40 protein-coding genes (1 of these 40 running past the window's edge) are annotated in these 57,671 nt (G+C 68.5%); 21 read left to right on the top strand and 19 right to left on the bottom strand.

Going from position 1 to position 57,671, the window contains the following annotated elements:
* Positions 1–723, top strand: partial view of a hypothetical protein gene (locus tag HUA76_RS18275; RefSeq protein WP_141644916.1) — the 3' portion only. 198 nt of this gene lie to the left of the window's left edge; 723 of the gene's 921 nt are visible here — the last part of the coding sequence; the start codon falls outside the window, past its left edge; its stop codon occupies positions 721–723.
* 9 nt (positions 724–732) lie between these two features.
* Here HUA76_RS18275 and HUA76_RS18280 read toward each other — a convergent pair whose 3' ends face one another.
* On the bottom strand, positions 733–1,458 hold the full coding sequence (locus tag HUA76_RS18280) for a glycerophosphodiester phosphodiesterase family protein (protein ID WP_141644915.1): 726 nt from the start codon (positions 1,456–1,458) through the stop codon (positions 733–735).
* A 113-nt stretch (positions 1,459–1,571) separates the two neighbouring features.
* On the opposite strand from HUA76_RS18280, the gene HUA76_RS18285 reads away from it, so the two are divergent.
* Positions 1,572–1,799: a twin-arginine translocase TatA/TatE family subunit gene (locus HUA76_RS18285; protein WP_141644922.1), complete on the top strand. Its 228-nt coding sequence runs from the start codon at positions 1,572–1,574 to the stop codon at positions 1,797–1,799.
* Between the two features lie 27 nt (positions 1,800–1,826).
* On the opposite strand, the gene HUA76_RS18290 is transcribed toward HUA76_RS18285, so the two are convergent.
* Together HUA76_RS18290 and HUA76_RS18295 are read right to left on the bottom strand one after the other, a co-directional pair.
* Positions 1,827–2,636, bottom strand: coding sequence for a hypothetical protein (locus HUA76_RS18290; RefSeq protein ID WP_174452999.1), 810 nt, complete (start codon positions 2,634–2,636; stop codon positions 1,827–1,829).
* A 5-nt stretch (positions 2,637–2,641) separates the two neighbouring features.
* Positions 2,642–5,335, bottom strand: coding sequence for a zinc-ribbon domain-containing protein (locus HUA76_RS18295; protein ID WP_174461577.1), 2,694 nt, complete (start codon positions 5,333–5,335; stop codon positions 2,642–2,644).
* 162 nt (positions 5,336–5,497) lie between these two features.
* Here HUA76_RS18295 and HUA76_RS18300 point away from each other — a divergent pair, with 162 nt between their 5' ends.
* Positions 5,498–6,163, top strand: a complete 666-nt coding sequence (locus HUA76_RS18300) for a polyhydroxyalkanoate synthesis regulator DNA-binding domain-containing protein (RefSeq protein WP_174452997.1) — start codon at positions 5,498–5,500, stop codon at positions 6,161–6,163.
* On the opposite strand, the gene HUA76_RS18305 is transcribed toward HUA76_RS18300, so the two are convergent.
* A complete protein-coding gene (locus HUA76_RS18305; RefSeq protein ID WP_174461578.1) occupies positions 6,160–6,963 on the bottom strand; it encodes a ParA family protein in 804 nt (267 codons plus the stop codon). The two genes, HUA76_RS18300 and HUA76_RS18305, sit on opposite strands and share 4 nt — an antisense overlap.
* Positions 6,964–6,996: 33 nt before the next feature.
* Complete coding sequence (locus tag HUA76_RS18310; protein WP_141644921.1) at positions 6,997–7,308, bottom strand: hypothetical protein; 312 nt, start codon at positions 7,306–7,308, stop codon at positions 6,997–6,999.
* Positions 7,309–7,473: 165 nt separating this feature from the next.
* Between HUA76_RS18310 and HUA76_RS18315 the strand changes: the two genes are divergently transcribed.
* The 4 genes from HUA76_RS18315 (at position 7,474) to HUA76_RS18330 (ending at position 12,071) form a co-directional block, all read left to right on the top strand.
* Positions 7,474–8,388, top strand: coding sequence for an ArsA family ATPase (locus tag HUA76_RS18315; RefSeq protein ID WP_141644910.1), 915 nt, complete (start codon positions 7,474–7,476; stop codon positions 8,386–8,388).
* The gene (locus HUA76_RS18320) at positions 8,385–9,497 is read left to right on the top strand and encodes an ArsA-related P-loop ATPase (RefSeq protein ID WP_174461579.1); all 1,113 of its coding nucleotides are present in this window, start codon (positions 8,385–8,387) and stop codon (positions 9,495–9,497) included. Before HUA76_RS18315 ends, HUA76_RS18320 begins: the two co-directional genes overlap by 4 nt.
* Positions 9,498–9,679: 182 nt before the next feature.
* Positions 9,680–10,816, top strand: coding sequence for a tetratricopeptide repeat protein (locus HUA76_RS18325; RefSeq protein WP_141644920.1), 1,137 nt, complete (start codon positions 9,680–9,682; stop codon positions 10,814–10,816).
* A 61-nt stretch (positions 10,817–10,877) separates the two neighbouring features.
* Positions 10,878–12,071, top strand: coding sequence for a M48 family metalloprotease (locus HUA76_RS18330; protein WP_174461580.1), 1,194 nt, complete (start codon positions 10,878–10,880; stop codon positions 12,069–12,071).
* A 134-nt stretch (positions 12,072–12,205) separates the two neighbouring features.
* Here HUA76_RS18330 and HUA76_RS18335 read toward each other — a convergent pair whose 3' ends face one another.
* Both HUA76_RS18335 and HUA76_RS18340 read right to left on the bottom strand, forming a co-directional pair.
* Entirely contained in the window at positions 12,206–12,730 is a 525-nt protein-coding gene (locus HUA76_RS18335) for a tetratricopeptide repeat protein (RefSeq protein ID WP_141644907.1), read from the bottom strand.
* Positions 12,731–12,736: 6 nt separating this feature from the next.
* Positions 12,737–14,221, bottom strand: coding sequence for a hypothetical protein (locus HUA76_RS18340; protein WP_174461581.1), 1,485 nt, complete (start codon positions 14,219–14,221; stop codon positions 12,737–12,739).
* 192 nt (positions 14,222–14,413) lie between these two features.
* Between HUA76_RS18340 and ruvX the strand changes: the two genes are divergently transcribed.
* Positions 14,414–14,884, top strand: coding sequence for a Holliday junction resolvase RuvX (gene ruvX / locus HUA76_RS18345; RefSeq protein WP_141644905.1), 471 nt, complete (start codon positions 14,414–14,416; stop codon positions 14,882–14,884).
* Positions 14,881–15,942: an endolytic transglycosylase MltG gene (mltG, locus tag HUA76_RS18350; RefSeq protein WP_174461582.1), complete on the top strand. Its 1,062-nt coding sequence runs from the start codon at positions 14,881–14,883 to the stop codon at positions 15,940–15,942. Before ruvX ends, mltG begins: the two co-directional genes overlap by 4 nt.
* A gap of 7 nt (positions 15,943–15,949) precedes the next feature.
* On the opposite strand, the gene HUA76_RS18355 is transcribed toward mltG, so the two are convergent.
* Positions 15,950–17,533: a glycosyltransferase family 39 protein gene (locus HUA76_RS18355; protein ID WP_174452990.1), complete on the bottom strand. Its 1,584-nt coding sequence runs from the start codon at positions 17,531–17,533 to the stop codon at positions 15,950–15,952.
* A 619-nt stretch (positions 17,534–18,152) separates the two neighbouring features.
* Here HUA76_RS18355 and HUA76_RS18360 point away from each other — a divergent pair.
* From HUA76_RS18360 to HUA76_RS18370, 3 genes are read left to right on the top strand one after another with little or no spacing between them, the layout of a single operon-like run.
* Complete coding sequence (locus tag HUA76_RS18360) at positions 18,153–20,216, top strand: PrkA family serine protein kinase (protein WP_141644902.1); 2,064 nt, start codon at positions 18,153–18,155, stop codon at positions 20,214–20,216.
* A gap of 26 nt (positions 20,217–20,242) precedes the next feature.
* A complete protein-coding gene (locus tag HUA76_RS18365; protein WP_141644901.1) occupies positions 20,243–21,352 on the top strand; it encodes a DUF444 family protein in 1,110 nt (369 codons plus the stop codon).
* 40 nt (positions 21,353–21,392) lie between these two features.
* Complete coding sequence (locus HUA76_RS18370; protein ID WP_141644900.1) at positions 21,393–22,886, top strand: SpoVR family protein; 1,494 nt, start codon at positions 21,393–21,395, stop codon at positions 22,884–22,886.
* 63 nt (positions 22,887–22,949) lie between these two features.
* On the opposite strand, the gene HUA76_RS18375 is transcribed toward HUA76_RS18370, so the two are convergent.
* Positions 22,950–24,011: a serine/threonine-protein kinase gene (locus HUA76_RS18375; protein WP_254614329.1), complete on the bottom strand. Its 1,062-nt coding sequence runs from the start codon at positions 24,009–24,011 to the stop codon at positions 22,950–22,952.
* A gap of 214 nt (positions 24,012–24,225) precedes the next feature.
* Between HUA76_RS18375 and HUA76_RS18380 the strand changes: the two genes are divergently transcribed.
* The 6 genes from HUA76_RS18380 to HUA76_RS18405 all read left to right on the top strand — a co-directional run bounded on the left by HUA76_RS18380 (position 24,226) and on the right by HUA76_RS18405 (position 37,877).
* A complete protein-coding gene (locus HUA76_RS18380) occupies positions 24,226–25,125 on the top strand; it encodes a sigma-70 family RNA polymerase sigma factor (protein WP_174452989.1) in 900 nt (299 codons plus the stop codon).
* A 233-nt stretch (positions 25,126–25,358) separates the two neighbouring features.
* On the top strand, positions 25,359–26,741 hold the full coding sequence (locus HUA76_RS18385; RefSeq protein ID WP_174461583.1) for a S8 family serine peptidase: 1,383 nt from the start codon (positions 25,359–25,361) through the stop codon (positions 26,739–26,741).
* Positions 26,742–26,801: 60 nt separating this feature from the next.
* On the top strand, positions 26,802–28,661 hold the full coding sequence (locus HUA76_RS18390) for a Hint domain-containing protein (protein WP_246137378.1): 1,860 nt from the start codon (positions 26,802–26,804) through the stop codon (positions 28,659–28,661).
* A gap of 147 nt (positions 28,662–28,808) precedes the next feature.
* The gene (locus tag HUA76_RS18395) at positions 28,809–32,459 is read left to right on the top strand and encodes a choice-of-anchor A family protein (RefSeq protein ID WP_174461584.1); all 3,651 of its coding nucleotides are present in this window, start codon (positions 28,809–28,811) and stop codon (positions 32,457–32,459) included.
* 48 nt (positions 32,460–32,507) lie between these two features.
* The gene (locus HUA76_RS18400) at positions 32,508–36,602 is read left to right on the top strand and encodes a M36 family metallopeptidase (protein ID WP_174461585.1); all 4,095 of its coding nucleotides are present in this window, start codon (positions 32,508–32,510) and stop codon (positions 36,600–36,602) included.
* Positions 36,603–36,695: 93 nt separating this feature from the next.
* On the top strand, positions 36,696–37,877 hold the full coding sequence (locus HUA76_RS18405; RefSeq protein ID WP_141645402.1) for a M23 family metallopeptidase: 1,182 nt from the start codon (positions 36,696–36,698) through the stop codon (positions 37,875–37,877).
* 24 nt (positions 37,878–37,901) lie between these two features.
* Here HUA76_RS18405 and HUA76_RS18410 read toward each other — a convergent pair whose 3' ends face one another.
* The gene (locus tag HUA76_RS18410; protein ID WP_174452983.1) at positions 37,902–38,492 is read right to left on the bottom strand and encodes a DUF2378 family protein; all 591 of its coding nucleotides are present in this window, start codon (positions 38,490–38,492) and stop codon (positions 37,902–37,904) included.
* Between the two features lie 218 nt (positions 38,493–38,710).
* Positions 38,711–38,833: a hypothetical protein gene (locus HUA76_RS46080; protein ID WP_256433081.1), complete on the bottom strand. Its 123-nt coding sequence runs from the start codon at positions 38,831–38,833 to the stop codon at positions 38,711–38,713.
* On the opposite strand from HUA76_RS46080, the gene HUA76_RS18415 reads away from it, so the two are divergent.
* The 3 genes from HUA76_RS18415 (at position 38,832) to HUA76_RS18425 (ending at position 43,857) form a co-directional block, all read left to right on the top strand.
* Positions 38,832–41,246: a glycogen/starch/alpha-glucan phosphorylase gene (locus tag HUA76_RS18415; protein ID WP_254614276.1), complete on the top strand. Its 2,415-nt coding sequence runs from the start codon at positions 38,832–38,834 to the stop codon at positions 41,244–41,246. The genes HUA76_RS46080 and HUA76_RS18415 overlap by 2 nt on opposite strands.
* 349 nt (positions 41,247–41,595) lie before the next feature.
* The gene (locus HUA76_RS18420; RefSeq protein ID WP_174461587.1) at positions 41,596–42,702 is read left to right on the top strand and encodes a triacylglycerol lipase; all 1,107 of its coding nucleotides are present in this window, start codon (positions 41,596–41,598) and stop codon (positions 42,700–42,702) included.
* A gap of 81 nt (positions 42,703–42,783) precedes the next feature.
* Complete coding sequence (locus tag HUA76_RS18425; RefSeq protein WP_174461588.1) at positions 42,784–43,857, top strand: hypothetical protein; 1,074 nt, start codon at positions 42,784–42,786, stop codon at positions 43,855–43,857.
* Positions 43,858–43,864: 7 nt separating this feature from the next.
* Here HUA76_RS18425 and HUA76_RS18430 read toward each other — a convergent pair whose 3' ends face one another.
* The 8 genes from HUA76_RS18430 to HUA76_RS18465 form a co-directional block, all read right to left on the bottom strand.
* Positions 43,865–44,956 carry a hypothetical protein gene (locus HUA76_RS18430; protein ID WP_174461589.1) on the bottom strand — a complete coding sequence of 364 codons (1,092 nt, stop codon included), beginning with the start codon at positions 44,954–44,956 and terminating at the stop codon, positions 43,865–43,867.
* 120 nt (positions 44,957–45,076) lie between these two features.
* The gene (locus tag HUA76_RS18435) at positions 45,077–45,835 is read right to left on the bottom strand and encodes an ABC transporter ATP-binding protein (RefSeq protein WP_141645396.1); all 759 of its coding nucleotides are present in this window, start codon (positions 45,833–45,835) and stop codon (positions 45,077–45,079) included.
* Positions 45,832–46,806 carry an iron chelate uptake ABC transporter family permease subunit gene (locus HUA76_RS18440; RefSeq protein WP_371823492.1) on the bottom strand — a complete coding sequence of 325 codons (975 nt, stop codon included), beginning with the start codon at positions 46,804–46,806 and terminating at the stop codon, positions 45,832–45,834. Before HUA76_RS18440 ends, HUA76_RS18435 begins: the two co-directional genes overlap by 4 nt.
* On the bottom strand, positions 46,796–47,758 hold the full coding sequence (locus HUA76_RS18445) for an iron chelate uptake ABC transporter family permease subunit (RefSeq protein WP_174461590.1): 963 nt from the start codon (positions 47,756–47,758) through the stop codon (positions 46,796–46,798). The genes HUA76_RS18440 and HUA76_RS18445 overlap by 11 nt, the downstream gene beginning before the upstream one ends.
* Positions 47,759–47,770: 12 nt before the next feature.
* Positions 47,771–48,772: a siderophore ABC transporter substrate-binding protein gene (locus HUA76_RS18450; RefSeq protein ID WP_174461591.1), complete on the bottom strand. Its 1,002-nt coding sequence runs from the start codon at positions 48,770–48,772 to the stop codon at positions 47,771–47,773.
* A gap of 169 nt (positions 48,773–48,941) precedes the next feature.
* Entirely contained in the window at positions 48,942–50,894 is a 1,953-nt protein-coding gene (locus tag HUA76_RS18455; RefSeq protein ID WP_141645393.1) for a M3 family metallopeptidase, read from the bottom strand.
* 202 nt (positions 50,895–51,096) lie between these two features.
* Positions 51,097–56,625 carry a lamin tail domain-containing protein gene (locus tag HUA76_RS18460; protein WP_174461592.1) on the bottom strand — a complete coding sequence of 1,843 codons (5,529 nt, stop codon included), beginning with the start codon at positions 56,623–56,625 and terminating at the stop codon, positions 51,097–51,099.
* Between the two features lie 168 nt (positions 56,626–56,793).
* Positions 56,794–57,597 carry an SDR family oxidoreductase gene (locus HUA76_RS18465; RefSeq protein WP_174452978.1) on the bottom strand — a complete coding sequence of 268 codons (804 nt, stop codon included), beginning with the start codon at positions 57,595–57,597 and terminating at the stop codon, positions 56,794–56,796.
* Positions 57,598–57,671 lie beyond the last annotated feature (74 nt).

Below are 57,671 nucleotides of genomic sequence, written 5' to 3' on the forward strand. Positions count from 1 at the left end.
CTGATGCCGCCGGAGACGACGGGGCACTCGGCCTGGGCCGTCAACGCGGAGCTGTCCGTGGTGTCGCTGCCGGACAGCGTGCGCATCCCCACGGAGAACCCGGAGCAGCCCTCCACGGTGCTCATCCCCTCCTTCCACGTGCGCAAGGGCCTGCCCTTCTCGCTGGAGCTGGGCGGGCGCGTGGGCTGGGTGGAGAAGAGCAGTCAGGTGGTGGCCACCGGCGAGGTGAAGTGGGCCGTCAACGAGGGCTTCACGTGGCTGCCGGACGTGGGCCTGCGCGGACATGTGACGAAGCTGTTCGGCGCCCGGGACTTGAGCCTGACGGTGATGGGCCTGGACATCGGCGTGGGCAAGCAGTTCCCCCTGGGCGGCATGGTGACGCTGACGCCCTACGGAGGCCTGGACCTGGGCTTCGTCGGGGCCACCACGAGCCGCCTCGACTTCGACCCCTCGCGCAGCTACGAGGACTCCACCGTGGGCGACTCGCGCGGTGCGCTGACGGGCACGGACAACTACGCCAAGGTTTCCTTCGGCGACAACGTGAACCAGCGCATCTACGGCGGCGTGCGCTTCATCGGCGGCGTGCTGCAGCTGGGCGCGGAGCTGTCGCTCACGCGCACGGGCAGCGTCGAGACGCCTCGCGCGGACAATCCGAACGCGCTGGAGGACCGGGGTCTCCCGGCGGTGTTCGCCTTCAGCACCACGCTCGGCCTGGACTTCTAGGCACGGCGGTCAGGCCGCGGCGCGCAGGGCCTCCCGCAGCGCGCCGGGCCGGTTGGTGATGAGGTAGCTGACCCCCATCTGCTCCAGCGCGCGGGCCCTCGCGGCGTCGTCCACCGTCCAGGTGGCCACCCGCAGCCCCGCGGCGCGCCAGGTGGCGACCCGCTCCGGAGTGCAGTCCTCGTAGTAGGGGTGCACTGAGTGGGACGAGACGAGCGGGCTCACCGCGTACGCGTGCACGCCCCAGCGCCGGTCCGGGTCGATGAGGTAGCCCCGCCGCAGCTCGGGCGCGACGGCGAGGAGGCGGAAGAGGCACAGCGGGTTGAAGCTGGAGACGACCACGCGCTCAGCCAGTCCCCGGCGGCGCACCAGGTCCGCCACCTTCTGGGAGAGCCCGTCGTCGTCGAACCGGTCGCACTTCAGCTCGATGTTGACGATGAGCTGCGGCGGTAGCGCGTCCAGCACATCCTCCAGCAGGGGGATGCGCGCCGGAGCGAAGCCCAGTGACGTCCCCACGTCGGCGCGTTGCAGCTTCCACCAGGGCGTGTGGCGCACCTCCCAGGGAAGCCGCGCCAGCCGCTCCAGCCGCTCATCGTGGCAGACCACCACCTCGCCCGAGCCGCACACCATGGCGTCCAGCTCCACGCCGTCGGCACCCTGCCGGGCGGCCTCGGCGAAGGCTTCCAGGGTGTTCTCGGGGGCGTCAGCCGAGGCGCCTCGGTGGGCAAGCAGGAGCATGGGCCGCAGTGTGCGATGGAAGCCGGTCCGTGCGCAGCAGAAGAGCGGACGGGCGTCCACGGGTGGACGCGCGGCTTGCCTCCCCTGCTCCTTTGCTGCACTGTGCCCTCATCATGTTGGGCCTCGGCCTCGGAGAAATCATCGTCCTCGGCTTCATCCTGCTGGTGGTCTTCTCGGCCGCCCGGATGGGTCAGCTTGGCAACGCGGTGGGCAAGTTCGTCTACTCGTTCCGCAAGGCGTCCAAGGGCGAGGACCTGGTCGACGCGAAGTCGCTGCCGTCCTCGCGCCGGGGCTCCACCGACGCCGAGTACAGCGAGCACGACTCACCGCGCCGCCGCTAGTCCGCTCGTCCCCTCTTCCACTCCCGTTCAGTCGTGGGAGTGACGGGCTCCGCGTGGGGGCTCGGGCGACTCCTCGCTCGTGGGTCGCTGCGCCGCGGGCCCTTCCGTCAGCAGTCGCGCGGCCTGCTCCCTCAGGGACAGGTGCAGCGCGGTGCTCGACGTGATCTCGCGCAAGTCACTGGTGTTGAGCAGGGGGACGATTTTCGCGCCGATTTCAGGGGGCAGGTACGGGTTGAAGACGAGCGCGCGGCGCACCGCATGGCGCACGGACCAGCGGGCGGACCTCCAGATTTCCAGCAAGGGCTCGGGACGGGCCGGACGGCGGGCGGCGATGCGCACCACCAGGTCCTCGGTGAGTCGCGGATTGATGAGGACGTTGCGCAGCACGGACGGGTTGCTGACGGTGGCCAGGCGCGACAGCGTGTCCGGGTCCCTGGTGAGCCGGGCCTGCTGCTTGAGGTGACCCAGCGACTGGGAGAAGGCGTTGGCGTCCGCCCGCGCGGCGGCATCCGGGTTCATCTCGCGCTTCGCCGGGCCCTGGGCGAACAGGTCCGCCACCGAGTCGAGCGCCTGCACGTGGGCGAGCCTGCGCAGCTCGGTGACGTGGGGAATGTGTTCCGCCTCCTGCTCCAGCGCGGCCAGGAAGTCGGACAGCACGCAGGTGGCGGGCTCCCAGCCGTGACGCGAGAGGGAGATGAGGTGACCCACCAGCTCATTCGCGTCGAACGGGTCACCGCGCGACAACTCCCTCGCGGCGGCCTTGCGGCGCACTTCGGCCCCGCCACCCAGCGCGTGGAGGAACCTGGCGACGTTGCGTGCGTCGTCCACTGAGGGCATGGCGCTTACTCCGTGGGCGCGGCCTGGGCGGGTGCCTGAGGCGGCGCGGCCTCCGTCGGTGCGGGAGCGGCCTCGGCGGGTGGCGGGACGGCCTCCACGGTGACTTCGAGCCGGAAGCTCCCGAGGGCCGCCGGATACTCGTGGAACACGAGGAGGAAGGGCACGCGGGCCCCAGGCGCCACGGACACGGCGCCCGCGTCCAGGCGCTTGCGCAGCGCTTGAGCCGCCTCCGCGTTGCCCACGGCGTGGAGTTCCTCGGGAGTCGCCACCAGCCCCGCGAGCCCCTCGACGGAGCGCACGCGCTGGTCGCCATCGAAGAGGGCGCCTCGCACGCGGATGTGGGTCGCCGACGCGGTCCGGTTCTCCGCGTCACCCCGGATGAAGAAGAGCGGGCGCCCCGCCTGCGTCTCGAACAGGCCGTTGGAGACGTCGAGCGCCACCAGCGGCTTGGGGGCGGGGACGACGAGGGCGCGCAGGTTCTCGGGCGACAGCACCGACAGGTCCAGTCGACCTTCGCTCAGATAGACGCTGCCCACCGCGCCCAGTCCCACCACGAGCGCCGCGGCCACCATGAGGTTGACGAGCAGCGCCGTCACCTTGCGCGCGCGACTCGGCGGCCGGGCCTGGGGAATGCCGACGTCTTCCGGCCGGGCCGTGGGCTTGGCCACGGAGACCACGGGCGCGGCGGACATCTGCGGGTCCAGTTCGAGCACCTCGCGCTGCCCCACTCCCGCCCCGCCAATGCGGCCGAGCGTGACTCCTCCGAAGTCCAGGCCCTCTTCCGGGGGAGGAACGTCGTCAAGGAGCGAACCCGTCGAGTGCGCCTGGGAGTCATCGAGCCCGAGCGCGCCCTGGGACGAAGTGCCGAACAGCGCGGCGCGCCCGGTGTCGGAGGGCTGCAGGCCCGCGTGCTCACCGAAGTCGCCGTCCGAGGAGAGGTCGAACAGGTCCTGGGCACCCGCGGGCGGCGCCGAGGGTGACTCGAAGCCCGCCCCGGCGGCCGGGTGCGGAGGACGGCCGGGCATCGTCGCGTCGCCCAGGTCGAGCGCACCAAACGGGTCCGCGCCCCCCGGAGCCGACTGGAGCGGAGGGCGGCCGGGCATCGTCGCGTCGCCCAGGTCGAGCGCACCAAACGGGTCCGCGCCCCCCGGAGCCGACTGGAGCGGAGGACGGCCGGGCACCGTCGCGTCTTCAGGCCCGGAGAACAGCGCCGCACGGGCCGACGGAGCAGCCCCCTGATGCGGAGGCCGTCCCGCCTGCGTCGCGTCGTCGGGCCCGGTGAAGGAGGCTCCCGGCTGGGCAGCGCGCGCTGGAGGCGCGGTGAGGGGAGCTCCCGCCGAGACCGCACGCGGCGCGGACGCGCCAACAGATGCTCCCGTCGGGGCGGCAGGTGGTGCGGACGCGGCAACAGGTGCTCCCGCCGGTGCCGAGCGTGGCGCCGCGACAGGTGCTCCCACCGAGGCCGCACGTGGCGCCGCGACAGCAGCTCCCGCCGGAGCAGCATGTGGCGCGGAGCCACCCGCCGAGGGCGCACGTGCTCCCGACGGAGCCCCCGCGCCACCGCGCGCGGCCGGGGCACTCGGCGGCGCCCCGCGTGAAGCAGGTGCCACCGGCGAGAACGACGGCTGTCCCGCCATCGTCGAGTCGTCGATGTCGATGGACGCGAACGGGTCGTCCTCCACGCTGGGAGGAGCGGACGCGACGGGCGCGGCCTGGGCGGGCGGACTGCCCACCATCGTCGAGTCGTCGATGTCGATGGACGCGAACGGGTCGTCATCCACGGCGGGCGGCGCGGGAGGAGCCGCTCGCGAGCCGGGAGCCGACGGGCGTCGGTCGGCGATGCTGGGCCCCGTCACGGGCGCGGGCAGCGCGTCGAATGGATCCGCGCCCCCAGGCATCGGGGCGGAGAGGAAGTCAGCGAATGGGTCGTCCGCGTCGGGCGCCGGGGGCGAAGCACTGCCCGCGAGAGCCCCCGAGCCGGGCGGCGGCGGGGGAACGGCTCCCCCACCCTGGCGCAATGCGGCGGGCGGAGGGGGCGGCGGCATGGCGCGAGCCGCCATCCCACCCGGTGGCGCGCTCCGAGGGGAGGCAACTCCCGGCCCGGCCCGCAGGGAACTGGGGGCAAAGCCCGGCAAGGGCACGGCGCCAGCCGGCATCGGCGCGCCATCCTCGACAGGAGGGGGCACCGCGCCGCCGTACAGCCCCGTCGAAGTGTCGACAGGTGGACGAATGGCTTCGGGCGGTGCGGGCAGGGGCACGGCGCCCCCGTTGCGCGCCGCGGCGACACCCGGCGCGCCCGAAGCCTGGAGCGGAGGCCGCGGCATCGGACCGATGCGCGTGGGCTCGCGGAAGACTCCGTCCTCCGTATCGAGTTCCCCGTCCATGCTGTTCCAGGAGGGGTTCTCGGACGAGGACGGCGAGCCCGACAGAGCGCGCGTGGCCGCGACGCCCTGGGCGAAGAAGCCGGGGCGCGTGACTTCCACGCCCTTGGGGTCGGGAGCGACACCGAACTCGGCGAAGGGGTCGGCCTGCCCGGCCGAGGAGGGAGGCGAGGACGCACCGGCATCCTCCCCGCCAGGTTCGCGGGTGACGCGGAACGTGTTCTGACATTTGGTGCAGCGGACCTTGACCCCCTTATCGGTCACCTTCTCGTCGGGGATCTTGAACCGCGTCTGGCACCGCGCGCACTTGACGATCATTCAGGCCTGGGGCGGGGACGAGTATAGGGCCACCGGGCGAGTACGGCGAGTCGGGTTCTCGCTGCTTGCTCGCCTCCAACCCCTCTGGTACGAGGTTCGCCCCTGCGAGACTCAGACATGGAAGCTGGCTTTGAGTCGAGCCCAAAAGGGGCGGAGAGACCGATGAGCGAGGCCGAGCAAGCAGGCGCTCCGAGCAAGGAGCCGAAGATCATCAAGCGGTACACGAACCGAAAACTCTACGACACCGTGGAGAGCAGGTACGTGACGCTGGATGAGATCGCCGCGATGATCAAGGAGGGCACCGAGGTGCGGATTGTCGATAACCGCACGAAAGAAGACCTGACCTCGGTCACCCTCGCGCAGATCATCTTCGAGGAGGAGAAGAAGAAGAACCAGATGCCGCTGTCGGTGCTCCGGGAAATCATCCGTCACCCTGGCGAGTCCATCTCTGGTTTCATCCAGAAGGAGGTCACTCCCCGCGTCGCCTCCATCCGAGAGGAAGCGGAATCCCGTCTCGACAAGCTCCTGCGTCGCGAGGAAGCCGCCAAGGCGGGCATCCCCGAGGCCGCCGCCGCCACCGAGGAGCCCCTGCAGGCCGCTGACTCGGCTGCCGCCGGTGGCCTGTCCCCCGCCGACCTGCTCAAGGCCAGCCAGCGCGCCTTCGAGGACTGGCAGCGGAAGATCGACGAGCGCGTCAAGCACGTCGTCGAGAACCTGACCGGCAACCTCCCCGCCCTGGGCCGCGACATGCAGTCGCTCACCCAGCGTCTGGAGGAGCTGGAGAAGAAGCTCGAGCAGTTCGAGCAGCAGAAGAAGCAGGAACCCTAGTCGGCTCGCGCCGCCCGCTTCCGTTTCCGGGGAGCGGGCCCACCGTGGATTTCCGCGGCGATGGCCGACAGCATCCGCGCCCCTCGGCTCCGGGGCGCGTACTCGAAGATGGTCTTCCCGTGGCTCTGCGCCTCGTCCACCTTGACGTCGTAGCCCAGGGGCGTGGTGGCCAGTGAGTCCGGGAAGTACGCCCGGAGCCGCTCCAGAATCGCCGTGGCCAGGGCCGTCTTCCGGTACAGCGTGGGCACCACCTTGGTGACGCTCAGCTCCGGACGTCCCTCGGCTTCGCCCACCTGCCGCACCGTGTCCGCCACCTCCGCACAGCCGTCCAGCGCCAGGTACGTCAGCGCCACGGGCACCACCACCTCCGTGGCGGCGACGAGGATGTTGCGCGTCGTGAGCCCCATGGACGGCGGCGAGTCGAAGACGACGGCGTCGTAGCCCGCCTCCCGAGCCGCCTCCAACCGGTCCGCCAGCCGGTGGGCCCGGCGAGCGTCCGCCGCCACCACCACGGGGAAGTCCGCCATCTCCTTGTACGCGGGCAGCACATCCAGCCTGGGCACGGCCGAGGGGCGCACCACGTCCTCGAGGCGGACCGAGTCGTCGGTCAACAGGTGGAAGACGTTGCGAGAAAGCGTGCGCACGTCCAGGCCGAGCGCCTTGCCGGCGTGCCCCTGGGTATCCAGGTCCACCAGCAGCACCCGCAAGTCCCGCTCCTTCGCGAGCCACGCGGCGGTGTTCACCGCCAGCGTCGTCTTGCAGGTGCCGCCCTTCTCGTTGATGAAGGCGATGCGCCGCATGGGCCTTGGACTCCCCGGCTCGGGTCCGGGTGCTTACTTCTTCGACGACGGCGCCTTCTGCGCCACCAGGGTGTCCACCTTGCTCTCCACCGACGCGAGCAGCCGCTCCAGGTCATCCACCTTCGCGCGCAGCTGCTCCAGGTCCGCGGTGGACGGCAGGTTCATCGCCGACAGGGCCGAGCGCAGGGCGCTGTCCAACGTGCCCTTCGCCGCCAGCGAGCGCGACACCAGCGTCTGCACCGTCGCCACGAACTTCTCGTTCGACAGGAGCTGCTGCGCCAGCTTGCCGACGCGCTCCTCGCCCGTCTCGACGAGCTTCTTCATCATCGGGTTGTTCTTGAGCATGGGAATCAGGAGCTTCACCCGCGCGGGAGACACCCGCCAACAGGACGTCGGGAAAAAGACGCCGCACTCTGCGAGGGGGCAACGCGACGTGTCAAGCAGGGCAACACCCCTTGGCCAAACGCGTTGACTCCTGGAGACACGATTCCTACGGTTCGCCGCTCTCTTATGGCAGGGCTCCTGGACAAGCGGTTGTGGGTCGTCTCCGGCAAGGGCGGCGTGGGCAAGAGCACGGTTGCCGCGGCGCTCGCCCTTCGCTCGGCGCGCGCGGGGCGAAGGACGTTGGTGTGCGAGGTGAACACGCAGGAGCGCATCAGTCGCTTCCTGGAGCACCCCGCCGCCGGCCCCGAAGTCACCTTGTTGGAAGAGAACCTCTGGGCGGTGGACGTGCGTCCGCAGGAGGCCATGCGCGAGTACGGCCTCATGGTGCTGCGCTTCGAGGCCCTCTACAAAACGGTCTTCGAGAACCGGCTGGTGCGCTACTTCCTGCGCTTCATCCCGTCCCTGCAGGAGCTCGTCCTGCTGGGGAAGATCATGTACCACCTGCAGGAGAAGCTCCCCGACGGCAGGTGGCGCTTCGACACCATCGTCCTGGACGCGCCGGCCACCGGTCACGCCATCTCCTTCCTCAGCGTGCCGCACGTGCTCGTGCAGACGGTGCCTCAGGGGCCCATGTCCCGCGAGGCGCAGAAGATGCGAGACCTGCTGGTGGACCCGTCGGTGACGGCGGCGGTGCTGGTGGCGCTCCCGGAGGAGATGCCGGTGAACGAGGCGCTGGAGCTGCACGCGGCGCTCAAGGACAAGGTGCACATCCGCACGCACGCGGCGGTGCTCAACCAGTCCATCCCGGAGCGCTTCACGGAGGCGGACCTGGAAGCGCTGGTGGGCCACCCCGAGCTGCACCGGGTGGCGCAAGCGAACCATGACCGCGCGTCGCTGACGGTGCTCGCGGGCACCAAACTGGAGCGCAACCTTCACGCGCCGGTGTTCACCGTCCCCCGGCTGTACCTCCCCACCTTCGGTCGGGATGCGATTGAACAGGTCATGGGCCACCTCGAAGCACTGGTGATGGGGGAGAAGTGAGCACGACGGCCCTCGGTCCCGCGCTCGCCAAGAAGCGCGTCCTCATCTGCGTCGGCTCCGGCGGTGTCGGCAAGACGACAGTCGCGGCCACCCTGGCCCTGCGCGCGGCGGTGGACGGCCGCGGCAGCCTGGTGTGCACCATCGACCCGGCGAAGCGCCTGGCCAACTCGCTGGGCCTGTCCGCCCTGGGCAACGCGGAGACGCAGGTGCCGTCCTCCGCGCTGGAGCCGCTGGGCGTGACGGCCCGCGCGTCCCTCCACGCGATGATGCTGGACATGAAGCAGACGTGGGATGACCTCATCACCCGCGTCGCGCCGCCCGACCAGCGCGAGCGCATCCTCGCCAACCGCTTCTACCAGTCGCTCTCCACGGCCCTGGCGGGCAGCCAGGAATACATCGCCATGGAGAAGGTGTGGGAGCTGCGCCGCAAGGGCGAGTACGAGCTCGTCGTGCTCGACACACCGCCCACGGCCCACGCCCTGGACTTCCTCGACGCGCCCAACCGCGTCCTCGACTTCCTGGACAACGAGGCGGCGAAGTGGCTGCTGGCCCCCGCGCTGAAGGCAGGCAAGTTCGGCCTGTCGCTGTTCAACCGCAGCGGCTACGTGCTGCGCGCGCTGTCCAAGTTCACCGGCACGGAGATGCTCCAGGAGCTGTCCAGCTTCATGCTGTCGCTGTCCGGCATGAACGAGGGCTTCCGCGAGCGCGCGCGCGGCGTGCGAGCCCTTCTGGAGGACGCCACCACGGGCTTCGTGCTGGTGACGAGCCCGCATCCGGAGCGCATGGATGAGGCCATCCACTTCAACACCCTGTTGAAGCAGCACCGGATGGAGGTGGTGGCGCTGGTGGTGAATCGCGTCCACCCGCTGCCCACCGAGGCCATGTGGGCGGACGCCGCCACGCTGACGCCCACCCGGCGCGCCAAGGTGGAGGAGACGCTGCGCGAGCTCCAGGTCCTGGCCGAGCAGGATGGACGCGGCATCGCCCAGCTCCAGGCCGCCTGCCCGGGCATCCCCCTGATTCAGGTGCCTCGCTTCGGACTGGACGTACACGACATCACCAGCCTGTGGCAGACGGGCCGCTTCCTGCTCGGCGACGACACCTTCTGAGGTCTGGACCGAGCACCCGGCCAGGCCCGCCCGGGAGGCGGCCAGCCGGGGCGGCACGAAACAGGGGGACGCATTAAACTGGGCGCGCCCACCTGAGCGGTGGGAACTCCAAGGGACGGTGCGTTGTCCTGAGGCGGCAAGGCCAGGAGGCGCATTCCGTGACGGGAAGCGAGCGGACGTACATGTCGGTCAGCCGTTGGTGGTGGGTAGTGGCCCTGGGGCTGGGCGTCACCGGATGTCGGACGACGGGCAGCGCCGCGCGTCCGGAGGCCTCCGAGTCAGGCCCGAAGCAGGAGCTCCAGTTCGACGCCGTGACGGTGACGGCGGACCTGGAGCTGGACAAGCTCAACGACGAGGAGCTCTTCGCCGGGGGGACGTCGGCCTTCGCGGCCAACGACTTCAAGCAGGCGGCGCGCTACTTCGGCCGGTTGGCGGACTTCCACCCCAACAGCCAGCACCGTCGCTCATCTCTCTACAACGCGGGCCTCGCCCACCAGCGCCTCAAGGAGTGGGAGGAGGCGTGGCACCGCTTCTCCGAGCTGGCGGACCCGGCCAAAGGCCAGGGTGACGCGCTGGACGCGTCCTTCCGCGTGGCGGAGACGCAGTACCACCTGGAGCGCTACGACGAGGCCATCGCGGTGTTGACCACCATCGCCGCGCGCGAGGACCTCCCGGCCAACCGCCGAATCGAGGCCCGGGTGCAGCAGGGCGTCTGCGAGCTGGAGGCGGGCCGCACCGACGCCGCGGAGGCCACGCTGCGCAAGGCCATCTCGTCCTACGAGGCCCTGGCCGACAAGGACGAGGTGGATGACTACTTCCCCGCGCAGGCGCACTTCTTCATGGGGGAGCTGTACCGGCTGCACTACGAGAACGTGAAGCTGGACCCGGCCAAGGGCGCCGACAAGCTCGCCGAGGACCTCAACTACAAGGCGGAGCTGCTCCTGTCCGCGCAGGGGCACTACCTGCGCTCCATCCGCGTGGGCAACGGCTACTGGGCCACCGCCGCGGGCTCGCAGATTGGCGCGCTGTACGAGGACCTCTACGCGCAGATGGTGAGCTCACCGGCGCCCTCGGAGCTCAACGCCGAGGAGTCCGTCGTCTACCGACAGGAGCTGCGGAAGAAGATTCGCGTGCTGCTCACCAAGTCCATCAACATCTACGAGCGCACCCTGGAGACGGCCGAACGCATCGGCTCGCAGAGCGCCTTCGTGGACCGCACGCGGGAGAGCCTCGCCAAGGTGAAGGCCCTGCTCCTGGCGGACGCGGAAGGGGAGCCCGTCCCCGCCCCACCCGCCTCCGAGCTGGAGCCCCATACGTAGACCGGTGGACCACCCCTGGCTGGGCAGCCAGGGGCCGCGCGGCGTAGCCTGGGGACTTCGCATGGAGCCCCTCTTCACGCCCGAGCAACTGGCGGAGATTCACGCCTACCACCTGCCCTACTACGTCCGGGCCGCGGTGGACCCCTTCGCGCGGCTTGCCCTGCTGGCGCTGCTCCTGGGCGTGCTCGTCCGCCCCTTCTTCCGCATGGCCACGGCGGCCGCGGCCGGCATGGAGCGCAGGCTCGGCTTCTTGCGCACCGCCCCCGTCAGCCGCGCCTTCTTTCGCGCCATGGACCGGCTGTGGGGTGAGTCGGGCTGGGGCGCGGCCGTCCTCTTCGCCTTGATGACGGACCTGTTCGTGAAGCTCGTCTACGCGCCGGTGGACATCTGGTTCGCGTACTCGCTGGAGCACCAGCACTGCATGTCCAACTACACCCCGGCCGCCTTCGCCCGGGACATGCTCAAGGGCCACCTGCTGGGAGCGCTCGCCATCGCGGCGCTCGTCATCGGCCTGTACGGCCTGGCCCGTCGCACGCGCCACTGGTGGTGGATTCTGGGCGTGCCCGTCGCCCTGCTCCTGCTCGTCTCCTCCGCGCTGGACCCGTACCGGGGGCGCCTCTACTTCGACCAGCACCCCCTTCCCGCGGGCCCCTTGCGCACGCGGATGACGGAGCTGATGACCCAGGCGGACATCGCCTTCTCCGACGTGCTGGTGGAGAAGACCTCCATCGCCTCGCGACGGCTCCAGGCGTACTTCGCGGGCCAGGGCCCCACGCGCACCATCGTCCTCAACGACATCATCCTGCAGGAGCTCACCGAGGACGAGGTGCTCGCCGCCGTGGCCCACGAGGCGGGCCATGTGCATGAGCCGAAGTGGCCCGGCCGCATCGCCTCCTCGCTGGCCCTGGTGGCGCTCCTCTTCGCCATCGACCGACTCCTGCGCGCCGCCTCCACGCGGGGCTGGTTCGGCACCACGCGCTTCGCGGACATCCGCACCCTCCCCCTGCTCTCCCTGCTCCTGTCCGGCGTCCTCCTCGTCGGCGGCCCCATCGCCGGGGCCTTCTCTCGCGAGCGCGAGCGCGAGGCGGACCGCTACGCGCTGCGCCTCACCCACGATGTCGACGCGTTCCGCCGCATGCTGGTGAAGGCCGCCCGCGTGAACAAGATGGACCCCGCGCCCCCCCGCTGGGTCGTCCTCAAGGGACAGAGCCATCCCCCCATTGGCGAGCGGCTCGCCGACCTGCCTCAACCCTGACGCGACACGAAAAAGCGGCCGGCAGGTGGGCTCCCCCATTTCCCGTTCCCTCTCCACCCGAGCCCACCCGCCGACAGCCGCCGCCGGGCCACTCCCCCGAGCGCCGGCGGCACCACACCCACCCCCGCGCCCAGCTACGGCTGCTGGGCGTCCTGCTTCAGCTTCTCCACCGCCACCAGGGTGATGGCCTTCACCAGCGCCCTCGCCCGGCGGCCCGCCGCCGTCTCACCGTGCGGATCCACCTCCACGGCGTTGGAGAGGTCCGTGAACCCCTGCCGCTCCCCCTTGCGCAGGTACAACTCCCCCCGATTCGCCAGCGCCACCGGATGCGCGGCATCCCTCGCCAGCGCCGCGCTGTACTCCGCGATGGCTTCCTCCAGCCTCCCGAGCTTCTGGTACACGGTGCCCAGCGCCGCGCGAGCCCCCGCGTCCCTCGGGTTCCCCGCCACCAGGCCCTCGAAGAGGATGCGCGCCTCCTCCAGCCGCCCCGCCGCGGCCAGGTCACATCCCACCTGCGCAATCGCCTTCGCCTCCTCGAAGGTCATCCCCTCCACCTCCGCCCACGTCGCCTCGCCCCGCGCGAAGGACTTCATCCGCTGCACCGCGCCGCTCTCCATCCGCATCGCCTCGGCCCCTTCGTGTTTGATGACGCGTCCCATGGCTCCTCAGGCCCCGCGCAGATTGGAGATGGCCGTCTTCGCCATCTCGTTGAACTTCGCGGACATGTTGCTCATCAGGTCGAACATGGACTTGCGCTTCTCCAGCAGTCGCTGAAGCCGCAGCTCCAGTTCGCGCATGTTCCCGTCGAGCGTCGCCGCCTTCTTCTTGTCCGCGTCCGACGTGCCCAGCGCCGCGCGGTCCTCCCCCGCGCTCGCCATGCTTTCCATGACCTGGAGAATCTCCGCGTCCGTCTCCGTGGAGATGGAGCCGAGGATGGCCTGCACCTTGTCCTCGATGCTCATGTTCGGGTTGTCGACGATGGAGCGCGCGCTCGAGCCCTTCGACGGGGACGTCGTCGTCTTCGAGCCGCCCGACAGTGCCAGCTCCGCCTTCACATCCAGCAATCCGATGATGCCGTCGCGGCCGTCGATGCCCGCCGCCATCTCCAGCCGGTCGAAGTACAGCGGGTTGTCCTTGAAGAACTGCGCGGCCTTCTTCAGCGTCGAGGACGCCGCGGGGCTCAAGAGCAGCGCCGCCATGTCCTCGCGCGTGACGCGGTCATCCTTCGTCCCCGACGCCGTGTCGAACGTGCCCCAGTTGTCGCGCAGCACCGCCACCGCCTCGAGGTACTCGCGAAAATCCGGGTCCTTCGACGTGGGCGGCTTGCCACCGCCACCCACCGGGCCCGTTCCTCCCCCCGTGCCCGGTGACGAAGTGCCCGGCGAAGGGCCACCCGTGGACGGAGGACGCGTGCCCGGTGAAGGAGTGCCCGGCGATGGGCCTCCCGTGGTGGGAGGGCGCGTGCCCGGCGTCCCCGTCGAGGGCGGACACGTCTCCGGCTCGGGCTTCGGCGTCCGAGGGCGCTCCGGTCGTCCGTAGCGAGCGAACTCCTCGCCCACGCGCTTCAGCTCCGAGCGCACGCCCGACAGCTTGATGCGGTCGTCGTTGTACAGCCGCCCCACCACCGGCATGAACCGCGCGAGCAGCCCGCTCGAATCCACCCGCTCGAACAACGCCGCGTTCTCCGTCAGGAAGCGGGCCGCGCTTCGCAATTGCGGGGACAGGCTCGCGTCGTTGGCCGCGCGCCGCAGTTCGTCCTTCGACAGCGAGCCGGACTTCTTTCCATCCGCGAGGTCCAGCTGGTCGAAGTTCGCCTCAAGCACCTTCAGCGCGTCCTCGTAATCCAGCATCTTCGGGTCCAGCGCGCTGGTGCCCGTGGGCAGGATTGCCGCATAGCCCTCCGCCTTCGCCGCCGCTCCCCCCGAAGCCGATGCGTACTCCGTCTTCGCGGGCGGGTTCTTCTTCAAGTCCTCCGCCACCCCCACCACGCCGCTCGCCGCCAACAACACGTTGCCCGTCGCGACGCCCGCCGCCGTCTTGATGGAGTTGGAAACCAGGGGCGGCAGTCCCCCCGCGTCACCCGCCCCATTCATCGCCGTGCCCTCCGGGCTGGCCAGCAGGTTCGTCGCGCCCTTCAGAAAGTCCACCATGAGCCCTCCCGCGCGGCGTGTTGGAAGCAGTGCCGTGCGATGGGCCGTCGGGTTTGCAGAGAGGATGCCGCCTGACGGCTCGCACGTCGTCGCAGCGAATTCCGTCGGTTAGCCTGACTGACAGGCAAGGCGCGTCCCCGACGTCGGACGGAGCGGTCCGCGACGGAGGATTGCGGTTATGGTCCCCGGCACATGCGCACCTTCGGTTTGGACTTCGGAACCAAGACCATCGGCGTGGCCGTCTCGGATGGCCTGGGTCTCACCGCCCAGGGCGTCACCACCATCCGACGAACCTCGCTCAAGGCGGACCTCGCCGCCCTCGGCGCCCTGGCGCGCGAGCACGAGGTGGACCGCATGGTCATCGGACTGCCCCTCAACATGGACGGCTCCGAGGGCCCGCGCGCGGAGGCCTCGCGCAAGTTCGGGGACGCCGTGGCCCAGTCCCTCGGTGTCCAGGTGGAGCTGTGTGACGAGCGCCTGTCCACCGTGGCCGCCACCCGCACGCTCCTGGAAGCCGACGTCAGCCGAGCCCGCCGCAAGGAGGTCATCGACCAGGTGGCCGCGCAGTTCATCCTCCAGGGCTGGCTGGACGCCCGCCGCCCCCCGGAGACGGCACTGCACGCGGATGACTACGACGACTACGATTCGGAACCCTCGGAGTGAAGAAGGCCCTGGTCGCCGTGCTCGCGCTCGCCGTCCTCGCGGCGGCGGGCGTGGGAGGCTGGTACTTCCAGCAAGCGCGCCACCTCGACGACTTCGCCGACACGCCCTCCGCGCTGCCCGCGCCCGTGACGGTGGACGTTGCTCCTGGCACGGGGCCTCGCGCGCTCGCCCGGCTCCTGGCGGCCCAAGGCGTGGTGCCGGACGAGGAGCGGGCCTATCGCTACCTGCGCCAGGAGGGATTCGGGCCCCGACTGAAGGCCGGTGAGTACGAATTCCAGGGCCCCATCACTCCGGCCCAGGTCCTGGAGAGAATCGTCACCGGACAGGTGAAGTTGCACCGCTTCACCGTGCCGGAGGGACTGCGCGCGGAGGAAATCCTCCCCCTGCTCGCGGCGTCCGGAATCGGCCTCGACCTCCAGAAGCTCGAAGCGCTCACCACCGATGCGGCCTTCCTGAGAGAAGCAGGCGTGCCGGCGAAGTCCATCGAGGGCTTCCTCTTCCCGGACACGTACACCTTTTCCAAGGGCGTAGGCGAAGAGGCCGTGCTCGGGAAGATGGTGGCGCGAGCGCTGGAGGAATACGGGAAGGCGGACGCGGCGAGGCAGCCGGGCGTGAAGCTGAGCCTGCTGCAGACCTTCACGCTCGCTTCCATCGTGGAGAAGGAGACGGGAGCGCCCGAGGAGCGTCCGCGCATCGCCTGCGTCTTCCACAACCGACTCCGCAAGGGCATGCGCCTGGAGACGGACCCCACGGTGCTCTACGCCATGCGCCTCTTGCGCGGCGTCTTCACGAAGAACCTCACCCGCGCGGACCTCCAGACGCCGCACCCGTACAACACGTACAGGGTGTCGGGCCTGCCTCCGGGCCCCATCGCCAGCCCGGGCGCCGCGGCGCTCCAGGCCGCGCTCGCGCCCATGGCCTGCGAGGACCTCTTCTTCGTGTCACGCAACGACGGCACGCACCTCTTCTGCCCCACCTACGCCTGCCACCAGGCGCTCGTGAAGCAGTGGCAGGTGGAGTTCTTCCGCAAGCAGCAAGCAGCGCCCCGCAAGCCCTGAGGCCCCCCTACTCGCGGCGCCGGTACACGTGCAGCGGCGCGATGAACCCCTCGACCTCCTCGTAGCCGACGCCATCCAGCGTCAGCGTGCGGCCCTCCAGCTTCACGCCGGGGTCCTTCACCAGCGAGCCCTGGTCGAAGCGCACCAACACCTCCGGCCGAGCCTCCGCCAGCCGCTTGCGGAAGGTGTCCCAGCGCACGCGGGCGATGCGCTCCTCGGGCAGCCCGGAGAAGAAGGCCACCTGCAGGTCCATGTAGCTGGGGTCGTCGTCGAGGGCCACCGCGCCCCCCTTCGCCGCCACCTGCTCCTTCACGAAGTCCGCCACCCGCATCACCGGCACCGGGTTGGTCGACGTGGGACTCACCGGCCGCAAGGAGTCCTGCAGCCGCCCCTCCGCGTGGAAGGTGAACAGGCCCATGGCCACCGGCAGCGCCACCGCGAGCACCGCCGTCACGCCCACCACCGCCTTGCGCAGCCCCTCGCCCTTGCTGCCCACCAGCGCCGCGAAGCCGAAGGCCACGAACACCGGCAGCACCACCAACTGCGTCACCGTGAAGCGCCCCAGCGGCACGAAGTTCAACAGCACCACCGCGCGGAACGTGAAGTACGCGGTGGGCACCACCGCCGCCGCCACCAGCCAGCGCGTGTCCGGCCGCGCCTTCCACGCCTTCACCATGCCCACCATGCCCAGCAACGCCACGCCCGGCGACAGGGTGAGCAGCGCCACCCCGGGCCAGAAGAACAGCTGTTGCACCCGCCACCCGATGGCGGCCCCCGAACCCGCCGAGGACAGAACCCAGTTGCGATGGAAGTCCTCCACCGCCTTCACGGGGAAGAACGGATCGCCGTGCATCAGCTCGTTGCCCTGCATCCAAAGCAAGGGGAACGGCAGGCACGCCAGCCCGAAGCCCACCGCGCGCGTCAACGCCGCCACCTTGTCCTGGCTGCTGAAGACCAACGCCACGCAGAGCAGCGGGATGTACATCCACGCGTCGTAGCGCAGCGCGCACGCGAGGTTGAGCATCAGCGCGGCCTGGAACAGCGGCGCGAAGCGGTTCTCGTCCACCGCTTCCGCGTACAGCGCGAAGGCGGCCAGCATGAAGAACAGCGACACCGCCTCGCTGCCCGCCGTGGTGGAGAACTGCAGATGCATGCCCCAGGCGGCGAAGGCCAGCCCGGCCACCACACCCTCGCGCCAGCCGAACAGCCGCCGCGTCAGCGCGAACAGCGGCACCACCGACAGCACGCCGAACAGCAGGCTCACCACGCGCCCCGCCACCTCCCTGTCGAAGACCGACAGGGCCACGCCCACCAGGTACAGGTGCAGCGGACCGAACTGGTACGCGCCATCCCCGTACGCGGTGATGAGGTGCGGCTCGCGCAGCCAGCGCTCCGCCAGTTCCGTGCGCACCACCGCGTCGCCGTAGAGATTCTCGTTGAGGAAGAACACCACCAGCCGCGGCAACAGGGCCACCACCAGCAGAATCCCCACGAGCCAGCGCGTGCTCGGCTCGTGCGCGGGGGTGGGGACCGCCGCGAGGCTCGGCACGGGGGACGAAGGGTGGGAGACAGGAGTAGGTGCGGTCGCCATGACGCGCGGCAGGATACGCAGGCACGGCACAAAGCCAAGCTGGCGACCCCCGCTTCCGCCGCCCTCGCCCTCCCAGCGACTTCACCCTCAGCGAAGCCCGCCCCGAAACGCCCGGAGCCTCACCGCGCGTGCGTCTTCTTCCAGCCCGCCCACCGTACGCAAATGGGCGAAGGTATCACCCTCCAGGCCCGGGTCGCCCGCCTGGCTGCCGCTCTTTCCTCGCACGAACGCAAACCCTGACGCCGACATGTGGAGCGAACGGAGACGCCGCCCCACAACCAGCGGACAGTTGGCCCTTCCGCGGGCGCCCGAAAACCCTTCAGGCGTTCAATACCCCTCGCGTTCGGGGGGGGCACCTACCCCCTCGCCAGCGCCGCCCTATAATCACCTCTGCCTCTTCACCCCGTGGAGGGGGCGCGCCTGGTCGGCGTCCTGCCCCTGACACGAGCGTAACGCGCGGTCCCATTCCGCGGCGGGGTCCCGAATTGGCTGCAGGGCTGTCGTGCCTGGGACCTCGGCGGGATGGTTGTGGAATGGCAATCCAGCCCTCCAGGTTCACCATTCTGGCCCCCTCGGGTGTGAACATTTCGCACCCCTGGACGGCCCCCGAGGGAGAGACATGAGGGACGCTGAAAAGGGTTCGTGGGTCTCCAGAATCGCCGCGCTCCAGGACGCGAAGACCTACGCGGAGCTCACCTGGGAGGGCTCATTCGAGGACTACCTCGAAATCGTCCGCAAGAACCCCAAGGTGACACGCACCGCCTTCCAGAGGATCTACGACATGATCCTCAGCCACGGGAAGACGGAGTACATCGACAACAAGAAGAAGCTCATCCGCTACCACTTCTTCAGCGACGAGAAGTTCGGCGGCCGCGACGCCATCTTCGGCCTGGACGTGCCGCTGATGAAGCTGGTGAACGTCTTCAAGTCCGCGGCCCAGGGCTACGGCACCGAGAAGCGCGTCATCCTGCTGCACGGCCCCGTCGGCTCCTCCAAGTCCACCATCGCCCGCCTGCTCAAGAAGGGCACGGAGGACTACTCCAAGACGCCCGAAGGCGCCGCATACACCTTCTCCTGGACCACCGACAAGAAGCTGCCGGATGGCACCACCGTGAAGGAGAAGATGAAGTGCCCCATGAACGAGGAGCCCCTCAACCTCGTTCCCCGGGAGTGGCGCCCCAAGGTCTACGCGGAAATCTCCCCGCCGGAGTCCGGCCACACGATTCCCGACGGCTCCGAGCTGTGCCCCGCGTGCCGCTTCGTCTTCAAGGACCTGATGACGCAGTACCACGGTGACTTCGCCCGGGTGATGGACCACATCCACGTCCACCGGCTCATCTTCAGCGAGAAGGACCGCGTGGGCATCGGCACCTTCCAGCCCAAGGATGAGAAGAACCAGGACTCGACCGAGCTCACCGGCGACATCAACTACCGGAAGATCGCCGAGTACGGCTCCGACTCCGACCCGCGCGCCTTCAACTTCGACGGCGAATTCAACATCGCCAACCGCGGCATCATCGAGTTCGTCGAGGTGCTCAAGCTGGACGTCGCGTTCCTCTACGACCTGCTCGGCGCGTCGCAGGAGCACAAAATCAAGCCGAAGAAGTTCCCGCAGACGGACATCGACGAGGTCATCCTCGGCCACACCAACGAGCCTGAGTACAAGAAGCTCGAGAACAACGAGTTCATGGAGGCCTTGCGTGACCGCACGGTGAAGATTGACGTGCCGTACATCACCAAGCTCGCGGAGGAGGTGAAGATCTACGAGAAGGACTTCAACTCCCGCGCCATCAAGGGCAAGCACATTGCCCCGCACACGCTGGAGATGGCCGCCATGTGGGCCGTCCTCACCCGCCTGGAGGAGCCCAAGAAGCACAACCTCTCCCTCCTCCAGAAGCTCAAGCTCTACAACGGCAAGACGCTCCCCAACTTCACCGAAGACAACATCAAGGAGCTGCGCAAGGAGAGCAACCGGGAGGGCCTGGAGGGCATCTCTCCGCGCTACATCCAGGACAAGATCTCCAACGCACTGGTGAGCGACAAGGGCGAGGGCTGCATCAACCCCTTCATGGTCCTCAACGAGCTGGAGGCGGGTCTCAAGACGCACTCGCTCATCAGCAACGAGGACGCGCGCAAGCGGATGAAGGAGCTGCTCACGTCCGTGAAGCAGGAGTACGAGGACATCGTCAAGAACGAGGTCCAGCGCGCCATCTCCGCCGACGAGGACGCCATCGGCAAGCTGTGCGGCAACTACATCGACAACATCAAGGCCTACACCCAGAAGGAGAAGGTCAAGAACAAGTACACCGGCCTCTACGAAGAGCCCGATGAGCGCCTGATGCGTGCGATTGAGGAGAAGATAGACATCCCCGACAGCCGCAAGGATGACTTCCGCCGCGAAATCATGAACTACATCGGCGCGCTGGCGGTGGAGGGGAAGACCTTCAACTACCGGACGAACGAGCGGCTGCACAAGGCGCTGGAGCTGAAGCTGTTCGAGGACCAGAAGGACAGCATCAAGCTGAAGAACCTCGTCTCCTCCGTCGTGGACAAGGAGACCCAGGAGAAGATCGACCTGGTGAAGGACCGGATGATGAAGAACTACGGCTACTGCGAGATCTGCTCCACGGACGTGCTGAACTTCGTGGCGAGCATCTTCGCCCGCGGCGACGCGAAGGAGTAACCACCTCAGGAGAAGGGCGAGCCGTCGTGACCTTGAAGATCCACCAGGACCATTCCCGCTTCAAGCAGATCGTCCGCGGGAAGATCAAAGCCAACCTGCGCAAGTACGTGCAGAAGGGCGAGATGATTGGGAAGAAAGGCAAGGATGCCATCAGCATCCCCATTCCCTTCATCGACATCCCTCGCTTCAAGTACGGCCACAAGGAACAGGGCGGCGTCGGACAGGGAGAGGGCGAGGTGGGTCAGCAGCTCGGCCCCGGGGCGGTGGAGCCCGGGGAGGGCCACCAGGCCGGCCAGGGCGAGGGAGACCACGCCCTGGAGGTGGACGTCACGCTCGAGGAGCTGGCGCAAATCCTGGGCGAGGAGCTGTCGCTGCCCAACATCGAGCGGCGCCACAACGAGAAGATCGTCACCCAGAAGATTCGCTACACCGGCATCAACACCACTGGTCCCGAATCGCTCAGGCACTTCAAGCGCACCTTCAAGCAGGCCCTGCGGCGGCAGATCGCCGCGGGCACGTACGACCCCGCGCGCCCGGTCATCATCCCCACGCGAGAAGACCGCCGCTACCGCAGCTACAAGCTCCAGGATTTGCCGGAGACCAACGCGGTCATCATCTACATGATGGACGTGTCCGGCTCCATGGGTGACGAGCAGAAGGAGATCGTCCGCATCGAGAGCTTCTGGCTCGATACGTGGCTGCGTCATCAATACAAGGGCCTGGAGGCGCGCTACATCATCCACGATGCGGTGGCGCGCGAAGTGGACCGCGACACCTTCTTCCACACCCGCGAGTCCGGCGGGACGATGATCTCCAGCGCCTACAAGCTCTGCCGGGACATCATCCTGGCGGACTACCCCAAGAGCGCGTGGAACATCTACCCGTTCCACTTCAGCGACGGTGACAACTGGAGCGCGGACGACACGCGCCAGTGCATCGAGATGCTGCGCAACGACGTGCTGCCCAACGTCAACCAGTTCGCCTACGGACAGGTGGAGTCCCCCTACGGCAGCGGCCAGTTCATCAAGGACTTGCGCGAGGCGGTGGGAGACACCCCCAACGTCGCGCTCAGCGAAATCGCGGACAAGGACGCCATCTACGCGTCCATCAAGGACTTCCTCGGCAAGGGCCGCTGACGTCTGGCCTCCCCCACGTGCCCCTCGGAGAGACTTCCCGATGCCCAAGAGCCTCACACCCCGTCTCGCCGCGCTGAGGGACGAAATCCACGGCTACGCGAAGGAGTTCGGCCTCGACTTCTTCGACACCGTCTTCGAGATGGTGTCCTACGACGAGATGAACATGGTGGCCGCCTACGGCGGCTTCCCCACGCGCTACCCCCACTGGCGCTGGGGCATGGAATACGAGCAGCTCGCGAAGGGCTACGAGTATGGGCTCAGCAAAATCTATGAGCTCGTCATCAACAATGACCCTTGCTACGCCTACTTGATGGAGAGCAATCCGGAGGTGGACCAGAAGCTGGTCATGGCCCACGTCTACGGACACTGCGACTTCTTCAAGAACAACTTCTCCTTCCGCCACACCAACCGGCGGATGATTGACGAGATGGCCAACCACGCCACGCGGGTGCGCCGCTGGGTGGACAAGATTGGCGTGGAGAAGGTCGAGGACTTCATCGACCGCACGCTCAGCCTGGAGAACCTCATCGACCAGCACTCGCCCCACATCCGGCGCAACCCGGACCCCCGGCGGGCGGAAGACGAGCTGAAGGCCAACGAGCGCGTGGAGGGCTTCAAGGTCGGCCGCGAGTACATGCGCGGCTACATCAACCCGTCGGAGTTCCTCGACTCCCAGCGCAAGAAGGTGGAGGACGAGAAGCAGCGCGCCAAGAAGTTCCCCGAACGCCCCCAGCGCGACGTGCTGCTCTTCCTGCTGGAAGAGGCGCCGCTGGAGCCGTGGGAGTCGGACATCCTCGCGATTCTGCGCGAGGAGGCGCATTACTTCGCGCCGCAAGGCCAGACGAAAATCATGAACGAGGGCTGGGCCAGCTACTGGCACTCCACCATCATGACCCGCCGCGCCCTGCGCGATGACGAAATCATCGACTACGCGGACCACCACTCCGGCACCATGGGCACCCGCCCCGGCGCCATCAATCCCTACAAGCTGGGCATCGAGCTGTGGCGGGATATCGAGGAGCGGTGGAACAAGGGCCGCTTCGGCAAGGAGTGGGACGAGTGTGACGATTTGCGCGCTCGCCGCTCCTGGGACAAGAAATCGGGCGCTGGCCGCGAGAAGATTTTCGAGGTCCGCAAGCACTACAACGACATCACCTTCATCGACACGTTCCTGACGCCCGAATTCGCGATGGAGCAGAAGCTCTTCGTGTATGGCTTCAATGACAAACGCAACTCGTGGGAGATTCTCGACCGCGAGTTCCGCAAGGTGAAGAGCAAGCTGCTCCAGGGGCTCACCAACTTTGGCCAGCCCATCATCGAAGTCGTGGACGGCAACCACGAGAACCGGGGAGAGCTGCTGCTCGCGCACAAACACGACGGGCAGGACCTCAAGGGCGACTACGCCCGAGAGACGCTCAAGAACCTCCAGTCCCTCTGGCGCCGGCCCGTCAACATCATCACCCGCTATGACAACAAGGGCGTGATGCTCCGGTTCGACGGGACGACGCAGACGGAGAAGAAGGTCGAGCTGTAGCGTCCCGCGCCGCGGCCCGCGCCGGGACGCTGACGCAGGCTCACCAGGCGGCGACGTGAAGCGTCAGAGCGTGGTGAGCCCTTCCCAGGGTTGGTGGACGGCACCCGGAGAAGCCCTCTCCGGGGAAAAGGCCGCTTCGCCTCCAAGCGGTGTCATCAGGCGCTCCAGCGCCAGGCACAACGCATCCGCGAGGCCGAAGCGCCCGGCGGGGTCGTCCGCGAGGCAGCGCTCGATGGCCCCCGCGAAGTCCCGGTCGATTCCCGGCACCAGCTCCGTCAACGGCACCAGGCTCCCGGCTCGCGGCCCTGCCAGCGGCGCGGTGGCGGTCGGCCTCACGCGGGGAACCTTGCCCGTGCACAGCTCGTACAGCAGGAGGCCCAGCGCGTAGAGGTCACTCTGCGGCGTGGCCGCCGCGCCCAGGCGAACCTCGGGCGCCATGTAGCGAGGCGTACCGACGACGCCCGGCACGGCCCAGGGCGTCGAGCGGTCCGTCCCCACGAAGGCGGCCAGCCCGAAGTCGAGCAGCTTGATGGTGCCGTCTGAGTCCAGGATGGCATTGCCCGGCTTGAGGTCACGGTGAAGCACACCGCGCTGGTGCGCGGCCCTCAGTCCCCGTGAGAACCCCAGGGCGATGTCCAACACGTAGCGCCAGGGCAAGGGCAAGGGCAGCTCCGCCAGGCTCTTCCCATCGACGTATTCGTACACCAGATAGGGCCGCCCCTCGATTTGACCGGCGCGGAAGACGGTGACGACATTCGGGTGCTTGATGCGCGCGATGGCCCGCGCCTCGATGGCGAAGCTCGCCAGCGTGCTCGTGTCCGGCTGCAGCGCGACGCTGAGCTTCAGCGCGACCAGCCGGTCCAAGGACGTGTCGTGCGCCAGATACACGGCCCCCATCCCCCCGCGCCCCAGAAGCCGCATCAATCGGAACTCGTCCAGCTCCGTCGGCGGCGTCCACGTCTCCCCCAGGGGGGGCATCCGATGCGGAGCGAACACCGACTCCGCCGGGTCCAGGTGAAACGCCTCGCTGCGCACGACGGCCACCAGCAACTCGCGGCAAGCCGGGCACGCCGCGGCATGGTGATGGACCCGGGCACGCGCCCCTGTCTCCAGCCCCCCTTCCATCAGGGCCACCACCTCTTCTTCGCACAGGCAGCTGGATGAAAGGATTTGCCACCCCCCTGAAGCACCCCGGGTGAAGCCTCGCACAAAACGGGCCTCATTCGGAAAACCTGGAAACTCGCCCTTTTCATGCCCAAAGACGACCTCCACCCAGATTACCCTGCCTAGCCAGCAAGGTCATACGCTGGGATATAATGGCGCCCAGAAGGGGGGGGGCTTGGCATTCGCACCGTTATTCCTCGCGCGCATCGGCACTCGCGGCGAAGGGGCCCAGCCCCCTGACGGCCTCGAGCAGCAACTGCTGCGTTGCTGGAGGGCGGGCAGCGAACAGTGGCCAGACATCCCCCTGGGCGCCGACGCCTTCGTCTGTCATCTGGCCACCCACGTCCCCCACCGGGCGTCAGGCGACGCGCTGGCGCACCTGCTCGCCCAGCTCGTGCCAGCGGACCTCTTCCTCGCGTGTGCGTGCGCGGAGGGCCTTCCCTCGGCGCTCGCCGCCTTCGAGCGACACCACATGGCGAGCCTGCCCTCCGTGCTCGCGCACATGCGGCTGTCCCCCGCGGTGGTCGACGAGGTCCGCCAACGCGTCCGGGAGCGGCTGCTGGTGCGCGGCCGAGGCGCACCGAAGATCGCCGAGTACTCCGGTCGGGGCACCCTGGCCAACTGGGTGCGGGTCATCTCCCTGCGCACGGCCCTGAGCCTGCTCCGGACGACCCACGACGAAGGCCCACTCAGTGACGCCCTCCTGGAGCTGCTCCCCGCCCCCCACTCGGACCCGGAGCTCGAGGTCATCCAGCGCCGCTACCACGACGAGTTCCGCCGGGCCCTGGAGGACGCCTTCGCCGCCCTCCCCAGCGAACATCGCTACCTGCTCCGCCTGCACTTCGTGGATCACCTCTCCACGACCAAGATTGGCGCCCTCTTCAGCGTCAACCAGTCCACCGTCTCCCGGTGGCTCCAGAGCGCCCAACAGGCCGTGCACGACGAGACGCGACGGCTGCTCATGGAACGCCTGGACCTCTCCTCCCAGGAGTTCACCAGCGTGCTCCGGACCGTGGAGAGTCAAATCAATCTCAGCCTCAGCAGCATCCTCAATGAAAGTATTCACTCTAAGTGAAATTTGAGAATCTCTGCATAGGTTGAAGCCAGCGGGCGTCATTAACTCGCGAACATTGCGTTGGCACCCCGTCCCCGGAGTCGCCGTCTAGCGGATTCCCGTGGGTGCCTGGCGCCACACGGCCTCGGCCTCGAGCGGTCTCCCCCGCCGCTCCCCCACTCCAGCACATCCACCTGGCAGCGGAGCCCCGTTGCCATCGCGCCACCAGTCCACCTGCCCCACGCGGAGACGACATGCGATCCCCACAGCCTCACTTCTTCCGCGGCCCTCGAAACAGGGCCCAGGTCCTGTCCGCGCTCGCAATCCTCGCCCTGGTGGGGAGCGGCGGCTGTGAGCGACAGACGCAAGAGCCCCAGGCCGACACGAGCCTCTCTCACGAGCGCGTGCGCCTGGCGAAGGCACCCGACGACCTGCGCATCCCCGATGAGTACATCGTCGTCTTCTCCGAAGGGGTCACCGGGATGGCCATCGACGCGGCGGCGAACCAGATCGCCCGCGCGGGTGGAGGCAACTCGCTGATGCACCCGTACTCGGTCATCCCCGGGTTCGCCGCGCGGCTGGACAAGGCGGAGCTCGACCGGCTGATGCGAAACCCGGGCGTGGCGTCCATCCACGAGAACCAGCAGGTCTCGCTCACGGGGCTGGTCCCCAGCCCCGCGGATGGCATCGACCGGGCGGACCAGCGCCAGGGCCACGACGGCACCTACAACGACCATGGCAGCACGGGCGCCGGGGTCCATGTGTATGTCCTGGACACGGGCCTCAACGCGGAGCACTCGGAGTTCTCCGGCCGGGTGGGCGAGGGGTTCACCTCCGTGGTCGACGGCCTGGGCACTGACGACTGCAACGGCCACGGCACCCACGTGAGCAGCACCATCGCGGGCACCCTCTACGGGATGGCCAAGGAGGCCACCGTCCATCCCGTGCGGGTGTTGCGCTGCACGGGCAAGGGAAGCTGGGCTGGCATCATCGCCGGCCTGAACTTCGTCGGGACGCACTGTCCCCTCCAGGATGGGCCCTGCGTCGTCAACATGAGCCTGGCCGGGGAAACGTTCGTCCCCGTCAACACCGCGGTGGCCAACCTGGTGAATCAGGGCATCACCGTCGTGGTCGCCGCTGGCAATGACAACGTGGATGCCTGCACCCGCTCCCCCTCGAGCGAACCCAAGGCCATCACCGTCGCGGCCGTCGACGACGCGGACACCCGGGCGGGGTTCTCCAACTGGGGGCAATGCGTGGACCTGTTCGCCCCGGGCGTGAGCATCCTCGGCGCGTCCATTGGTGACGCGGTGGCCACCCACGTCGACGACGGGACCTCCATGGCCAGCCCCCACGTCGCGGGGGCCGTGGCCCAATACCTGAGCACCCACCGCTCGGCCACCCCGACGCAGATCAACACCAACCTCAAGGCCTCGGCGACCCTTGACTGCGTACTGCATCCCCAGAACTCGCCCAACGTGCTGCTCTTCAGTGACTTGAACCAGGGCAACTTCGTCTGCGCGGCGCCCGGAAGCTGCGTGGGGCTCTGCGGCGAGGCCGCGGACGGCTGCTTCTGCGACCCGGGCTGCGCGGAGTTCGGCGACTGCTGCCCCGACTACGCCCAGGTGTGTGAGTGATTTGAACGTGTCTGGATGTCCTTGACGGCGGTCTGAAGCGGAGGAGGCACTATGATGGGAATGCGTCGTTTTCTGGTGATGGGTTGCACCACGGGACTGGCGTTGCTGTCGGGCTGCACGTCGGCGCCCCGGGATGAACAGGTGGCGAACTTCGGCCGCACCAGGCAAGGAGTGGGAGATGCCTCGCGGCTGACCAAGGCCGAGTGGGCCACGTACCAGGCAGACCAGAGCTACCTGCACGGCATCGCCAAGCCCGACGTCCGCATCCGCCTGAACCTGGCGGACCCGGCACAGTACCGCTTCGCGCTCGCGCGGCTCAAGATCGCCGGCAAGACGCCGGAGAACTCTCCCTACCTGTTCGAGGCGATGGAGACGCGGCACCGCGAGCACGTGGCCCTGGGCTACAAGCCGGGCCTGCTGCCCGTGAGCAAGGACCTCGCGGAGAACTCCGCCGCGCGGCAGGAGCAGCACGTCATCGCCGCCGCGAGCACGGGTGAGGACACCGACGTCCTCAACGATGGCACGGGCACGTCCACGTCCTCGTTCCCGGGCGGCTCCTTCTACACCTATACGGACACGACCTATACCGACACCACGGGGTACCCGCTGGGCGAGCTCATCTGGGGTGAGCAGTACGACCTCGGAACGAACGTGACGGTCAACGCCAAGGGCAACCTGGCCCTGACCCGGCTCACGCGCTACCGGATTGCGTCCTACAAGGCCGAGGACACCGTGGAGGGCTTCACGGACTCGTACGTCTTCAAGGAGGTCGGCTCCGACGTCGCGACCACCACCACCCAGCAGCCGCGGCTGAACCTCCCGCCGGTCATCGAGGCGCCGCTGGACATCAAGTTCAACGACAACCTCATCTCCGTGTGCCTCAACCGCACCTGGACCCAGGACTGCGACTACGACCTGACGGGCAATCCCCAGTCCGTCAAGCTGCCGTTCAAGGGCAACGTCTCCATCCGCAGCGCGCACACGTTCAACGAGGCGGTCATCAATCAGTACCGCGTCGACCTGAACAACAACGTGGCGCGTCCCGACTCCGGTCACATCAAGCTCATCCTCACCAACGTGGGCGGCGGCTGCGATGTCACGGACACCAACACCCTGCAGGCCAAGATGGCGCAGTTCTGGAACCGCGTGACGCTGAGCTCGGACAAGAAGACGCTCTACTGGGACATGACGGAGGCCAACGCCGCGTTCTTCGACGACGGCTGCCGCCAGGTGCAGGACACGGTGAAGCTGACGGCGCAAATCACGCTGCCGCTCGTGCTCGTCTCCGGCACCGTCTCCACGCCCTACCAGTCCTCCATCACCCTGAGCAACGACGACCTGGTGGACCGGCCGAGCTACTCCTTCAAGAAGCTCACCATCACCAACAGCTGCCTGGCGGCGGGGACTGAAATCGAGCTGGCCGCGGGCAAGGTGGCGCCCATCGAGTCGGTGAAGGCCGGTGACCGGGTGCTCAACCCGCACCAGCCCGCGCTCACCGTCATGGACACGGCCATCGGCGTGGAGACCGTGCCCATGGTGCGCATCCGCAGCGAGTCCGGCCGCTCCCTGCTGATGACGGAGATGCACCCCATCCAGGTCATGGCGCGCGGCATGGTCCAGGCCCGCTCCCTGAAGAAGGGCGACGTGGTCATGACCAAGACGGGCCCCAGCAAGCTCGTCGACGTCAGCCGCGAGCCGTACGCCGGCAAGGTCTACAACGTCAAGGTGGGCTCGGATGCGGAGAAGCTGGCGCTCGCCGCGGACCAGACCGTCGTCTACGCCAACGGCTTCGTGGTGGGTGACGGCCAGATTCAGCAGAAGTACGAGTCCATCGCGATGACGAGCAAGGACGGCAATGTGCTCGCCCACCTGCCCAAGAAGTGGCACCGCGACTACGTGATGTCCGCCAAGCGCAAGTAGAGCGCGCCTGGCTCGCGGCCTGAGTCAGGCCCCTGCTCGGAAGACCCGGCCACCCAGTGGGAAACCGCTGGGTGGCCGTGCCCGTTATCGCCCACCGAAGCCCGCATCCCACGTGCCACACCAGCTCAACACCACGGAGTGAACCTGATGCAGACGCGCACCGTTCTCCTGCTCCCGTTTGTCGTAGCGCTCGCCGTGGCGTGTGGTGACGCCAGTCTCCCTCCGCCCGAGCCGGAACAGCCACGAGCCTCCAGGCTGCGCGCCGACGCCAGGACGGAGCGGCTGCGCCTCGCGGGCCAGTTCATGGCGCCAGCGCCAGCAACCTCCAGCACCCTGAACGCCACGGCCGCGGCGCTCGCCGCGGCCATGGACGCTCCCGCGGGGACCACCGCCACGCTCACGGCGCCCGCGGATGACTCGGCGCTCGTGCTGCCCACCTTCGGGGTCATCAAGCCCCGCATGGGAAACACCCTGGCCGTCCTGAGCACCGGCACCATCAACCAGCATGCGACGCGCGCCACCGAGCCCGGCACGGACTTCACGCCCACGGGAATCGAGGGGGACGCGGTGACGCTGCGGCTCACCTTCAACGTGCGCGCGGGAATCTCCCGCATGTCTTTCGACTATCGCTTCCTGAGCGCCGAGTCGCCCGACTACGTCGGCAGCGAATTCAATGACGTGTTCACGGTCCGGGTGACCGATGCCACGAACACGCGCATCATCGAGCAGACGTCGGTGAACAGCGCCGAATTCTTCGATGCCTCCGCCACGCGCGCCGGAGGCTCCGGGTTCGACCTGCTCGCCGACGACCCGGATGGCATCGACTACTTCCCCATCACCTACCCGTCCACCATCCCCACGTTCCCGGACATGGGCATCACCAACTACAAAATCATCAACATTCCCATCAGGGGCGGTGGGCCCGTCACCCTCGAGTTCTCCATCCAGGACCTCGGGGACGGCATCCTGGACTCGGCGGTGGTCCTGGACAACATCACCTTCGGGACCTTCCAGGTGGTCGACCCGAACCCCGAGCTCATCGACAGGAGCTCGCGCACGGTGTCGCAAGACCTGGAGGCGCTCGCGAACGAGGAGAACGGCGCCTCCATTCGCGCGGTGGTCGCCGATGGCGAAACCAAGCTCGTCGTGCGCGCCAAGGTCAGCGGCGCTGGAAACATGGTGTTCTCCGTGCCCGCCGCCACCGGGAACCCGAACGGCGTCTTGAGCGCCATTGGGAGTTCCACCGTGAGCAACACGGTGTCGGTCCCCGCCGTGCAGCTCAGCACGGGCTTCTACGCGCTGGCGCTGTATACGAGCCCCGAGGACTTCAACAACGGCACCTCCGCCGGGGTCAACAAGCGGACCACGACGCTCTCCGCGGCCTTCACCCCGACGGGAGGGACCGCTGTCACGGAGACGCTCCCGCTCAACATCATCCGCCCCCCCCTGGTGGTCGTTCATGACATCTGGTCCAGTTGCCTGTTCTGGACGGGCAGCGCCCGCATCTCCGGCAACCCCCTGTTCGACGTCACCTGTGCGGACTACGCGCTCTACAATTCGGCGGGCATCGAGTCTCCGCAGAACGTCGACGTCGTCTCGAAGGCCGTGGACGAAGCCTTGACCGAGCACCGCCATGACAATGTCGCCGTCACCCAGGTCGACGTCATCGGCCATGGCATGGGCGGATTGATGGCCCGCAAGTTCGTCGACCGGACCGACTACCACGACGACTCGAACCTCGGAAAAGGCTACTTCAACCGGCTCATCACCGTGAACACCCCCCACCTGGGCACGCGCATCGCGGACGAGGTCGTGAGGATGCGAACGTCCTTGAACGCATCGGAGATGACCGCCGTCAGGAACATGTTGCGCAACTTCGGCGTCAAAATCGACGGGGCCGAGGGAGGAGCCATTGATGACCTCGTGACGCAGAGCCCGACCATCAACAGCATCCAGACCACCGTGGTCCCGTCGCATGTGCTGGTCGGCACCGGAGGAAACACCATCGAGCACGGTACCGCCTTCGAGATGCTGCTTCCCTCCACCCGGACGCTGTACATCAACATGCAGAACAGACACCCCTATACCAAGGGCGCCGAGTCCTCTGTGAAGGACAGGCTCATCCTGACCAAACTGGACACCGTCACAGGCAACAAGAGCCGCATCTTCTGCGACGACCCGTACGACCTCTTCCTCGCCGAGGCAGACCAGCGGGGAGGGCTCGCCAACAACAGCACCAGCACCCCATTGACCACCTTCCCGGTCGTCAGCGGCGACAACGACTCCGAACACTTCCAGGTCATGAGCAACGACGCCCAGGACAACCGGATCGTCGAGCTGCTCAACAGCCCCGTCAAGGGCCCCTTGTTCGCCACGTCCATGCCCGCCCCAGGACTCCTGACCCGGGAGAACAGCTGCCCGCCCACCCTGGCGCCCCTCGAGGACAGCCCCCCACCCCCAGAGCCGCTCCCCTTGCTGGCGGGCGCCATGCAAATCGTCTCGCCGGCCGCGGGCACGCCTGTGACGCCGGGGAGCCTGATAACGGTGAGCCTGCAAGGCACCGGAGGCTTCCTACCCGTGAGCGCGCTCGTCGGAGGCGTGGGCCACGGGGCGTTCATGAAGACCGCGCCCTTCACGACCCAGCTCCGGATTCCGAGGGATGCCATTGGCACGGTGACGCTCACCGCCTATGGCTTCGATGCGACGGGCACCTCCGCGGAGTCCCCTCCGCTCGTGCTTCCCGTGACCACCACGGCGAAGCTGACGTCCATGTCCGTCATCAACGGCGACTCCACGCTTCGCGGCGTGGGCTCGACACGGCACCTGGTCGTGGTGGGCCACTATGACGACGGCGTGAAGCGCGACATCTCCTCGCCCGCGCTGGGCACGGTGTACTCCGCGTCCAACGCGGACGTCGCCACGGTGACCCTGGGTGGAACCGTGACGTCTCAAGGCGTGGGGCTCGCGACCATCGTCATCCGGAATGGGGGCCTCCACACCAGCATCACCGTGAAGGTCAGCGAGGGCAGCACCCGCCAGTGTCTCGATGTCCACCTGGGGGACTACAACCTCTTCGTCCAGGAGGACTATCGCGAGGGCATCGACGTCGGAGGACAGGTGGCCGCCGGCGGCAACATCTCCCTCAAGGACTTCCAGGTCGGCTGGAAGCTCCCCGCGACGGAGACCACCAACGTCCTGGTCGCGGGTGGCAATCTCATCCTCAACAACGGCACGGTCTGGGGCAATGCCAGATATGGCGGACAGCTCCTTCCCCAGGGCTCGGTCGTGGTGAACCGCGGCACCGCGGCGCGAGGCAATCCCATCGACTTCGCCGCGCGCTTCACCGCGCTGCGCGCGCTCTCCACCCGCCTGTCCAACCTGCCTTCCGCGGGCACCGTCATCATCGAGAGCTGGGGGGGCGTCCTGCTGCGCGGTGTCAACCCCGAGGTGAATGTCTTCAACGTGGAGGCCAGCGTGTTCACCAACGCCACGCTGCTCTCCCTCGAAGCCCCCGCCAACTCCCTGGCTGTCATCAACGTCCGCGGAACCACGGCGCGCTTCGCCAACTTCGGACACGTCTTCACGGGTGGCATTGACGAGCACGGCGTCCTCTTCAACTTCCCCGAAGCAACCGCCATCACCGCCTTTGACTATGGCTTCTACGGCACAGTCCTTGCACCCAATGCCCATTTCAGCTTCGCGAACGGCAGTTGGGTGGGAGGAATCTACGCACGCTCACTGATAGGCAATGCTGTTGGCCATATCAGCCGGCTGCGGGATACTACCATCTGCCAGTAAGGGCCGGCGCTCCCGTCAAGGGAAGGCAGTGAATCCGTGGGGGGTCAAGTGGCCAAGAGTCTTGTGAGCAGTGTTCCCACCGTGGTGTGGGCCCTGGCGATAGGCACAGGGTGTGCGGTGGAACTCCCCACGGGAAGCGCTCCCGACCCGAGCAGACAGGTCGGGAGCGCCGCGGCGCTCCCCTCCGTCGCGGTCGTCTCTCGCGACGTGGACCGGAACACTCCGACCCTGGTGTGGGCCGAGCGCGCCACGTCGCGCCCGAATCCCAGCCATGACACCCCCGAGGCGGCCGCGCGTGCCTATCTGGAGCAGCAGGCGCCGCTGTATGGATTGTCCCCGGCCGACCTGCGCGCGGCGTATGTCCATCGCGTGCATGACATTGGCCGGGGCGGAATCATCGTCTTCTTCAGGCAGCGCGTCGCGGGCCTGGAGGTGGTGCGCAATGAGTTGAAGGTGCTCCTGACCCGGGACCTGGCGCTCGTGGGCCTCACGGGCCACCTGAGTCGTGGGGTGGAGCGCGCCCAGCAGCTCGCCGGCTCCCCCCTGACGACCGCCAGTCCCCGCCAGTCCCCTGGCGAGGCGGTGCTGAGCGCGCTCGGGGACATGTATGGCCAATCCCTGGCGGGTGAAGTCCACGAGGTGCGTCACGCCCAGGCGGGGGGCTCTTTCTTCGACTTCGTGCCCGACAGCGTGGACAAGCGCTCCGGTGTCTCCCTGGTGACTCCGGCCCGGGTCAGGCAGGTGTACGTCCCCGTGAGGGGTCAGCTGCTCCCAGCCTACTCGGTGGAGCTCCTCGCCGAGCGCGCGGGGGATGAACACCCGCGAGGACATGGCTACCTGCTCCACGTGGAGGATGGGCGCGTGCTCCATCGCCGCGACCGCGTCATGGCGGACGCGTTCACGTACCGCGTCTGGGCGGATGCGAATGGCGTCCCGCTGGACAGCCCCCAGGACGACTACACCCCTCACCCGAAAGGCGAACCCGACGGACGGGAGCCGGGATTCACCCAGCCGATACAGGTGTCCGCGGAGGGATTGGTCCACCCCGGCACGCTCCAGGTGGACCCGTGGCTGCCCGCCGGGGCGACCCGGACCGCTGGCAATAACGTGTGGGCCTACGCCGACCACTACAGCCCGGACGGCTTCTCCGAGGGTCCCGCCGGGAAGGACGCGCAAGCGTTCGTCACGCCAGGCACGCGAGACTTCCCGCATGAATACGACACCAGCGCCGCCCCCCTGGCCTCTCAAACACAGACATCCGCGTCGGTGGTCCAGTTGTTCTACACCACCAACTGGTTGCACGACTATTTCTACCTCTCTGGCTTCGATGAGCAGGCGGGCAACACGCAGACCGACAACCTGAATCGAGGCGGAGAGGCCAACGACAGGTTGCTGGCCGAGGCCCAGAACCAGGGGCCGGATGCGCGGGCGCGCAACAATGCCTTCGCCTTCGTCCCCTCGGACGGGGTGTCTCCCCGGCTGGAGTTCTACCTCTGGGAGACACCCGAGGTCCGCGCGTTCTCCGGCACGGGTTTCTCATACACCACCGGCAAGGCCGCGTTTGGCGCCCGGGACTTCAACCTGCAGAAGCCCCTGGTCCTCGCGGATGACGGGCAGGCGCCTGGAGAAGACGGGTGCCAGCCGCTGGTGAATGCCAACGCGGAGGACGCCATCATCGTGGTCAACCGGGGTGGCTGCACGGACGAGCGCAAGGCCATCCACGCGGAGGCCGCCCTGGCGGCGGGCCTCATCGTCATCAATCACGTCCCCGGTGCCCCGGCGCCCACCCTGTTCGAGGGAGACCCGGCGCCCAATCCCTCACTTCCGGTGCTGTCCCTCTCCTACGAGGATGGACAGGCGCTCAAGGCGCTGCTCGCGCAGGGCCCCTCGCAGGGGACCATGAGGCGCGCGGCCAGCGCCGACAGGGATGGCACCCTGGACAACACCATCGTGGCCCACGAGTGGGGGCACGTGCTCTTCCATCGCCTGGCCGAATGCTCGACGCCGCAGTGCGACGCCATGAGTGAAGGCTGGAGTGACTTCACGGCCCTCCACCTGATGCTGCGCGAGAATGACAACCTGGATGGGACGTTCGCGGTGGGCGGCTTCGCGGCCCAGCTCCGGGGGGAGAGTTCCTACTTCGGTGTCCGTCGGATTCCCTACTCGCGGCTGGCGACGAAGAACGCGCTCAGGTTCCGGCACATCACCCAGGGCACCGCCCTGCCCGCGACCCACCCGGTGCGCTCCAACGCGTTTGGGAACGCCCAGATGCACAACGCCGGCGAGGTCTGGGCCAGCATGCTCTTCGATGGCTACCTGGCCCTGGTCGCGCAGAGCCGGGGGAACTCGCCGCGCATCCCCTCCTTCGCCGAGGCCAGGCGACGCATGGCCGACTATGTGGTCACCGGGATGATGCTGGCGCCGGTGGACGCCACCTTCACGGAGCAGCGGGACGCGCTGCTCATGGCCGCCGCGGCGAAAGACCTCCAGGACATGGAGCTGCTGGCCCAGGCCTTCGCGGACCGCGGCGCCGGCTCCTGCGCGGTGTCGCCGCCACGCGACTCCGTGGGCTTCAGCGGGCTCGTCGAGGCCCAGCACCTTCAATCCGACCTGAGGCTGGAGGGCGTCACGCTGAAAGAAGGCGCGCGCTCCTGTGACAACCACGACGGGGTGCTGGATGGCGCGGAGACGGGCAGAATCGAAGTCACCGTCAGGAACCACGGCCCCGCCGACGCCTCCTCCGCGAGAGTGACGGTCTCCAACGGCCCGACGACCCTGCTGTTCCCCCAGGGGAACTTCGTCACCGTGGACGTCGTGGCGCCGTTCTCGGCCCGGACGGTTTCGATTCCAGTCGAGCTGGCCCTCTCGGTGGGTTCGGCGAGCATCGCGCGCTACGACGTCACCCTCGACAGCGCCACCTCCTGCCAGACGTCCTCCACCCAGCAGCACACCGCGCAGCTCGACTATGACCTGGTCCCGTCCGTGACGGACAGGGTCGAGGGCCACCGGAGCACCTGGGTGCCCGACGTGCTCGAAGGTGAAGCAAGCCAGACCTGGCGCATCCAGGAGTCGCCGCGCGCTCCGGGGGACCGCATCTGGTTCGCGCAGGATGCCTTCGACTTCGCGGACACGGCGCTGCAGACCCCGGAGATGGTCATCCCCGCTGGCAGGCGGTTCAGCCTGTCGTTCGAGCATCGCCACTCCTTCGCCTACTTCACCAGCGAGCACACCGGCGTGACGGACTACTGGAACGGGGGCGTCATCGAGTTCACCCGGAACAATGGTCAGACCTGGCAGGACGTCAGCACCCTCGTCACCGCGGGCCTGGACTATGGCGGCCCCCTCGACACGGAGACCGGCAACAACCTGGGGGGCAGACTCGCCTACGTGAAGGAGAACGCGGCCTGGCCCAACACCAACACCGTCACCCTGGACTTCGGGACCCGGCTCCAGGGCAGCACGGTGAAGCTGCGCTTCCGCCTGGGCTCGGCCCTGGCGCTCGAGGCCCACGGCTGGGAAATCGACAACATCACCGTCCAGGGCGCCACCGCGCCGCCCTTCCTGAAGCTCGCCGCGGACGTCGGCACCTGCCATCCCCGCGTCGTCGTCGGAGTGGACCAGACCGTCTTCAGTGGCGACCCGGTGACGCTCGATGGCGAGGGGAGCACCGACCCGAATGGAGACACGCTGGCATTCACCTGGAAGCAGCTCACGGGCCCCACCGTGACGCTGGATGTGAGTGACCCGGAGCGGCCGGGCTTCACCGCGCCCACCGTCCAGGTGGACACGGACCTGACGTTCGAGCTGACCGTGAGTGACGCGGAGCTCTCCGCCTCCGCCCCGGTGAAAGTCACCGTCCGGCCACGCCCCGTCGTCGTGGACGCGGGCCAGGACGCCGGCCCCGACCCTGAACCGGACGCCGGCGCTGATGCGGGCTCCGACGCGGGGACCGACGCCGGCTCCGACGCGGGGACTGACGCCGGCTCCGACGCGGGGACCGACGCCGGCCCCGTGCCCGAGCCTCCCAAGCGCCCCGGTGAACACACGGGCTGCACCAGCTTCGGGGGCGGCGCGGGGCTCGCGGGGCCTCTCGGAATGCTCGGCGTGCTGCTGCTCATGGCCCGGCGCCGGCGCCGGAGCTGACTCGGCGAAGCAGCCAGGCAGGCAGGCTCGGGAAAAACCCGAGCCGCCAGTTGGGCAGGGGCGCGAGTGTCCACTACACTCGCTCCCCGCCCCATGCGACTTGCCCCCCTCTTCGCCCTGGCCGCCCTGCTGACCGTGTCCTCCGCTTCCGAGGCCGCCGTCCGGTACGACATCAAGAATCGCCGGATTGAACCGCGCCAGACGTTGGCGGGCGCGCTGCATGAGGCCCAGTTACCCGACGCCCAGGTGACCGCGGTCATCTCCGCGCTGGAAGGCGTGTTCGACTTCCGCAAGTCCCGCGTGGGAGACCAGTTCCGCATCGTCCTGCGCGATGGCGAGCTGGACTTCTTCGACTACCGCCAGAGCCTCGTCGACGAGTGGCAGGTGCGCCGCGACGGCGAGAAGTACGTGGGCAGCAAGCGCTCCATCGAAGTCGAGAAGCAGGTGTCCGTCGTCTCGCTCGAAATCCAGACGTCGCTCTACGAGGCGGCGGTGGACGCGGGCGAGGACCCGGCCATCGGCATGGTGCTGGCGGACGTGTTCGCCTGGGACATCGACTTCTACCGGGACGTGCGCAAGGGCGACACCGCGCGGGCGCTGGTGGAGAAGTTCGTCTCCAAGGGCCGCGTGCTGCGCTACGGCGAGGTGCTCGCCGCCCAGTACGTCGGCGGCCTCGTCGGCCCCAAGAAGGTCTACCGCTACGTCCTGCCGGACGGGCAGCCCAACTACTTCCAGGAGGACGGCGCCAGCGCGAAGAAGACCTTCCTCAAGAGCCCGCTGAAGTACGCGCACGTCACCAGCAAGTTCGGCTCGCGCTTCCACCCGGTGCTCCAGTACCTGAAGAACCACAACGGCGTGGACTACGGCACGCCCATCGGCACGCCCGTGTGGGCCGTGGCGGACGGCACGGTGACTCAGGCGGGCTGGGCCGGCGCGGCCGGCAACATGGTCGTCCTGCGCCACGCCAACGGCTTCGAGACGCAGTACATGCACCTGTCGAAGGTGGGTGAGGGCGTGCGCGTGGGCGCGCGCGTCAGCCAGAAGCAGGTCATCGCCTATTCGGGCAACACCGGCCGCTCCACCGGACCGCACCTGCACTTCGGCATGAAGCGCGGCGGCGGCTACACCAACCCGCTCAACCAGCAGTTCCCCCGCGCGGACCCGCTGCCCAAGACGCTCCTGCCGGACTTCCTCGCCAAGGCGCAGGAGCTCGCGGGACAGATGGAGGCCGTCTCCGTGGCCGCCGTCGCCGGACAGGCCCCCGCGGCGCCCTGAGGCGGCACCGGGGCCGACAGCGGACTACTCCCAGACGATGTCGTAGTCCGCCGCGAAGTAGCCGTGCGGCGTGCCCACGACGGTGCCCTTGCACTGGATGGCCTTCAGGGCCTCCTGGAGCACCCCTTCGTGGAACTGCACCGGCTGCATGTCGCCGTGGAAGGACAGGCGCACGTGGCGCTCGCTCAGCACGGAGTACTCCCGGCGCCCGTAGCTCACCAGCGTGGAGTAGGCGGTGGGCGCGTTGGACAGGAGCCGCTTGGGGTCGCCCTTGCCAATCAGCCGCGTCAGCGTCTGGCCCACCGTGGAGGAGAAGAAGCCCGTCACGGCGGCCGCGCCACACGCGCGCACCGCGTCCTCCTGGGAGGTGAAGCGCCCCGCCTTCGCGAGCGCGTCAGACGTGGCGTACAGCAACCGGATGGCGTCCACCGCGGAGTAGGAGAAGAAGTCCACCGGTGAGCGCTTGAAGAGCGGCTCGCGCAGCCGGGCGGCCGTGTCCGGCCCCAGCTGCTTCTCCGCGAGCGTCAGCACCGCGTTGAAGATGAGGCCGCGGACCGTGTCTTCGGGCCGCACCAGCGCGAGCCGCTGGTCCAAGTCATTCTTCGGGAAGGCCATGACCGTTGATTTCTACATCAAACCGGCCTGCCAGGGGCGCCCGTTCCACGCGAGCGCTGTGGGAAAGCAGGCGGATGGGCGCGCATCGCGCTTCGCTCCTGGACGTCCCAGGTCCTTCCCAGGGAGCATCCCTCCCCTTCCTGGCTCCGCGCTTTCCCATGCGACGTCCGCCAGGGCTGCGCTACCCTGACACCCCGCATCAGCCTTCCCACCCGAAGTCACACCCGGATGGAGACCTCTCGCGACATGGCCTCTCCCGCCTCCGCTTCCCCGCAGTCCCGTCCCGCGGCGTCGAACTCGAATGACGACAGCGGCCGCACCGGGAGCGACGCGACGTCCATGCGCCGCTCGTTCCTGGACCACGTGCGCTACTCGCGTGGGAAGAACTACGAGACGTCCACCGCGCACGACCGCTTCATGGCGCTGTCCCTCGCGGTGCGAGACAGGCTGGCGGACCGCTGGGTCCGCACCGCGCGCACCTACTACGAGAAGGACGTCAAACGCGCCTACTACCTGTCCGCGGAGTACCTGCTGGGTCGGGCGCTGGGAAACAACCTGTTGAGCCTGGGCATGCACGACGCCGCGTCCGAGGCCATGCGCGAGGTGGGGGTGGACCTCACCAACCTCCTGGAGATGGAGCCGGACGCGGGCCTGGGCAACGGCGGCCTGGGGCGCCTGGCGGCGTGCTTCCTGGACTCGCTGGCGACGCTCGGCTACCCCGGCATGGGGTACGGCATCCGCTACGAGTTCGGCATCTTCACGCAGGACATCGTCAACGGCTACCAGGTGGAGCGCGCCGACGAGTGGCTCAAGTTCGGCAACCCGTGGGAAATCGTCCGGCCGGAGAAGGCGGTGCCGGTGCGCTTCTTCGGGCGGGTGGAGCACCACCAGGGTCCGGACGGCAAGCCCGTGGCGCGCTGGGTGGGTGGCAAGACGGTGGTGGGCGTCCCCTACGACACGCCCATCGCCGGCTACCACAACGACACCGTCAACACCCTGCGGCTGTGGCAGGCGCGCGCGTCCGAGGAGTTCGACCTGCTGCTCTTCAACGCGGGCGACTACGAGCGCTCCGTCGTCGAGAAGAACGACTCGGAGGTCATCTCCAAGGTCCTCTATCCGAACGACGCGTTCCAGGCGGGCAAGGAGCTGCGCCTCAAGCAGCAGTACTTCTTCGTCGCGTGCTCCATCGCCGACATCGTCCGGCGCTTCCTGAAGAACCACACGGACTTCAGGGACTTCCCCAAGAAGGCGGCCATCCAGCTCAACGACACGCACCCGGCCATCGGCGTGGCGGAGCTGATGCGCGTGCTGGTGGACGAGAAGCGGCTGCCCTGGGACGAGGCCTGGTCGATTACGCAGGCGGTGTTCGGCTACACGAACCACACGCTCCTGGCGGAGGCGATGGAGAAGTGGCCGGCGACGCTATTCGAGCGGCTCTTGCCCCGTCACCTGGAGCTCATCTACGAAATCAACCAGCGCTTCCTGCGCCAGGTGCAGATTCGCTACCCCTATGACCAGGAGAAGCAGCGGCGGATGAGCCTGGTGGAGGAGGGCCCGGAGAAGAAGATTCGCATGGCCCACCTGGCGGTGGTGGGCAGCCACAGCATCAACGGCGTGGCCGCGCTGCACACGGACCTGCTGCGCCGGGACGTGCTGCCGGACTTCGCGGCCATGTACCCGGAGCGCTTCAACAACAAGACGAACGGCGTGACGCCGCGCCGGTGGCTGGCGTGGTGCAACCCGCGCCTGTCCAAGCTGATTACCTCCCGCATCGGCGAGGGCTGGGCGACGAACCTGGACAAGCTGCGCGAATTGGAGCCGCACGCGGAGGACCCGGCCTTCCGCAAGGCGTTCCGCGAGGTGAAGCGCGCCAACAAGGAAGACCTGTCCCAGCACATCCGGGACCTCCGCTCGGTGCGGCTCAACCCCGACGCCATCTTCGACGTGCAGATCAAGCGCCTGCACGAGTACAAGCGGCAGCTGCTCGACGCGGTGCACATCGTCGCGCTGTGGATGCGGGCGCGCAGGGACCCGAGCACCATCATCCACCCGCGCGCGTTCCTCTTCGGCGCCAAGGCGGCGCCGGGCTACCACCTGGCGAAGCTGACCATCCGGCTCATCAACGGCATCGCCGAGGTGGTCAACAGCGACGCGGGCACGACGGGGCTGCAAGTGGTCTTCGCCCCCAACTACCGGGTGAGCCTGGCCGAGCGCATCATCCCGGCGGCGGATGTGTCCGAGCAGATTTCGACGGCGGGCATGGAGGCCTCTGGCACGGGCAACATGAAGCTGATGCTCAACGGCGCATTGACGCTGGGCACGCTGGACGGCGCCAACGTGGAGATTCGCGAGGCGGTGGGCGACGAGAACTTCTTCCTCTTCGGCCTCACCGCCGATGAAGTGATTGCCCGCAAGCGCGCCGGCTACCGGCCGCGCGACGAGTACGAGAAGAACCTGGAGCTGCGCGAGGCGCTGGACCTCATCTCCACCGGCTTCTTCTCCCCGGAGGACCGCGCCCTCTACAAGCCGCTGGTGGACAGCCTGCTGGAAGAGGACCGCTACCTGGTGCTGGCGGACTTCGCGGCCTACGCGGCGAAGCAGGATGAGGTCGTCCGCGCCTACCAGGACGCCGAGGGCTGGACGCGCAAGTGCATCATCAACGTGGCGCGCGCCGGCATCTTCTCCTCGGACCGCACCATCAAGCAGTACGCGGAAGAAATCTGGCGCATCCAGCAGACGCCCGTGGAGCCGTAAGGCCGCGCCGCGCCCCCCGTTGACCGCTCCGGCGACGGGGGGCGATCCGCCCGTGTGAAGCGAGTCGCGACGCGACGCGCAACAATTGACGCATTGAGACAGCGCACCGCGCAATCACACACAACGCAGTGCGCCAGCAAACAGACGGCTCGCCGCGTGAAGCCAACGCAGCGCGACGTGTTGACTCTGGAATCAATCCTGAGGCACTGATCTCCCGGTTCTTCGGGATTCGCTCGGTCGTGGGGTTGGGCTGAGTCGCAGGGTGCCTCTGAGTGAGGCCGGCTCCCGGGGTTCTGTTCCGACGTGCATCGGTTGCAGCAGGCGTTCCTCCCAAAGCCAGGAGTCCCCCATGAAACAACAGCCGCTGTTCCTTGCAGTCCTGACGCTCGGTGTCCTGGGCGTCGTCAGTCCGGCCACCGCCGCGGAGAAGACCACCTACCCCGTCGTGTTCGCGCATGGCTTGGGAGGCTTCGACGACATCCTCGGGTATGACTACTGGGGTGACGACTACGGCACCTTCGTGGGTGACCCGTGCAACGAGCTGTTCGAGACGTCGTGCAACAGCGGCCTGAACAGCGGGCAGCGCGCCTTCGCCGCGGCGGTGCCGCCGGTGCAGAGCTCCGACGTGCGCGGCCTGGACCTGGCCAATGACGTGGAGGGCTTCATGGCCACCGCGGGCTCGTCCTACGTGAATCTGGTGGGCCACTCGCAGGGTGGCATTGACGTGCGCAAGGCCGCGCGCGTGCTGCGCGAGCGCAAGGGCTACACGGTGGTGAAGGCGCTGGTGAGCGTGTCCTCGCCGCACCGTGGCTCGCCGGTCGCCAAGTACATCCTGGACCTGGGGCCGGGCATCACCAGCGTGCTGGACGCGCTGTTCCGCTTCTACGGCGACGTCGTCTATGCCCCGGGCAATGACGGCTACGCGGCGGTGAAGGCGCTCATCTACAACGACGCGGACGCGAACGACGGGAAGACGACGGGCGCGAAGGCCTTCAACATCGCCAACCCCATCAACGCGTCCTACGCGTCCCACTACGCGTCGCTCATCACCGCGCAGCAGGGGCTGAGCGTGAACCCCGCGCTGTTCGTGGTGCGTGAGTTCCTGTTCGACATCGACGGCGACGGCGCTTGCGCCGATGACTGCGACAACGACGGCGCCGGCGGCAAGGGCGACGGCAACCGGTCCGAGCAGGATGACGACGGCCTGGTGGGCATCAACTCGCAGCAGATGGGCTACCGGCTGCGCTACACGGAGCGCCTGGGCTCGGACCTCATCGCCCAGGACTCCGCGCTGGGCTACGTGTCCAACATCAACGCGCCCAGCGCGCTGCAGTCGACCTCCATGTCCAGCGTCATCAACCAGGACCACCTGGACGTCATCGGCCTGGGGCCCGACACGTTCAGCGAGATGGAGTTCTACGCGGCCATCATCGACTACATCGCGAAGGTCGACTGACCCCGCGCTGAGTCGTCCATCGCCGGGAGGCCCGTCATCTGGCCTCCCGGCGTTCTTCACCGTGCCCCAGGGAGTGGATTCATGCGACAGCGCACGAAGGTCTTGCTGGTGAGCGCGGTGGCCGTGGCGTGTGGCGTGCTGGGCTGGGGCCTGGTCCGGCCCACCGGGGCGGTTGTCCCGCCCACGACGCTCGCCTCGCCGTCCACTTCCGGCGCGGCCACGCGGCAGGCCCCTGTCACGGCCCGTCCCTCGGCCGTCACCGCGCCACCCGTGATGCCCTCCCCTGCCCCAGTGCCCGGTGCCGTGGACGCGGAGCTGGAGGCGCTCGCGACGTCGCTGCGAGAGAAGTACGGGGCGAAGCTCCACGAGCCATATCTCCAGATACGGATGGTGGAGGAGCTGATGCGCTTCTTCCAGGAGCGCTTCCCGGACCGCTGGGAGCAGGAGCTCTTGGCCTTCCTCAAGGCGAACTTCCCGGAGCACTACGACACGCTGGCGGCGATGCTGCGCAACCGCGTGGACTACGAGAAGTGGGTCCGGGACAGCGAGTCGTACTTGAGAGGGCTGGGCGACACGGAGCGCCGCGCGGCGACGTGGGACGCGCGCCACCGCCTCTTCGGCAAGGAGAACGCCGAGCGCATCTGGGCGTCGGAGCGGAAGAACCAGGCCATCGCGGACACGCTGCGGACGCTCGGCGCGCAGGAAGGCGTGAGCCTGGAGAAGAAGCTGTCCACCTACAAGGAGCGCCTCCAGGAGGTGCACGGTGAGCAGGCCGCGGCCTACGTGGAGCGCCACCAGCAGGAGCTGATGAACCGCTTCCTGGACCTGCCCTCCGTGCAGACGGACCTGGGCGCCATGCCGGCCGACGAGCGCGCCAGGAGCCTGCGCTCGGTCCGCAAGGAGATGGGCCTGGACGACGAGGCCCTCCAGCGCTGGGACACGTTGGACCAGAGCCGGGACGCCCGCTGGGACGCGGGCGCGAAGTACATGGCGGAGCGGGAGGCGCTCGCGAAGGAGCTGTCCGGAGAGGCGCTGGAGGCGAAGCTGGTGGAGCTTCGCGCGCGCTACTTCGGCGGTGAGGCGGAGACGATTGGACAGGAAGAGGCCGGTGGCTTCCTGCGCTTCACCCGCCCCCGGCAGTGGGGACGCAACTGACGACGCCTCAGAGCGGTGAGTCGCCCCCTGTGCCAGGGACGGGAGGCTCCACCGGCAGAGGCAGCAGTGCCGGGGTCAACTGATGGCGCTGCTTGAAGCGCGTCCACTCCTCAATGAACCCCTCCAGCTCCTCGTGGCTGGGCCCCGAAAGCCCATCGAGAAGCATCCGGGTCATGAGTTCCTCCTGGGTCGGCGCCCTTCGCGGCGGGAGCTTCTCTCCAAAGCGCTCACGGAGCAGGCTGAAGGCACGGGGTACCCAGCCCGGGGGTCCGTCCAGGGTGAGCGCTGTCTCGAGCGCGCGTGCGGCCCTCAGGTCCACCTCCTTGTCCGCATGCCCCCGCAGGGCCTTGAGCATCATGGGAAGGGCCCGGTCCAGCGGAGGGCGCTCGACGAACCCCCGCGCCAGTTGCTCGCGCTGCGCGCCGGTCAACACCACGGGAGTCCTGACGCGTCCATCGTAGAACGCGCGGGCCGAGTCCCCCTCCGGCACCAGCCCGTACAACCCATCCCAGCGCGTCGCGGGATGCGCGGACACGCGCACCTGCCAGTCCACCCGCGCCGCCTCCAGATTCCCGCTCCGCCCCACGATGCGCTCCTGCGTCCACTTCTCGTGCGCGTTCCTCGCGAGCGTCACCGCGCGGCGATAGGCCTCCAGGTCATCATTGCTCGCCGGATAGCGCGTCCCGTACGACTTCGCCACGGCGCGCCACTTGCCGGCCCTGTGCGTCAGGAACGCCACCACCGCGAGCCCTTTCTCGAAGCGAGCGGGTGCCGGACACGCCAGTTCAATCCAATGCACCTCAAGCTGTTCGCCCTGACGGGCATTCCCCTTCCACGCCTCGCGGACGCGCAGGCGCGCGACATGGCCCGATTCCCAGTCCTCCTTTTGAGCGCGCTCGCGTTCATCCTTCGGCAACGGCCATGCCTCCTCGACGTCCGCCCACACCACCCACTCGGCCTCCTCGGTCAGTCCCCAGAGCGTCTCCGGGGGAATGGGGTAGGCCTGGGCGCGAGGCCCCGGAATGAACAGCGCCGCCAACACCAGCGCCATCAACCGAGGGGCGTTCCTGAAACCCCTCTCGAAATCGGACTCATGCACGGGTCGCTCTCCTCTCGAGTCACCGGAGGCTCTCCCATCCACGCTCGCGCGGAGTCATGCCGACCGCATGCCTCCATCATCCTTTCATCATGAGCCCGCGAGGCAATAAGCCGCGCGACGTCAGCGGTAATGCGTGGCAATCCAGTCGCCATTGATTTGCTGGATGGCGATCTCCAAATCATAGACAGCCCGCAGCACGTCCGGCCGCATGATGTCTTCCGAGCGCCCCTGGAACGCGACCTTGCCGTCCCGCATCGCGATGAGGTGGTCGGAGTAGCAGGACGCGAAGTTGAGGTCGTGCAGCACCAGCACGAAGCTCTTGCCCAGCGTGTTGGCGGCCGTCCGCAGCTGCTTCATCATCGACACCGCGTGCTTCAAGTCCAGGCCGTTGAGCGGCTCGTCCAGGAGGACGTAGTCCGTGTCCTGGCAGAGCACCATGGCCACGAAGGCCCGCTGACGCTGGCCGCCCGACAGCTCGTCCAGGAACCGCGCCGAGAGCGCCTCCAGGCCCATGTGCTGAATCGCGCGCTCGACGTGCTCCTGGTCCTTCACCGTGGGCCGCCCCTTCGAGTGGGGATAGCGGCCGAACGTCACCAGCTCGCGCACCGTCAGTCGTGAGGTGAGGTGGTTGTCCTGACGCAAGATGGCCAGCCGCCGGGCGAGTTCGTCTCCCGGCGTGGTGACGACGTCCAGCCCATCCACCAGCACGTTGCCGGAGGACATGGGCAACACGCGGGAAATCATCGACAGCAGCGTCGACTTGCCCGCGCCATTGGGGCCGATGATGGAGGTGATGCCACCGACGGGAAAACGCAGGGAGACGTCGTCCACGACGAGCGTAGGGCCGTAGCGCTTCGTGACGTTCTTCGCCTCGATCATCTCGGGGACTTCCTCATGAGCATCGTGATGAACACCAGCCCGCCCACGAACTCGATGATGACGCGCGGGTTGGTGTCGAAGGCGAAGACCTGCTCCAGGACGACCTGTCCGGCGACCAGCGCCACCGCGGCGACCAGCGCGGCGGCGGGCAGGATGAGCGCGTGCTTGTACGTGCGCACCAGCGCATGCGCCAGATTGGAGACCAGCAGGCCGAAGAACGTCACCGGCCCCACCAGCGCGCTCGACACGGAGACGAGGATGGCCACCAGCACCAGGGTGAGCGCCACCGTCCGCTGGTAGTCCACACCCAGGTTGATGGCCGTCTCCTTCCCCAGCACCAGGACATCGAAGGTGCGCAGCATCCGGAATCCCAGGATGGACACGCCCAACGTCAGGAGGAACGAGACGACGAGCAGCTCCTGGTCCGGGTTGTTGAAGCTCGCGAAGAAGCGGTCCTGGAGGAAGATGAACTCGTTGGGGTCGATGAGGCGCTGGAGGAAGGACGACAGGCTCCGGAACAACACCCCCAGCACCACGCCCGTCAGGAGCACCAGGTGCAGGCTGCGCCGGGCCCCGCCGAACATCCCCCAGTACAGCAGCCCCGAGAAGGCCACCATGATGAGGACCTCCACGCCGAACAGGAGCCGGGGGTCCAGGCTCGCCACCGTGCCAGAGCCCAGGAAGAAGAGCAGGCACGTCTGGATGAGCACGTAGAGGTTGTCGAACCCAAGAATCGCGGGCGTGAGCACGCGGTTGCCCGTCACCGTCTGGAAGAGCACCGTGGAGACCGCGATGGCGTAGCCCACCAGGAGCGCCGTCGCCAGCTTCCGCCCCCGGAACGGCAGGACGAAGTCCCACTGCCCGCCCACGTCGATGAGCATGAACAGGGCCGCGCAGGCCATCGCCACGCACCCGAGGATGAACAGGGTGCGCTCGGGCCGCCTCACCACCACGAGGCCGTCAGCCGACACGGGCGTCCCTCCTCAGCAGGAGGAAGAGGAAGAGCCCGCTGCCAATGACTCCGGCGATGGTCGCCCCCGGAATCTCGTACGGGAAGCGCACCACGCGGCCGATGATGTCGCAGAGCAGGACGAAGCCCGCGCCCCCCACCGCCACCCAGGGAATGGACTTTCGAGCGTTGTCTCCCATGAACAGGCTGACGACGTTCGGCACCAGCAGCCCCAGGAAGGGAATCATTCCCACGGTGACCACCACCATCGCGGTGACCAGGGAGACGATGACGAGCCCCAGCGCGACGATGCGCGAGTAGCGCAGTCCCAGGTTGGTGGTGAAGGACTCCCCCATGCCCACGACAGTGAAGCGGTCCGCCGCCACATAGGCGCACAGCGTGAGGACCAGCGTCACCCAGAGCAGCTCGTAGCGACCGCGCAAGACGGTGGAGAAGTCGCCCGTCTTCCACGCGTTGACCGACTGGAGCAGATCGAACCGGTAGGCGAAGAAGGTCGTCACCGAATCGAAGACGCTGCCCAGCACCAGGCCCACCAGCGGCACGATGAGCACCGAGCGCATGGGGATGCGGCGCAGGATGAGCAGGAAGAGCGCCGTCCCCGCCAGGGCGAAGCAAGCCGCGACGAGCATCTTCCCGAGTACGGGAAGCTGAGGGGCCAGGGCCGTGGCGGCCAGCACTCCCAGGCTCGCGGACTCCGCCGACCCCGCCGTCGCGGGCTCCACGAAGCGATTGCGCGCGAGCATCTGCATCAACAGCCCCGCCACCCCCAGCGACGTCCCCACCAGCATGACGGCCAGGAGCCGGGGGATGCGGCTGATGACCAACACCTGGAGGGCGCGCTCGTCGGAGCTCGGCGAGAAGAGCGAGTCCCACGACACGTTGCTGACGCCAATGAACAGGCTGACCAGGGCCAGCAGGGCAATGACGGCGGCGGCGGCGATGAAGCGTTTCACGACCCGGGCAGCCTACTGGGCCCGCGCGGAGTAGGCGTCCGCAATCTGGCTCCGCAGGGCATTCACCGCCTGGATGCCACCGCCAATGAGATAGGTCGTCAGGGGGTCCAGGTAGACGACCTGCCCCGACTTCCAGGCCGTGGTCTGCTGGACCAGCTCGTTGTCGAGCACCTTCTGGGCCCCACCCTGCTGGCCCATGCCCGCGTCACGGTCAATCACGAAGAGCCAGTCGGGGTTCTTCTCCCGGATGAACTCCGAGCCGATGACCTCACCGTGCAGCGACGCGCTGAGCCCCTCGGCGGCCACCGGCACGCCGAAGTCACCGTGGATGACGCCGAAGCGCGAACCCGGACCATAGGCGCTGATGCGGCCCCCGGTGACGAGCACCACCAGCCCCTTGCCTCGGCCCGCCGTCGTCTCCTTCAGCTTCGCGATGGACTCCCGCAGCTGGGCCACCAGCGCACGGGCCTTCTCTTCCTTGCCGAAGATGCTCGCCAGCAGCTCCGTGTTGGCCACCACCGTGTCGATGTAATTCACACCGCCCATCGGCAGGTCGACGGTGGGGGCGATTTTCGACAGGCTCGCGTACTTCGCGCTGGAGCGTCCCCCGGTGATGATGAGGTCCGGCTTCGCGGCGTGGATGGCCTCGTAGTCGGGCTCGAACAGCGTCCCCATGCGCAGGTACTTCGCGTCGGCGAACGGCGCCAGATGGTGGGGGAACTGGTCACCCGCGACGCCGAGCACGCCCACTTCCAGCGCCTGCAGGATGTCCAGGGCGACCAGGTCGAAGACCACGACACGCTGGGGATTCAGCGGGACGACGGTGGTCCCCTGGCCGTGCTTGAAGGTCCGGCCTTGTGCTTCCAGCACCGCGGGGGCCTGGGCCACCGGCGCGGGCGCGGACTCCGAGGAGGAGCCGCCCTGGAGCTTCACGGCGATCGCTACGGCGGCCACCACGGCGACGACACCGAGAATCGCGAAGAGGGGAAAGGGACGCCTGTCAGGTGTGCTCACGGTTTCATCCAGCCAGTGCCCGCGGAACGGAAAGACCCAGGTCGCGGGCCGACGCCGCCTCACATACCAGTCCGTGCACGGACACGCACTACTTGATTCTGCAAATCAATATCGAAGTGTAGGCCCAGCGGGGGCGCCCGGAATGGCGCCCCCCTTCACGCCCTGACGCTCACGCCGCCTTGTTCAGCCAGGCCTCGTACGCGTGGAAGTCGTAGTCGCGACCCAGGAAGGCATGCACCAGCCTGGCCGCGTCGTCCGAACCGCCCGGCTCCAGCACCGCGCGCCGGTACGCCTGCGCGGGCTCGGGGGACAACATCCCCTGCTTCTGGAACACGGTGAAGAGGTCCTTGGCGATGACCAGCGACCACATATACGTGTAGTAGTTGGACGAGTACCCCTCCAGGTGCCCAAAGGACAGGTGGAAGTACGTGCCCTCCACGTAGGGGAACGGCGTGTACGTGCCCTGGAGTTCCCTCACCAGCGCGGTGGCGTCCAGGCCCGCCGGGTCCCTCCGGTAGATTTCCAGGCTGAGCGCCGCGTAGAACATCTGCTGGCGCACCCACAGGCCCTTGCCGAACTCCTCCGCGCTGCGCATCCGCGTCACCATCTCCGCCGGCAGCGGCTCGCCCGTCTGGTAGTGCTTCGCGAACGTCTGGAGGCTCGCCGTGTCGCGCGCCCACTCCTCCAGCATCTGCGACGGCGCCTCCACGAAGTCCCACTCCGTGCGCACGCCGGACACGCCCGCCCAGCGCGTGTGGCCGCCGAAGATGTGGTGCAGCAGGTGGCCGAACTCGTGGAGGAACGTCTCCACGTCGTCATGCTGGAGCAGCGCGGGCTCCGTGCCGGGCTTGGGGAAGTTGCACATCAGCACGCCCTCGGGCAGCCGGCGGTCGGACTTGCCACTGGTGAGGGTGAACTGCGCGGCGTGCTTGTACTTGTCCGCGCGCGGGTGCATGTCCAGGTAGAAGCGGCCCTTCACCGTGCCGCCCTCCAGCACGTCGTAGGCCTCCACGTCCGGGTGCCACACCGTGGCGTCCTGGATGCGCCGGTACGTCACGCCGAACATCCGCGCCGTCAAATCCAGCATGCCCTGCTTCACGCGCGTGTATTCGAAGTACGGGCGCACCGCCTGCGAGTCGAAGGCGTACTGCTCCGCCTTGATGCGGTCCTCCAGGTACGCCTGGTCCCACGGGTCCACGCGCGCGGCACCCGGCACGTCCCGGCGCTTGCGCTCCAGGAGCAGGGCGTAGTCGCGCTGCATGCGCGCGCCGGACGCGTCGGAAATCTTCGCGATGAAGTCCGCGGCGGCCTGCTCGTCGCGAATCATCTTGTCCTCCGTCGCGAAGGCCGCCCAGTTGCGGTAGCCCAGCAGCGTGGCCAGCTCGTGACGGCGCGCCACCATGCGCTCCAGCACGTCCGTGTTGCTGGGGTGGCCCCGCATGCGGAAGGCCCGCCACATCTGCTCGCGCGCCTTCGCGTCGCGCGAGTACGTCATGAAGGGGATGATGTCCGGATAGTCGGTGGTGATGCTCACCTGACCGTCCGCGCCCGGGGGATGGGCCCGGACGTAGTCGTCAGGCAGCCCGTCCAGCGCGGAGGGCGGCAGGGACACCGCGCGCGTGTCCTGGAGCATGTTGCGGCTGAACTCCTGGCCAATGCGGACCAGCTCATCGTTGAGCGCCTTCACCCGCGCGCGGGTGGCGTCATCGCGGTCCACGCCGGAGCGGCGGAAGTCGCGCAGCACCTTCTCCATCCATTTGCGCGTCTGCGCGTCCTGGCCGGAGAGGTCCAACGAGGCGAGCACGTCGTAGACGCCCCGGTCCATGCGGATGTCGGTGGCGAGCGTCTCCAGCTCCTGCTCGGCGGCCTCGGCGGCCTCGCGCATGGCGGCCTCCGGGTGGGAGTGCCGCGCGACGCTCGCGCGGGCCCCCGCATCGTCCAGCGAGGCCATGGCCTCGTCGTACAGCTCCAGCACCTGGACCACGTCGAAGGGGGCGCGAAGCGCCTTGAGGCGGGCGATTCCGGCGCGGGTGGCCTCCATGGCGGCTTCACCGGAGCGTCGGAACTCGGCGGGCGGACAGGTGATGAGGCGGACGGCGTCGGGGACAGGCGTTTCAGGCACGGGCTGCTCTCCTGGGCGTGCTGCTGACGGGAAGTGTGCGCCGCAAAGGTAATCCGCCCGCCGCCTCCGGGCAGCAGCCTTTGATGGCCGGACGGCACTCTGGCCGACAGTGGGCCCGCCGCGCCTGAGCCTCGGAAGACAGGGAGGCCGCCCCGGCGTACAGCCAGGACGGCCTCCCGTACCGCTCAGGATGTCCCGCGGACTACGGCCGCTCGGTCCCGCTCAGGGAGTTCTGCGGCTGGCGGCCGGTGCGAACCACGAAGTCCGCGCTGTTGTTGTTCAAATCGGAACCGTTGCCCCGGCTCGCGTCGGAGCCGCCCTCCGCCATGGTGGCCTGCGTCGACGTGGGCAGCGCCTTGCGCTCGATGCTGCCGCCCGCCGCCGGGTGGAACGGACCGGCCGCGGAGCCCTCCGGCGAGTTCGCCGTCCCCCACCCCAGCTTGTCCACCTCGATGGGCGAGGGCGTCGTCAAATTCCGGCCGATTCGGACATGGCCGCCCGCCGTCGTGGAGGCCGACAGGTCGAAGCCGGACCACGTCGCATCCGCAGCCAGCGCTCCGGTTCCGGTGTAGCCCGTGTGCGCGAGCAGGAAGTAGCCATGCGCCGGGATGACCTTGCCCGCGGGAATCACGAAAGTGCCCGTGTACGTGGAGCCGGCCGCCGACTTGTACTGCAGCATCCAGCCGCTCAGGTCCACGTCCTGGTTCGTCGGGTTGTGCAGCTCAACGAACTCGTCCGTCTGGGACGTCGCGCCACGTCCGCTGACCTCGCTGATGACCACGTGGTCCGCCACCGGGATGACCTCGTCCACCGTTACGGTGCCGTAGATCGCCGGCACCCCAGGCGCGACGACGCCGTTCTGGTCGCAGTAGACCCACGCGTCAGCGCCCGCCGGGCCGCGCGTGAAGCGGTAGCGGAAGCCGTAGAGGAAGCTCCCGTTCGTGGGAATCTGGAGGGTGGCCAACATCTCGTCGTCGTTGCCGCCGAGCGCGCCGTAGCTGGGGTTCGGCGTCGCGGGCACCCACGTCCAGGACTCCGGGGCGTTGGCGTCCGTGCCGTAGCCCAGCTCCGAGACGAGGTACGGGAAGTGGTCATTGCCCGCCGTGCTGCGCGTCGTCACCTGCGGCTCGTAGACGCGGCTGGTGACCTCATGGGAGGAGCCGCGCGCGATGACCGCCGGGAACGACTTGGGGGACTCGATGGCGCAGAACTCCACGGGCGGCTGGATGTCCACGCCGCACGTCTCGTTGGGCAGGCCCGGCGTGCCCCGGTCTCCGCCCGACAGCTCGTCGTTGGACGCGCACCAGAACCAGGAGTAGCGGCTCGCGGTGCTGCCCACCAGCTCCGAGGACAGGCTCAGGGAGCGGCCCGCCACCAGCGGGAACTCCTCGTCGTAGGTGAGGTCGTCCATCACCACGCCATTGACGCGCAGGGACAGCTGGCCCGTGCTCTCCAGCTCCAGGGCGTTCCCATAGCCGTAGTCCGCGTCCACGCCACCGTTGGTGGCGAGGTCCGGGTTGCTCGCCAGCACCAGGATGCCGCGCGCCGGCAGCACCACGGCCGCGCCCGGGCCCTTGTCCACCGAGACGGTGGTCGTGGCCGAGGAGATGAGCGAGAGGCCGTTGATGTTGAGCAGCGCGTCGGACGTGCTCGTCACTTCGATGTACTCCGTCGTGCCAGTGCTCGGGGAGGCCATGACCTCGGTGATGATGAGCGTGCGCTCTCCGGGCGCCGCCGCCGTGGTGCACGCCGCCTGGTAGCAGACGGCATCCACACCGGTGCACGCTGACGCGGTGGGCACGTAAACGCACGTCGGCTCACCGGCCAGAATCTCGCAGGTGGCCTCATACGTCACCACCTCCACGCCCGACTCGGAGCACTCGGGCGCACGGGGCGCGCACACCTGGCTGCCACACGCGCTGGGCAGGTCCAGGGAGGTGGTCGTCAGCGGGCTGGAGTTCCCCGCGCCGTCCACCACGCGCACCGCGAAGTAGTACGTGCGGCCCACCGCGAGGCCCGCGACGGTCGCCTCCTCCTGCGCTCCAGGCAGGCCCGGCGTGCCCGTGGGCACCACCACGGCCACCTCGAAGTTCGTCTCGTTCAGCGGCGCCAGGCCGTAGCGCAGCTGGTAGGACGAGGCCTGGCCCAGCTGGCCGTCGTCGCCCGTGGCGACCCAGCGCAGCCTCACAGAGTCAGCGCCCACCACGCTCGCCTCGAGCGTGGCCACCGGCGAGGGCACCTGGTCGTCGATGATGGACAGCGCCCTGGAGGCGGCCGGCAGGCTCGCGTCGGACACGGAGGCGGTCAGCGTGTAGTCCCCCTCCTGGGCCACCGAGAGCGTGGTGAAGCGCGCCACGCCCGCGACGGCCGTGGCGGTGACGTCACCGTCGAGCACACCGCCGCCCGAGAGCGAGAGCGTCACCACCGGGGCACCACTGGACGAGGTGTTGCCGAACTCGTCCTGTACGGCCACGCTCACCGCGGCGAGCACCTGGCGCACCGAAGCCGAGCCCGGTGCGGACACGAAGCCCAGCCGCGCCGGGGCAGCGGCGTCCACCGTCACCTCGCGCGCCGCCGACACCGCGAGCGCGGCGTCCGTGAAGGTGACGGTCTGCGTGCCCGCGGTGCGCAGGGCAATGGTGAAGCCATGCTCCCCCTGGTCCGCCGCGGTGAACGTGTGGGCGGTGAGCGGCCCCGCGTTGGCATCCGTCGCCGACGGCTGCACCGTGCCCACGTAGTCGCGGGACAGGTTGTCGAAGCGGTCCCTCGCGCTGACGGAGAACACATGGGCGACACCGGCCGTCAGGGACTCTGTCACCGCCGACACGCGCAGCGCGGTGGCCACGCCGGCGCTCACCGTCACGGCCTCGGAGGCGGACAACGTCGCCTGCTGGGTGTCCACGGCGGACAGCGTGGTCGCCTGCGCCTGGGCGAACGTCACGCTGAAGACGTGCCGGCCCGCATCCGTCTCGGTGAAGGTGTACGGCCCCGGAACCGTGGCCCCGGGGTCCTGCGCCACGCTCAGCGCCACCGTGCCTCGATAGCCGGCGGCCTGATTGCCATACGCATCCACCAGCGTCACCGTCGCGCTCACCGACTGACCGGCGGCCGGAGACGCCGTCGACAGCACCAGCGACAGCGACTCCGCGTTCCCCGGGGACACCTGCGTGCTCCGGGTGATGGACAGTGCCCCGCCCACTTCCGCCACGGTGATGGAGCGCTCGCCGGCGCTCTCCAGCGTCACGCTGAACGTGAAGCGGCCCGCATCCCCGGCGGTGAACACGTGCTCGGGAGGCAGCGTGGCGCGAGGGTCGTCCGAGGCGAAGTCCACCTCGCCGGTGTAGCCCGTGACGAGGTTGCCAAAGCGGTCCCTCACGCTGAGGGTCAGCGTGTGACTGCCACCCGCCGCCGCCTGCGTCGGCAGCCCCTCCAGGTCCAGGTGGTGGGCGGCGTCGTTCGTCACCTCCACCTCCATGAAGGCCGTGAGCTGCGCGTTGGCGGTGTCGGTCGCCGTCACCCGGCGGAGGCCCATGTTGGCCAGCACGACGTCGGAGAAGACGTGGCGTCCCTGGTCCTGCGCGGTGAAGGTGTAGTCGCCGGGCAGCTCCGCCTCCGGGTCCGTGGACGTGAAGCGCACGGTGCCCGAGTAGCCCTTGGCCACGTTGTCGAAGCCGTCGAACGCCGTCACCTCCACGCTCTGTGACTGGCCGGCGATGACGGGCGCCACGAGCCCCGTGAGCGCCAGTCGGGACGCCGCTCCCGCCTCGATGACGAACTCATCGCTCTGCACCGTCAGCCCGTTGGCGCTGGCGGAGAAGCGATAGGTGCCCGCGCGGTCGATGCGCAGGTCGGAGAAGAGGGCCACGCCAGAGGCGGCGGAGACCTGCTTCGGCTCGAAGCCCGAGCCCCCCACCAACGACAGCGTCACCGGCAGGCTGGCCGTGGTGACGACCTCGCCCTGCGCGTTCTGGAGGGAGACTCGCACGCCCGCAAGCGACACGCCCGCGGTCCCATTCACCGGCTGCGTGGTGAAGGCCAGCTGCGTCACCTCGGCGTTCAGCGTCTGGAAGGACAGGCTGTTGGAGAGCGCGGAGTTGCCGCGGTTGTCCGTCACCCGCAGCGCGACATGGTACGTCTGGTTCGCGACCAGGTCGGTGACCTGCGCGGACTCGGCGGTGCCTGGCTCGGCGGGAGCATTCACGCCCCCCACCGGCGTCGCCGCGTCGAACTCCGCGTCGGTGAGGATGGGGGACAGCGAGTAGCGCAACGTCTGCGACGTCGCCCGGCCCACGCTGCCGTCATCACCCACGGCCACCCACGTCACCGTCGCCGACTCCGTGCCGAGCGTCCCCAGCGAGAGCACGGGCCGAGCGGGCGGCACGTCATCGACGACCGAGATGGCGGTGCTGCTCGCCTCCGTCAGTCCCGTCGCGCTCGCCCGGAGGTGATAGCTGCCCTCCGTGCTCACCCGCAGCCCGGTGAAGCGAGCCACGCCCTCCACTGGCGCGACCTCCTGAACCCCGGAGAGGTCGCCTGTTTCCACCAGCGACACCGCCACGGGAGGAGCCCCCACCGCCGAGAGGTTTCCAAAGGCATCCCGCAGGGACACCTCCACGGGAGACAACACTGCGCTCGTCGAGGCCGACGCGGGCACCTGGGTGAACACCAGCGCCGACGCCTCCCCCGCCACCACGCCCACGTCCTGCTGGGCGCGCAGCGCGGCGACACTCACATCCTGAAGAGTGACCTGATGGCTGCCCGCGCGCTTGAGGACAACCCCCGTGAAGGTGAAGCGCCCCGCATCCGTCTGGGTGAAGGCATGGGGCCCGGGCAGCGAGGCCGTGGCATCCGTGGAGCTCACGGACAGCGTGCCGGTGTAGTTCGTGGCCACGTTGTCGAAGGCGTCACGCACCGTCACCTGCGCCGAGCGCGCCGCGCCCGCGACGGCGGTGGACTCCAACCCGTCGATGTCCAGCGAAGCCGCCGCGGCCGGAGCCACGGAGAACTCGGCGCTCGTCGCATCTTCCATCCCCGCCGCCGACGCCTTGAGCTGGAAGTTCGCGCCGGCCTTCTTCAGCACCACGTCCGTGAAGCTCGCCGTGCCACCCACCGGCGTCACCGTGAGCGTGCCCTCCAGCGCGACATCCCCTGGGTTCGCCGCCAGGGACAACGTCACCGCCGCCGTCGCGCCCAGGACGGGGCGACCTTGAGCGTCGCGGAAGCGCACGTTCAGGCCGGTGATGGGCGCGCCCGCCGTGGCCTCCACCGGCGCGGGGATGAACTCCAGCCGCGTGGCCACCAGCGCGACGAAGTTGAACGAGGGCCGGGAGGCCAACACCACCGCGCCCCCTTCGGCCGCGACGGAGACCGTCACCCGCTTGGTCCCCGCGTGGGCCGTCACCACGGTCGCCACGGCGACGCCCTGGCTGTTCGTCTGTCCCGGCTGCAACACCAGGTTGCCGTCGCCCTCCACCGCCACCGTCACCGTGCGCCCCGCGAGCGCGGTGCCGTTCTTGCTCCTCACTGTGACAGTGACCGTGCCCTGGTCCGCGCCGTCCGCCAGCACGTCCCTCGCCGGCGTCAGGACCACCGTGGATGCGGTGGCGTCCGGCAACGTCGAGGGCGTGGGCAGGGGCTGCGGATCCGGGTCATCACCACAGCCAACGAACAGGCCAAGACACAGCGCGGCCAGCCCGAGGAGTCGGGCTGACGGGGCAAGGCGTACGGACATGCGGATCTCCGGGATGCGAGCTGTCCCCCCCAGGGAAGACTCCACTCGCGGGTTGCAATGCCTTGTACCAGACATCGCCACCCGCCACGTAGACCCAGGCCACAAGTTTGCAATTACAACAAATTTCACAGAGGAGGTCGTGAGCACCCCATCCCCCTCTGTGTCGGGCTACATCCCGATGGCCGCCATGAGCGCGGCGCCGCCCAACAGGGACTGGCCGCCATCGCAGACCATGATGGAGCCGGTGATGTAGGACGCGGCCTCCGAGGACAGGAAGAGGGCCAGCCGCGAGATGTCCGCCTTGGTGCCGAAGCGCTGGAGCGGCAGGGCCTGGGCGAGCTTCTGGTGGCCCTCCTCGCTGGGGGCCAGGCGGCGCATGCCCTCGGTGTCCTCGATGGGGCCGGGGGTAATCGCGTTGACGCGCACGCCGGCGCCGCCCCACTCGAGCGCCAGCACGCGGGTGAGCATGTCCACGCCGGCCTTTGCGGCGCACACATGGGCCTGCATGGCCATGGGCAGGTACGCCTGGGGCGCGGAGATGTTGATGATGCTGGCGCCGGGCTTGCGCAGGTGTTCGAAGCCGGCGCGACAGAGGTTGAAGGTGCCCAGCACGTCGATGTCCATGACGGCCTTGAAGCCGTTGGAGGACATGCCCAGGGCCGGTGCGGGGAAGTTGCCGGCGGCGCCACAGATGAGGATGTCCATCTCACCGTACGCGTCGCGCACCGTCTGGAGCGCCTTCTCCACGGAGGCGTAGTCGCGCACGTCCGCGGCCACCCCCATGGCGGTGCCGTGGGCCTGGAGGCCCTTCACCGCGCCCTCCAATTTCTCCACATTGCGACCGTTGATGGCCACCTTGGCCCCCGCCTTCACGAACGCCTCGGCGATGCCGAGGTTGATGCCGCTGCTGCCGCCCGAGATGAACGCCACCTTGCCCGCCAGCAGCCCGTCCTTGAACACGCCTTCAGCCATGACTCGTCTCCTGTGGAAGCAACCGGGCGGCGACTTGACCAGAACCTGCCGCACTGCGTCCACGGGCGCGTGAG

Origin of the sequence: Myxococcus sp. CA056 (assembly GCF_013336715.1) — a bacterium.
Classification (GTDB): domain Bacteria; phylum Myxococcota; class Myxococcia; order Myxococcales; family Myxococcaceae; genus Myxococcus; species Myxococcus llanfairpwllgwyngyllgogerychwyrndrobwllllantysiliogogogochensis.

What these genes read in the sequence shown, in the direction of transcription:
- ruvX (WP_141644905.1), top strand. Translation starts at nt 14,414, where the DNA reads ATGCGCACCTTCGGTTTGGACTTCGGAACCAAGACCATCGGCGTGGCC.
- HUA76_RS18295 (WP_174461577.1), bottom strand. Translation starts at nt 5,335, where the DNA reads ATGATCGTCAAGTGCGCGCGGTGCCAGACGCGGTTCAAGATCCCCGAC.
- HUA76_RS18395 (WP_174461584.1), top strand. Translation starts at nt 28,809, where the DNA reads ATGCAGACGCGCACCGTTCTCCTGCTCCCGTTTGTCGTAGCGCTCGCC.
- HUA76_RS18310 (WP_141644921.1), bottom strand. Translation starts at nt 7,308, where the DNA reads ATGCTCAAGAACAACCCGATGATGAAGAAGCTCGTCGAGACGGGCGAG.
- HUA76_RS18360 (WP_141644902.1), top strand. Translation starts at nt 18,153, where the DNA reads ATGAGGGACGCTGAAAAGGGTTCGTGGGTCTCCAGAATCGCCGCGCTC.
- HUA76_RS18290 (WP_174452999.1), bottom strand. Translation starts at nt 2,636, where the DNA reads ATGCCCTCAGTGGACGACGCACGCAACGTCGCCAGGTTCCTCCACGCG.
- HUA76_RS18305 (WP_174461578.1), bottom strand. Translation starts at nt 6,963, where the DNA reads ATGCGGCGCATCGCCTTCATCAACGAGAAGGGCGGCACCTGCAAGACG.
- HUA76_RS18385 (WP_174461583.1), top strand. Translation starts at nt 25,359, where the DNA reads ATGCGATCCCCACAGCCTCACTTCTTCCGCGGCCCTCGAAACAGGGCC.
- HUA76_RS18325 (WP_141644920.1), top strand. Translation starts at nt 9,680, where the DNA reads ATGTCGGTCAGCCGTTGGTGGTGGGTAGTGGCCCTGGGGCTGGGCGTC.
- HUA76_RS18340 (WP_174461581.1), bottom strand. Translation starts at nt 14,221, where the DNA reads ATGGTGGACTTTCTGAAGGGCGCGACGAACCTGCTGGCCAGCCCGGAG.
- HUA76_RS18355 (WP_174452990.1), bottom strand. Translation starts at nt 17,533, where the DNA reads ATGGCGACCGCACCTACTCCTGTCTCCCACCCTTCGTCCCCCGTGCCG.
- HUA76_RS18410 (WP_174452983.1), bottom strand. Translation starts at nt 38,492, where the DNA reads ATGGCCTTCCCGAAGAATGACTTGGACCAGCGGCTCGCGCTGGTGCGG.
- HUA76_RS18425 (WP_174461588.1), top strand. Translation starts at nt 42,784, where the DNA reads ATGCGACAGCGCACGAAGGTCTTGCTGGTGAGCGCGGTGGCCGTGGCG.
- HUA76_RS18390 (WP_246137378.1), top strand. Translation starts at nt 26,802, where the DNA reads ATGCGTCGTTTTCTGGTGATGGGTTGCACCACGGGACTGGCGTTGCTG.
- HUA76_RS46080 (WP_256433081.1), bottom strand. Translation starts at nt 38,833, where the DNA reads ATGGACGTCGCGTCGCTCCCGGTGCGGCCGCTGTCGTCATTCGAGTTC.
- HUA76_RS18465 (WP_174452978.1), bottom strand. Translation starts at nt 57,597, where the DNA reads ATGGCTGAAGGCGTGTTCAAGGACGGGCTGCTGGCGGGCAAGGTGGCG.
- HUA76_RS18335 (WP_141644907.1), bottom strand. Translation starts at nt 12,730, where the DNA reads ATGGGACGCGTCATCAAACACGAAGGGGCCGAGGCGATGCGGATGGAG.
- HUA76_RS18460 (WP_174461592.1), bottom strand. Translation starts at nt 56,625, where the DNA reads ATGTCCGTACGCCTTGCCCCGTCAGCCCGACTCCTCGGGCTGGCCGCG.
- HUA76_RS18375 (WP_254614329.1), bottom strand. Translation starts at nt 24,011, where the DNA reads ATGGAAGGGGGGCTGGAGACAGGGGCGCGTGCCCGGGTCCATCACCAT.
- HUA76_RS18420 (WP_174461587.1), top strand. Translation starts at nt 41,596, where the DNA reads ATGAAACAACAGCCGCTGTTCCTTGCAGTCCTGACGCTCGGTGTCCTG.
- HUA76_RS18330 (WP_174461580.1), top strand. Translation starts at nt 10,878, where the DNA reads ATGGAGCCCCTCTTCACGCCCGAGCAACTGGCGGAGATTCACGCCTAC.
- HUA76_RS18285 (WP_141644922.1), top strand. Translation starts at nt 1,572, where the DNA reads ATGTTGGGCCTCGGCCTCGGAGAAATCATCGTCCTCGGCTTCATCCTG.
- HUA76_RS18300 (WP_174452997.1), top strand. Translation starts at nt 5,498, where the DNA reads ATGAGCGAGGCCGAGCAAGCAGGCGCTCCGAGCAAGGAGCCGAAGATC.
- HUA76_RS18405 (WP_141645402.1), top strand. Translation starts at nt 36,696, where the DNA reads ATGCGACTTGCCCCCCTCTTCGCCCTGGCCGCCCTGCTGACCGTGTCC.
- HUA76_RS18435 (WP_141645396.1), bottom strand. Translation starts at nt 45,835, where the DNA reads ATGATCGAGGCGAAGAACGTCACGAAGCGCTACGGCCCTACGCTCGTC.
- HUA76_RS18370 (WP_141644900.1), top strand. Translation starts at nt 21,393, where the DNA reads ATGCCCAAGAGCCTCACACCCCGTCTCGCCGCGCTGAGGGACGAAATC.
- HUA76_RS18315 (WP_141644910.1), top strand. Translation starts at nt 7,474, where the DNA reads ATGGCAGGGCTCCTGGACAAGCGGTTGTGGGTCGTCTCCGGCAAGGGC.
- HUA76_RS18280 (WP_141644915.1), bottom strand. Translation starts at nt 1,458, where the DNA reads ATGCTCCTGCTTGCCCACCGAGGCGCCTCGGCTGACGCCCCCGAGAAC.
- HUA76_RS18415 (WP_254614276.1), top strand. Translation starts at nt 38,832, where the DNA reads ATGCGCCGCTCGTTCCTGGACCACGTGCGCTACTCGCGTGGGAAGAAC.